This is a genomic window from Veillonella sp. CHU732, from assembly GCF_003992085.1.
Classification (GTDB): Bacteria; Bacillota; Negativicutes; order Veillonellales; family Veillonellaceae; genus F0422.
This window is the reverse complement of record NZ_RQVC01000010.1, coordinates 1-57,671: the sequence shown is the minus strand read 5'-3', so window position 1 is coordinate 57,671 and position 57,671 is coordinate 1. Positions and strand designations below refer to the sequence as shown.

The 57,671-nt window shown below is 38.9% G+C and carries 55 protein-coding genes (1 of these 55 running past the window's edge); 16 read left to right on the top strand and 39 right to left on the bottom strand.

Translation table 11 applies throughout. From position 1 onward, the window contains the following. The 8 genes from EO121_RS05810 to sfsA all read right to left on the bottom strand — a co-directional run. A protein-coding gene (locus EO121_RS05810; protein WP_255416490.1) for a type IV toxin-antitoxin system AbiEi family antitoxin domain-containing protein crosses the window boundary here: on the bottom strand, nucleotides 1–467 show its 5' portion. 100 nt of this gene lie to the left of the window's left edge; the window shows 467 of its 567 coding nt (coding positions 1–467); it begins with the start codon at nucleotides 465–467; the stop codon falls past the left edge of the window. 101 nt (nucleotides 468–568) lie between these two features. Further along, entirely contained in the window at nucleotides 569–952 is a 384-nt protein-coding gene (locus EO121_RS05805; RefSeq protein WP_127166707.1) for a (deoxy)nucleoside triphosphate pyrophosphohydrolase, read from the bottom strand. 11 nt (nucleotides 953–963) lie between these two features. Further along, nucleotides 964–3,870 carry a DUF3427 domain-containing protein gene (locus tag EO121_RS05800; RefSeq protein WP_127166706.1) on the bottom strand — a complete coding sequence of 969 codons (2,907 nt, stop codon included), beginning with the start codon at nucleotides 3,868–3,870 and terminating at the stop codon, nucleotides 964–966. 180 nt (nucleotides 3,871–4,050) lie between these two features. Further along, the gene (gene eis / locus EO121_RS05795; protein ID WP_127166704.1) at nucleotides 4,051–5,241 is read right to left on the bottom strand and encodes an enhanced intracellular survival protein Eis; all 1,191 of its coding nucleotides are present in this window, start codon (nucleotides 5,239–5,241) and stop codon (nucleotides 4,051–4,053) included. A 239-nt stretch (nucleotides 5,242–5,480) separates the two neighbouring features. After that, nucleotides 5,481–6,089, bottom strand: a complete 609-nt coding sequence (locus tag EO121_RS05790; RefSeq protein WP_127160696.1) for a LysE/ArgO family amino acid transporter — start codon at nucleotides 6,087–6,089, stop codon at nucleotides 5,481–5,483. Then, nucleotides 6,086–7,006: a DUF2156 domain-containing protein gene (locus EO121_RS05785; RefSeq protein WP_127166702.1), complete on the bottom strand. Its 921-nt coding sequence runs from the start codon at nucleotides 7,004–7,006 to the stop codon at nucleotides 6,086–6,088. Before EO121_RS05785 ends, EO121_RS05790 begins: the two co-directional genes overlap by 4 nt. Before the next feature lie 669 nt (nucleotides 7,007–7,675). Continuing rightward, nucleotides 7,676–10,150: a DNA gyrase subunit A gene (gene gyrA / locus EO121_RS05780; protein WP_127166700.1), complete on the bottom strand. Its 2,475-nt coding sequence runs from the start codon at nucleotides 10,148–10,150 to the stop codon at nucleotides 7,676–7,678. A 148-nt stretch (nucleotides 10,151–10,298) separates the two neighbouring features. Beyond that, nucleotides 10,299–11,459 carry a DNA/RNA nuclease SfsA gene (gene sfsA / locus EO121_RS05775; RefSeq protein ID WP_127166698.1) on the bottom strand — a complete coding sequence of 387 codons (1,161 nt, stop codon included), beginning with the start codon at nucleotides 11,457–11,459 and terminating at the stop codon, nucleotides 10,299–10,301. Nucleotides 11,460–12,340: 881 nt separating this feature from the next. Here sfsA and EO121_RS05770 point away from each other — a divergent pair. From EO121_RS05770 to EO121_RS05760, 3 genes are all read left to right on the top strand, one after another. Further along, nucleotides 12,341–13,528, top strand: coding sequence for a DUF1858 domain-containing protein (locus EO121_RS05770; protein ID WP_127166696.1), 1,188 nt, complete (start codon nucleotides 12,341–12,343; stop codon nucleotides 13,526–13,528). 1 nt (nucleotide 13,529) lies between these two features. Further along, nucleotides 13,530–14,183 carry a hypothetical protein gene (locus tag EO121_RS05765; protein ID WP_127166694.1) on the top strand — a complete coding sequence of 218 codons (654 nt, stop codon included), beginning with the start codon at nucleotides 13,530–13,532 and terminating at the stop codon, nucleotides 14,181–14,183. Nucleotides 14,184–14,278: 95 nt separating this feature from the next. Beyond that, on the top strand, nucleotides 14,279–14,560 hold the full coding sequence (locus EO121_RS05760) for a DUF1637 domain-containing protein (RefSeq protein ID WP_127160690.1): 282 nt from the start codon (nucleotides 14,279–14,281) through the stop codon (nucleotides 14,558–14,560). 68 nt (nucleotides 14,561–14,628) lie between these two features. Here EO121_RS05760 and EO121_RS05755 read toward each other — a convergent pair whose 3' ends face one another. The 23 genes from EO121_RS05755 to EO121_RS05645 form a co-directional block, all read right to left on the bottom strand. Beyond that, nucleotides 14,629–14,976: a hypothetical protein gene (locus EO121_RS05755; protein ID WP_127166692.1), complete on the bottom strand. Its 348-nt coding sequence runs from the start codon at nucleotides 14,974–14,976 to the stop codon at nucleotides 14,629–14,631. Nucleotides 14,977–15,088: 112 nt separating this feature from the next. Beyond that, a complete protein-coding gene (locus tag EO121_RS05750; protein WP_127166690.1) occupies nucleotides 15,089–15,544 on the bottom strand; it encodes an OmpH family outer membrane protein in 456 nt (151 codons plus the stop codon). A gap of 120 nt (nucleotides 15,545–15,664) precedes the next feature. After that, nucleotides 15,665–16,015, bottom strand: coding sequence for a GerW family sporulation protein (locus tag EO121_RS05745; RefSeq protein ID WP_127069474.1), 351 nt, complete (start codon nucleotides 16,013–16,015; stop codon nucleotides 15,665–15,667). A 37-nt stretch (nucleotides 16,016–16,052) separates the two neighbouring features. After that, on the bottom strand, nucleotides 16,053–16,904 hold the full coding sequence (locus EO121_RS05740) for a hypothetical protein (protein WP_127166688.1): 852 nt from the start codon (nucleotides 16,902–16,904) through the stop codon (nucleotides 16,053–16,055). 63 nt (nucleotides 16,905–16,967) lie between these two features. Continuing rightward, on the bottom strand, nucleotides 16,968–17,546 hold the full coding sequence (locus tag EO121_RS05735) for a cob(I)yrinic acid a,c-diamide adenosyltransferase (RefSeq protein ID WP_127166686.1): 579 nt from the start codon (nucleotides 17,544–17,546) through the stop codon (nucleotides 16,968–16,970). A gap of 9 nt (nucleotides 17,547–17,555) precedes the next feature. After that, entirely contained in the window at nucleotides 17,556–18,506 is a 951-nt protein-coding gene (locus EO121_RS05730) for a M23 family metallopeptidase (RefSeq protein ID WP_127166684.1), read from the bottom strand. A 12-nt stretch (nucleotides 18,507–18,518) separates the two neighbouring features. Beyond that, nucleotides 18,519–19,040 carry a DUF4446 family protein gene (locus EO121_RS05725; RefSeq protein ID WP_127160684.1) on the bottom strand — a complete coding sequence of 174 codons (522 nt, stop codon included), beginning with the start codon at nucleotides 19,038–19,040 and terminating at the stop codon, nucleotides 18,519–18,521. A gap of 11 nt (nucleotides 19,041–19,051) precedes the next feature. Beyond that, entirely contained in the window at nucleotides 19,052–20,269 is a 1,218-nt protein-coding gene (hydF, locus tag EO121_RS05720; RefSeq protein ID WP_127166682.1) for a [FeFe] hydrogenase H-cluster maturation GTPase HydF, read from the bottom strand. A gap of 11 nt (nucleotides 20,270–20,280) precedes the next feature. After that, on the bottom strand, nucleotides 20,281–21,150 hold the full coding sequence (locus EO121_RS05715; protein ID WP_240629119.1) for a ParB/RepB/Spo0J family partition protein: 870 nt from the start codon (nucleotides 21,148–21,150) through the stop codon (nucleotides 20,281–20,283). Next, the gene (locus tag EO121_RS05710; protein WP_127160682.1) at nucleotides 21,140–21,904 is read right to left on the bottom strand and encodes a ParA family protein; all 765 of its coding nucleotides are present in this window, start codon (nucleotides 21,902–21,904) and stop codon (nucleotides 21,140–21,142) included. Before EO121_RS05710 ends, EO121_RS05715 begins: the two co-directional genes overlap by 11 nt. A gap of 626 nt (nucleotides 21,905–22,530) precedes the next feature. After that, nucleotides 22,531–24,957 (bottom strand): homocysteine S-methyltransferase family protein, encoded by a 2,427-nt coding sequence (locus EO121_RS05705; protein ID WP_127166680.1) that lies wholly within the window; start codon nucleotides 24,955–24,957, stop codon nucleotides 22,531–22,533. A gap of 372 nt (nucleotides 24,958–25,329) precedes the next feature. Further along, nucleotides 25,330–26,025, bottom strand: coding sequence for a vitamin B12 dependent-methionine synthase activation domain-containing protein (locus tag EO121_RS05700; protein ID WP_062402199.1), 696 nt, complete (start codon nucleotides 26,023–26,025; stop codon nucleotides 25,330–25,332). A gap of 142 nt (nucleotides 26,026–26,167) precedes the next feature. Beyond that, the gene (rsmG, locus tag EO121_RS05695) at nucleotides 26,168–26,881 is read right to left on the bottom strand and encodes a 16S rRNA (guanine(527)-N(7))-methyltransferase RsmG (protein WP_127166679.1); all 714 of its coding nucleotides are present in this window, start codon (nucleotides 26,879–26,881) and stop codon (nucleotides 26,168–26,170) included. Nucleotide 26,882: 1 nt separating this feature from the next. After that, nucleotides 26,883–28,757, bottom strand: a complete 1,875-nt coding sequence (gene mnmG / locus EO121_RS05690) for a tRNA uridine-5-carboxymethylaminomethyl(34) synthesis enzyme MnmG (RefSeq protein WP_127166677.1) — start codon at nucleotides 28,755–28,757, stop codon at nucleotides 26,883–26,885. Between the two features lie 8 nt (nucleotides 28,758–28,765). Continuing rightward, the gene (mnmE, locus tag EO121_RS05685) at nucleotides 28,766–30,151 is read right to left on the bottom strand and encodes a tRNA uridine-5-carboxymethylaminomethyl(34) synthesis GTPase MnmE (RefSeq protein WP_127166675.1); all 1,386 of its coding nucleotides are present in this window, start codon (nucleotides 30,149–30,151) and stop codon (nucleotides 28,766–28,768) included. Between the two features lie 330 nt (nucleotides 30,152–30,481). Continuing rightward, on the bottom strand, nucleotides 30,482–30,760 hold the full coding sequence (locus EO121_RS05680; protein ID WP_127166673.1) for a type II toxin-antitoxin system YafQ family toxin: 279 nt from the start codon (nucleotides 30,758–30,760) through the stop codon (nucleotides 30,482–30,484). A gap of 5 nt (nucleotides 30,761–30,765) precedes the next feature. Then, nucleotides 30,766–31,050, bottom strand: coding sequence for a type II toxin-antitoxin system RelB/DinJ family antitoxin (locus EO121_RS05675; protein WP_127166671.1), 285 nt, complete (start codon nucleotides 31,048–31,050; stop codon nucleotides 30,766–30,768). 318 nt (nucleotides 31,051–31,368) lie between these two features. After that, nucleotides 31,369–31,974, bottom strand: coding sequence for a hypothetical protein (locus EO121_RS05670; RefSeq protein WP_127166750.1), 606 nt, complete (start codon nucleotides 31,972–31,974; stop codon nucleotides 31,369–31,371). Between the two features lie 361 nt (nucleotides 31,975–32,335). Next, the gene (narI, locus tag EO121_RS05665) at nucleotides 32,336–33,007 is read right to left on the bottom strand and encodes a respiratory nitrate reductase subunit gamma (RefSeq protein WP_127166669.1); all 672 of its coding nucleotides are present in this window, start codon (nucleotides 33,005–33,007) and stop codon (nucleotides 32,336–32,338) included. After that, a complete protein-coding gene (gene narJ, locus EO121_RS05660; RefSeq protein ID WP_126939905.1) occupies nucleotides 33,004–33,528 on the bottom strand; it encodes a nitrate reductase molybdenum cofactor assembly chaperone in 525 nt (174 codons plus the stop codon). The genes narI and narJ overlap by 4 nt, the downstream gene beginning before the upstream one ends. Then, nucleotides 33,528–34,955 carry a nitrate reductase subunit beta gene (gene narH / locus EO121_RS05655; protein WP_127166667.1) on the bottom strand — a complete coding sequence of 476 codons (1,428 nt, stop codon included), beginning with the start codon at nucleotides 34,953–34,955 and terminating at the stop codon, nucleotides 33,528–33,530. Before narH ends, narJ begins: the two co-directional genes overlap by 1 nt. Beyond that, nucleotides 34,945–38,619, bottom strand: a complete 3,675-nt coding sequence (locus EO121_RS05650; RefSeq protein WP_127166665.1) for a nitrate reductase subunit alpha — start codon at nucleotides 38,617–38,619, stop codon at nucleotides 34,945–34,947. Before EO121_RS05650 ends, narH begins: the two co-directional genes overlap by 11 nt. 71 nt (nucleotides 38,620–38,690) lie before the next feature. Beyond that, nucleotides 38,691–39,377 (bottom strand): Crp/Fnr family transcriptional regulator, encoded by a 687-nt coding sequence (locus EO121_RS05645; protein WP_370447216.1) that lies wholly within the window; start codon nucleotides 39,375–39,377, stop codon nucleotides 38,691–38,693. Between the two features lie 313 nt (nucleotides 39,378–39,690). Between EO121_RS05645 and EO121_RS05640 the strand changes: the two genes are divergently transcribed. Continuing rightward, the gene (locus EO121_RS05640) at nucleotides 39,691–41,028 is read left to right on the top strand and encodes an MFS transporter (RefSeq protein ID WP_127166663.1); all 1,338 of its coding nucleotides are present in this window, start codon (nucleotides 39,691–39,693) and stop codon (nucleotides 41,026–41,028) included. 51 nt (nucleotides 41,029–41,079) lie between these two features. Here the strand turns inward: EO121_RS05640 and EO121_RS08805 are convergent, their stop codons facing one another. The 6 genes from EO121_RS08805 to rpmH form a co-directional block, all read right to left on the bottom strand. Then, complete coding sequence (locus EO121_RS08805) at nucleotides 41,080–41,973, bottom strand: DNA-binding protein (RefSeq protein ID WP_127160616.1); 894 nt, start codon at nucleotides 41,971–41,973, stop codon at nucleotides 41,080–41,082. 261 nt (nucleotides 41,974–42,234) lie between these two features. Beyond that, nucleotides 42,235–42,999 (bottom strand): RNA-binding cell elongation regulator Jag/EloR, encoded by a 765-nt coding sequence (gene jag / locus EO121_RS05630; RefSeq protein ID WP_127166661.1) that lies wholly within the window; start codon nucleotides 42,997–42,999, stop codon nucleotides 42,235–42,237. 10 nt (nucleotides 43,000–43,009) lie between these two features. After that, entirely contained in the window at nucleotides 43,010–43,651 is a 642-nt protein-coding gene (locus EO121_RS05625) for a membrane protein insertase YidC (protein WP_127160614.1), read from the bottom strand. 109 nt (nucleotides 43,652–43,760) lie between these two features. Next, the gene (gene yidD / locus EO121_RS05620) at nucleotides 43,761–43,988 is read right to left on the bottom strand and encodes a membrane protein insertion efficiency factor YidD (protein WP_009353977.1); all 228 of its coding nucleotides are present in this window, start codon (nucleotides 43,986–43,988) and stop codon (nucleotides 43,761–43,763) included. Then, on the bottom strand, nucleotides 43,988–44,341 hold the full coding sequence (gene rnpA, locus EO121_RS05615) for a ribonuclease P protein component (RefSeq protein WP_009353996.1): 354 nt from the start codon (nucleotides 44,339–44,341) through the stop codon (nucleotides 43,988–43,990). Before rnpA ends, yidD begins: the two co-directional genes overlap by 1 nt. A gap of 70 nt (nucleotides 44,342–44,411) precedes the next feature. Beyond that, complete coding sequence (rpmH, locus tag EO121_RS05610; RefSeq protein ID WP_004692946.1) at nucleotides 44,412–44,546, bottom strand: 50S ribosomal protein L34; 135 nt, start codon at nucleotides 44,544–44,546, stop codon at nucleotides 44,412–44,414. Between the two features lie 418 nt (nucleotides 44,547–44,964). Here rpmH and dnaA point away from each other — a divergent pair, with 418 nt between their 5' ends. The 12 genes from dnaA to EO121_RS05555 all read left to right on the top strand — a co-directional run bounded on the left by dnaA (nucleotide 44,965) and on the right by EO121_RS05555 (nucleotide 57,050). Next, the gene (gene dnaA / locus EO121_RS05605) at nucleotides 44,965–46,614 is read left to right on the top strand and encodes a chromosomal replication initiator protein DnaA (RefSeq protein ID WP_164725876.1); all 1,650 of its coding nucleotides are present in this window, start codon (nucleotides 44,965–44,967) and stop codon (nucleotides 46,612–46,614) included. A 268-nt stretch (nucleotides 46,615–46,882) separates the two neighbouring features. Beyond that, nucleotides 46,883–47,995, top strand: a complete 1,113-nt coding sequence (gene dnaN / locus EO121_RS05600; protein WP_127160611.1) for a DNA polymerase III subunit beta — start codon at nucleotides 46,883–46,885, stop codon at nucleotides 47,993–47,995. 16 nt (nucleotides 47,996–48,011) lie between these two features. Next, on the top strand, nucleotides 48,012–48,236 hold the full coding sequence (locus EO121_RS05595) for an RNA-binding S4 domain-containing protein (protein WP_127166657.1): 225 nt from the start codon (nucleotides 48,012–48,014) through the stop codon (nucleotides 48,234–48,236). Between the two features lie 2 nt (nucleotides 48,237–48,238). Continuing rightward, complete coding sequence (recF, locus tag EO121_RS05590) at nucleotides 48,239–49,330, top strand: DNA replication/repair protein RecF (RefSeq protein WP_127166655.1); 1,092 nt, start codon at nucleotides 48,239–48,241, stop codon at nucleotides 49,328–49,330. Next, on the top strand, nucleotides 49,320–50,213 hold the full coding sequence (locus EO121_RS05585; RefSeq protein WP_127166653.1) for a DUF721 domain-containing protein: 894 nt from the start codon (nucleotides 49,320–49,322) through the stop codon (nucleotides 50,211–50,213). Before recF ends, EO121_RS05585 begins: the two co-directional genes overlap by 11 nt. 108 nt (nucleotides 50,214–50,321) lie before the next feature. Beyond that, nucleotides 50,322–52,223 carry a DNA topoisomerase (ATP-hydrolyzing) subunit B gene (gene gyrB, locus EO121_RS05580; RefSeq protein ID WP_127069374.1) on the top strand — a complete coding sequence of 634 codons (1,902 nt, stop codon included), beginning with the start codon at nucleotides 50,322–50,324 and terminating at the stop codon, nucleotides 52,221–52,223. An 11-nt stretch (nucleotides 52,224–52,234) separates the two neighbouring features. Continuing rightward, nucleotides 52,235–53,677 (top strand): amino acid permease, encoded by a 1,443-nt coding sequence (locus tag EO121_RS05575; protein ID WP_127166652.1) that lies wholly within the window; start codon nucleotides 52,235–52,237, stop codon nucleotides 53,675–53,677. A gap of 225 nt (nucleotides 53,678–53,902) precedes the next feature. Next, a complete protein-coding gene (locus tag EO121_RS08720; RefSeq protein ID WP_206168546.1) occupies nucleotides 53,903–54,322 on the top strand; it encodes an AzlC family ABC transporter permease in 420 nt (139 codons plus the stop codon). Nucleotides 54,323–54,327: 5 nt separating this feature from the next. Further along, nucleotides 54,328–54,612 carry a hypothetical protein gene (locus EO121_RS08715; RefSeq protein ID WP_206168545.1) on the top strand — a complete coding sequence of 95 codons (285 nt, stop codon included), beginning with the start codon at nucleotides 54,328–54,330 and terminating at the stop codon, nucleotides 54,610–54,612. Beyond that, nucleotides 54,609–54,938, top strand: a complete 330-nt coding sequence (locus EO121_RS05565) for a branched-chain amino acid transporter permease (protein ID WP_127160604.1) — start codon at nucleotides 54,609–54,611, stop codon at nucleotides 54,936–54,938. The genes EO121_RS08715 and EO121_RS05565 overlap by 4 nt, the downstream gene beginning before the upstream one ends. Before the next feature lie 230 nt (nucleotides 54,939–55,168). After that, on the top strand, nucleotides 55,169–55,486 hold the full coding sequence (locus tag EO121_RS05560) for a YbjQ family protein (protein WP_127160603.1): 318 nt from the start codon (nucleotides 55,169–55,171) through the stop codon (nucleotides 55,484–55,486). Nucleotides 55,487–55,700: 214 nt separating this feature from the next. Next, on the top strand, nucleotides 55,701–57,050 hold the full coding sequence (locus EO121_RS05555) for a hemolysin family protein (RefSeq protein WP_127166650.1): 1,350 nt from the start codon (nucleotides 55,701–55,703) through the stop codon (nucleotides 57,048–57,050). A 157-nt stretch (nucleotides 57,051–57,207) separates the two neighbouring features. Here EO121_RS05555 and EO121_RS05550 read toward each other — a convergent pair whose 3' ends face one another. Next, a complete protein-coding gene (locus EO121_RS05550; RefSeq protein WP_127160602.1) occupies nucleotides 57,208–57,468 on the bottom strand; it encodes a Txe/YoeB family addiction module toxin in 261 nt (86 codons plus the stop codon). Continuing rightward, nucleotides 57,468–57,671 (bottom strand): type II toxin-antitoxin system Phd/YefM family antitoxin (locus EO121_RS05545; RefSeq protein WP_127166648.1); only part of this gene is annotated, 204 nt, incomplete at its 5' end. The genes EO121_RS05550 and EO121_RS05545, both read right to left, overlap by 1 nt.

Sequence of the window (57,671 nt, the reverse complement as noted above, 5' to 3'; positions counted from 1 at the left end):
TATCGTTTAAATGCTTCTATAATAACTTGAATATCTGTATGATACCTTGGTTGCAAAATGTCACATAAAGTCCTCTCTACAGAGTATCCCCTTACCGTGTTGCCGCTGGGCGTTACTAATGCACTTATGCCAATATCATATAATGATGATCGTATACCCCTGCATAAAATTCCATCAGCCTTTGGATTTGTTAAGTTATAGCCATAAGGGAATGTCATATTAAACCGTATTGGCGTCCTATCAGTTAAATCAGTTAAATATAACACAGTATCCAAAGAATAGATTCCACGTTTATACCGGTTTTGTAAGACAACAAATTCATCTTCCCATACTTCAGGTAATGTATATACCCCTCTTGAAGCACGCTCTAAATTTCCTTGTTGTACTAAATATTGTAAGCTACTCCGTGATATACCTTCTTTTACAACCATATCTGTCGTAACTAACCCATTATTATATTCTGCTATTTCTAAAATTCTCTTTGAATTATCGATAGATATCCCCCCTCATATCATTTTATGTACTTTCTTGCTTTAAATTATAATGTAATGCAGCATCAAAGTAAAGACTACATAAAACTTTTCACGCATTCCACGATAGGTAAATCTGCTTCTAACCAATCTACATCATATAAGGTTTCTAAGTTTAACCAACGAGCTGCACTATGTTCTTGTAAATGAAATTCTCCTAATAACTCACATTGATAGGCATGCATAATGAGATGAAAATTAGGATAGTCATACTCTACGGTTGTTAAAAAATCCCCTACTGTAATCTGCACATCTAATTCTTCTTGTATCTCACGAGATAAAGCTGCTTTATGATCTTCTCCAAACTCAATTTTACCTCCTGGAAATTCCCAACGTCCTTGTAAATCTCCATAACCTCTTTGTGTAGTTAATACTTGGTTATCTTTCAAAATAACTGCCGCTACTACTTCTATCGTCTTCATCCATAGCTCCTTTAATGGTTCACAAAATAGTCGTACAAATCTTCACGTATCGGAGTTTCCAAATCATACATAATACGAACTGCCTTTTTCGTTGTACCTGGCATAGTAAATACTTCTGTTTCTCCTGTTGCATGTATATGTCCTAAATAATAAAACTCTTTTGCCCCATCTTCATCGTTCTTATTTTTTCGGATAAACAAATGCATAGTAATGCCTTCTTCTTTTGCATGTAACGCTTTTTGTACCAAATTATTACTAAGGTCAACACCACTTTTAGAAATAGCAATTAATTGCTGTGGAGATAATAATTTATCTTCATATCTGATAGTATCTGCAATATCTTCACCCTTATCATAATTGATAAATACCGGATATGTTTTGGTAGCCTCATCATATTTATAACCACCAATATTTAATGGTACGATACTAGTTTCCCACTCCATTAACTGGCATACGTCTTCATAAGTATATTTTTGATATAGTGTAAAAGAGGCCTCCTCATATCGCTGACTATAATATTTTTTATTTCTTTGAAAGCCCACTTTCACATAGTCCTCGACCATATCACGGAACCCTTCATTTTCTAAAGCTTCACGGAATACCGCTGATATCTGCAATCCATCTACCACTTCATCGCACAACACGGCATCCTTAAATCCAGCTTTGGAGGATCCTGTCTTAAACTGACCTGTAAATAAATTGATGATATTTCTTTCCGTATGAGTTGTACAAGGAATACCTAATCCTAGTAACTGTGTTCTCATATACGTCAGTGGATTAACTTCACCTTTCAACAAACCTTCCAATACATATAGTTCATGTACTCGTTTGCCAAGTACCATATACTGGCCCATATACTCTAGTATTTTCGCTTCTACCGACGAAAACCTATGCGTGTAGTCTTTTTCATAGTCTACCAAAAACTTATAATATGTTTTTGCATTACTATTAAAGATTAATGAAATATCGATACTTCCATAGTTTTCAAAATCTATCAATTTGGGAATACGACCTAATTTATATTTTAAGTTTTTATAGGCTTGTCGAATATGTTTAATCTGTGTGAATTTAGCTGTATCAATAGATTTAAAAATACGTTCTTGGGCAATGGCATCAAAATGGATCGTAGATGCACCCGGAATTACTCGTGTACCTTCTTGCACATAATACCGTAAACTATCCTTGTTATGACTTACATCTCCGGACAGAGCTACAGGAATCATAAAGTTATTATTAAAGTTTCCAATGAAATCAAGAACAACTACATAGTCCTTACTATTGTGACGTCGCAATCCCCGACCTAATTGTTGTACAAATACGATAGGACTCTCTGTACCACGGACCATAACCACTTGATTCACTTCTGGAATATCGATACCTTCGTTAAAAATATCTACGGTCATAATATAGTCTAATGCATCATTGGCATCCGGTCCTGATAATCGTTGAATAGCCTCTTCCCGAATTTCTTGCGAATCTGCACCACTTAAACTAATAGTTCTCATCCCTAGTTGATTAAAAGCCTTGGATAGTTCTTGTGCTTCTTCAATACTATGACAGAATACTAACCCTTTTACTCGCTCTCCAGAATATCCATAAAAATTACATTGCTCTAGAATTAATCTAGCTCTTATTTGGTAATCCCATTCATTGGCAAAAATGCTCTGTGCTTCATCACCCTCATAGGTTGTGATGCCATCAGATAATTGTCCGATACCAAAATAGTGAAATGGACATAGTAAATCTGCCTCTAATGCATGTTGTAATCGTATTTCATGAATAATATTGTAATCAAATAGCTTATAAATATCGAAATCATCTGTACGCTCTGGACTAGCAGTCATAGCAAACCAAAACTTAGGTTTGAAGTATTCCATAATACGATGGTAACTTTCAGATCCTGCTCTATGTGCCTCATCAATGACGATAATATCAAAATCTGTAGGGGCAAATCTCTCATAACAATCTGGCTTCGACATCATTTGCATAGTGGCAAATAAATACGTCTCAGAAAACCCCTTTGCTGTACCTGATAACACACCATACGTCACGGAGTCACCAATCACCCGTTGATAGGATTCCATCGCTTGTCGAGCCACCTGTTCACGATGCACTAAAAATAATACACGCTTCGGTGTAACACTACTGACCGCAAAGGCTGATGCATAGGTTTTACCTGTACCAGTTGCAGAAATTAATAATCCCTTGTTAGCCCCTGTCTCATATAGTTCTGCAAACTTTTCAATCACATAGGACTGCATACTATTCGGCTGTAATACTTTTGGGGATTGATTATATTCAGTTACACTCGCATCTGCCACTGCTGGTAATTGTTTCTTAGTAGAATCGTTATACTGTTTATATAACATTCTATATATATCAATATAGTCTACATAGGTCTTTGTTTCATCTGCTGCCCACAAGCTTTCAAACTCTTCTAAGACAGACGTCACAAAAGATTCTTGCTTATGAGAACTATAATGTACATTCCACTCTTTATTTCTTGTCAATGCGTGGAGGGTCATATTCGAACTACCCATAATGATAGTGAACTCATCTTGTAAATGAAATCCATACCCCTTCGTATGAAAGCCTACATCAGATCCTTGTGCATCAAATATGCGAAGCTCAATATTACTAAACTGACTTAACTTATCTAGTATTTTAGGATCATTAAACATCAAAAAATTTGTTGTCAAAATACGACCTGGAATATGTTTTTCTTCCAACTCTTTTAACGTCATCAATAACGGACTTAGTCCACCAGCTGTAATGAAGGCTACGCTGATAAAAAAAGATTCACACCGTTTTAACTCGCTCTCTATAGCAGAAATAACCTTCCGACCTTCTTCTGCATTATTCGATACAAACTCTGGCCCACTATGTTGTAATGATTTAGTAAAATTTATCGCACTCATCTCTATCTCCTATATACATGTATATAAGATCACTCTACCAGCTCTTCTGTATAAGATCAATAGAAAAATAAAAAGAACACTACACATCTTATGGCGAACTTAGGTATTCTCACAGTTTGTCAAGAAATGCATAGTGCTCTTTTTTATTTTCTGGTGATGGTATCAACTTAACAAAGCATCTTACCACCATTCATTAATATATGTATTTTGTCTTGGATACGCCCGATTTAACACTTCTAATATATCATCTGGTCCTTCTAGTGTTTCTTCAAAGGCAAGTTCCGTCGCGCTCATGCGTCCCATAAGAAGTAAGCTCAAGGCCCCTACGGAGAACACCAATTTTGCATTGATATCCACATGTTCTTTGTGTTTCACCACTTGCGCTTTCCCCTCTTTATAGGACACTACATAGGTGCCGTGGTTCCACTCACATAATGGGTCTTTCACTCCGAATTGGATCGCTCCTTCTAAGGCTACGGGTACGGGAATACTTTCCATAGCTAGTTTCACATCTACGACACGACTCATCATAAATGGCATCGTGCTGTGCCCTGTTTTTCCATTCGTGTGAAAGATGTAACCTTGGTCAATCATGCCTTCGTTCCAACGTACGCTGTCACCTTGGGATCGATGGTTGTACAAGAAGTTCAACAATGCTTTTTGCGCACGGCGAGTGGTGTACACAAACTCACTCACTGCAATTTCAGGCTCTCCTAAGCGATAGAAACAATAGCCTTCTAATTGTCCAGAATCATTTTTTACATATCCTACTTGCACACCTTCTGCAAAAATGGATTCCAACAAACGAACCCATTCTTTTTCTTTTCGTACTGCATAGCCAGACAATGGTTTTGTGTAGGTTTCATAAACGCCTGCTAAACGTTTCCATTCACGTGGGGAACGCAACATGCCAAAAGATAAGGTTTTGTCTAATTTCTTTAACAGAGGGGCTAACTCATCCAATTTCATGGTTTGTACCCATTGATGGGCATACAAATCCCAGCCATAGTTTTGATAAAATCCTGCAGAAGATGGCATTAAAATGGTTAAGCCCTGGCCACGTTCTTTCAATTCCCCTAAGGCTGCTTTCAGTAATTTTTTACCGACCCCACTGCGTCGTACAATCGGGTCTGTGGCAACCCCCACCATGTAAGACATAGGTAGGTCCACACCGCGAACGCGAATGGTATTTTGTCGTAAATGAACGGTGCTCACCAAATAACTACGGTCGATGCCCACCATCGTATTGTCTGGTTCATAGGCCGTATCAAAATAGTATTTAAAAAATGGATGATCTTCTGGCTCAAAACAATAAGCCCACAAACGTTTGACTTCTTTTGTGTCTGACTCTTTGGCAATTCTAAATTTCAAAATAATCCCTCTTCCATCGCTATGGTACATAGAAAACAGTTCGTATACTTTATTCTATTATTATATAAAAAAATAAGGGCCTACTGCTAGACCCTTTATACACTTCTTTTGTGAAAGTTTACTGACATAGAAAAAGAGCCAGCGTAGCCGGCTCTTTCAAGTATGCATCCTCAAACGCATACCCCAATTAGTTGTTATATTACAATGCCTCACCAAAGAAAGCAATGGTAATTCATAAATTATATATACAATAAGACACCATCTAAAAAGAGTTTAGCACCATACCCGAATAGGATCAACCCACAGATGCGGTTAATCCATACGAGTTGCGAAATCTTGATGCGCTTTGACAATTTATGAATGATCGTCGATAATGCTCCAAACCAAGCAAAGGCGGACACGATGTATCCCAACAAGAAATAGAGAGATGCTTCTTCTGGAATGCTGGCTTTCACAGCACCGAACATCATGGTCACGTCGATAAGTGCCTGCGGATTCAGCCATGCCACCGCAAAGGCAGTGGTCACAATATTCCAGATGGTCACATTCGTATCCACATGAGATACATTCGGTTCCGAATTGAACACAGTATAGCCCATATAAAAGATAACCGCCCCACCTAGCAATAAAACGATACCTTTCAAAAATGGCCATATGTCAAAGATGGCACCAATGCCATAAAAAGCTGACACACTCAAGGTAAGATCGAAAAATGCCACAATTAAAATGGTGGTGATAATGCGTGATACCTTTTGTACCAATGCTGTATTAATGATAAATAGATTCTGCATTCCTATGGGCGCCAACACGGCAAAGCCGATCAGTAATCCTTCCCAAAAATAGGTCATGGATGGCTATCCTCGCAAGCGCCTTGTTTGATACAACGAGCATCATATTTTTCAGCAAAATGATCTGGGTTGTACGACTCTTTCGCCATGCGAAGACCTGGTAAGCCCATATCTTCTTCACGGTTGATAAACTGTGTATCCGCAAATTCATGACGAATAAATTCATTATTAATAGCTTGGTACAAACCACGGATGGTTGGGTTTGCTTTTTCGATATGAATGAGCGCCATATGTTCATTCAACATTTCTCCAATGGTGAAAGCCTCTACTCGTCCGAACAATTTAATACAACCACCTACAAGGCCCAATGCATCCCAATGATCGAAGAGCAAATTAATAGCGGTTAGCTCATCTTCGATACCTTCTTCATGGTGTGTCTCCACCCATTGTGCTGCGGCTTCACGACAGAGAGGAATCGTATTTTCATCAATTGGCATATATTCATAGTTAGAATATTGCATGCGGAATTGATTCAAATGATTTTTCTTTTGACGTAACTTTTTACCTGCTAAAGTAATCATATCTTCCGTGCGATAGATATATTCAAAGTTATCACGGTCAGGTATAAATTCATAGCAATCTGGACACAACTTTTGCATCCGTTCCATCATGATGGGATTAACACCTTTTAATAAAAATGGAATTTGATTCTCCTTGAACCACTCTTCCGCCATTTGTAATCCATCTACAAACTTGGCATCTTTTCCTGCAAACGGTGGTAACATAAATGGAGATTCCGTCACTCCACCACCTTTAATAAATAATACGCCTTCTTCTTCTGCCCAAGTAATGCCATAAATATCTTGCCACATAAATAATGTAGTAAAACTATTATCTGACGCTTCATAATGATGCTCTGAGAAATACGCATCAATACGGGGCTTATCTTCTAAGGTAAAACGCTTGAAGTCTAAAATAGGACTCGCCTCCTAATACACTGATTTTATGATATAACATTACTATTATATGCTATTCATCGATAAAATTCAATGCAGAAAAAAACACTCTCTCCTTTCCTTGAGGAATGCCGTTACGAGTAGTAGCCTTGTGGCGTTCCCTTTACTACCTAAATCATACAAACGCAGAAGACCGTAACATACCCCTGAACAAACCTACCGTAGGATCAGTTTGAGAAGGGGTGTGTTACGGTCTTCCCTTATATTAATTTAGACAGAACGTCACCGGCTACATAGTGAAACAAGTGACGACTTTCATTTGCAAATGGCTAGATAGTAACAACAAATAGTGACTAGCCAATGCCGTAATATAAACGGCAACGAAAAAGCACAGGGTTGCCGCCCTGTGCTTTTTTGGTGTAATCTTTGTTAGACTTACTTGTTGTTTTAGCTACTCATAGTAGTAACATAACTTAACGTAAAGGTAAACATAGAATACCTCAGTATCTCCACGCCTCCGTAAAGCGCCATTGTAGAAGTGGTCTTTCTTGCCCCCTTATTTGACAAAATTCCACAAACGACAGAAGAGCACGACATGTTCCGGAGCAAACCTAACCACTGTATCAGTTTGCGGAGGAATGTGTCGTGCTCTTCCCTTAAGCTCAAGTAAGAAAGGCAAGAAAGCCGATACTAGAATAAGCTTTCGTCTTCTTTTAGATCTTCTCCAGAGATAACTGCTACAGAGGCAATTTTATCTCCTTCATCTAAGTTTTGTGTTTTCACGCCAGAAATGGCTTTACTTTTCTTCACGGCAATATCGTTCACGTCAAAGCGAATGATCTTACCTTGTTCAGAAATGAGCATCATTTCATCGTTGTCATTCACGATTTCTACAGCTACGACTTCGCCAGTTTTGTCGGTGATTTTAAAGTTTTTAGTCCCTTTACCACCACGTTTTTGCACTGTATAGGAGCTTTCCACATTGCGTTTACCATACCCATCTTCACTGATGGTGAATACTTGGCATTCTTCGCCAGTACCGTGGATAATGCTAGCACCTACCACTTCGTCACCAGCGTTGAGGTTGATACCTTTCACCCCACGAGCAGCACGTTTTAACAAACGTACGTCACTTTCATGGAAACGAATGGCCATACCTTTTTTCGTACCTAGCAATACATCTTGGTTGCCATAGGTCAAGCCTACAGAGATCAACTGATCCCCTTCGTCCAATGCCACTGCATTCAAACCACCACGGCGAATGTTGCGGTATTCATCAATGGAAGTCCGTTTCACCACGCCCTGTTTTGTAACCATGAACAAGTTCACATCGCTGGAGATGCGTTCTAAGTCGATCATGTTCGTCACCGTTTCCCCTACATTAAGAGGAAGTACGTTGATGATAGCTGTACCACGAGAGTTACGGCTCGATGCTTCTGGCACTTCGTAAGCTTTCAAGCGATACGCACGGCCTGTGGATGTGAAGAATAGCAATGTATTATGCGTGCGCACATGCATGATTTGCGCCACATAATCGTCTTCCTTCGTTTTCATGCCCACAACACCTACGCCGCCCTTATGTTGGTTGCGGTATACATTAGCATTCATGCGTTTGATATAGCCTTGACGAGTTAAGGTAATGACCATTTCTTCGTCAGCAATTAAATCTTCCACATCAAAGTCAGATGTATCGATAGTAATTTCACTGCGACGTTTATCACCATATTTTTCTTTCATAGCGATTAACTCTTCTTTGATGATGTCACGTTGACGTGCATCGGAGGCTAAAATCGCTTTCAAGTCCGCAATCAACACCAATAATGCCGCATGTTCTTCTTCGATTTTTTCACGTTCCAAACCTGTTAAACGAGCTAAACGCATATCTAAGATAGCATTTGCTTGAATTTCTGTAAGGTTGAACTTTTCAATCAAAGCCGTACGAGCAATATCTGTAGTTTGAGAACTACGGATCGTATGGATCACTTCATCAATATGATCTAAAGCGATCAACAAGCCTTCCAATACGTGGGCACGAGCTTCCGCTTTCGCTAAGTCGAACTCTGTACGGCGTACGATCACTTCTTGACGGTGTGTTAAGTAATGACCTAGTACTTCTTTCAAAGTCAATACTTTTGGATGGCCTTTCACTAGTGCCAACATAATCACGCCGAATGTATCTTGTAATTGTGTGTGTTTATACAGTTTATTCAACACGATATCTGGTTGCACGTCCGCACGCAATTCGATGACGATGCGAAGACCTCGGCGGTCACTTTCATCACGAAGGGCGGTAATGCCGTCCACCACTTTATCACGGCTTAAATCTGCAATGGTTGCAATCAAGCGCGCTTTGTTCACTTGGTACGGAATTTCTGTAACTACGATACGGTGTTTGCCTTTCGTCATAGCCTCAATATGAGCTTTCGCACGCATTTTGATGCTACCACGACCTGTGGCATAGGCTTTTTTAATACCCTCACGACCAAGGATAGACGCTCCTGTTGGGAAGTCTGGACCTTTGATAGCCGTCATCAATTGGTTCACATCCACCTCTGGATCGTCAATGAGCATCACAAGACCATCTACCACTTCCCCTAAGTTGTGAGGCGGAATGTTCGTCGCCATCCCCACGGCAATGCCGGCGGAACCATTGATTAACAAGTTCGGAATCTTTGCAGGAAGTACGGTTGGTTCTTCCAAAGATTCGTCATAGTTCGGCATAAAGTCCACTGTTTTCTTCTCGATATCTGCTAGCATTTCTGTAGCAATACGAGACATACGAACTTCTGTATACCGCATAGCCGCAGCAGAGTCGCCGTCAATGGAACCGAAGTTACCATGACCATCTACCAGTGGATATCTTGTATTAAAATCTTGGGCCAAACGCACCGTTGCGTCGTACACAGAGCTATCACCATGTGGATGGTATTTACCAAGTACGTCGCCGACGATACGAGCCGATTTTTTGTACGGTTTCGACGGTGTCATGCCTGTTTCATGCATCGCATATAGAATACGACGGTGTACAGGTTTCAACCCATCGCGTACATCTGGAAGGGCGCGCATAACGATAACGCTCATGGCGTAATCGATGTAGGAACTGCGCATTTCTTTATCGATTTGGACCGGCAAAATTTTGCCATGACTCCAAGCCTTTTCCTCCATTGTATCACCTCATTTTACAATACTGATTATATAACTAATCCATTATACCATTTTATGCACTTTTTTTCTATCTTTTTACATGAAAGTTTCAATACACTCAAATATAAACACTTACGAACGTATATGTTGCATAAATATTCTCATATTTTTATTTTTGAAAGTCTAACATGGCCTCATTTAATCGATTCATACGGAATGTTTCCACCACATCAATCATAAAGCGTTCATCATGGATAGGATTCACATCCATTTTGAATAGGTGTGACGTACAATGACAATCACTGCAGCCAAAGCCTTTCACCTCGTCTACACTAATCGCCTTCATTGCCTTCGCCAATTCACATTCTAAATCGCTGGAGCTACGAATCGGTAAGGCTGCCACAACAGTGCTGACACTTCGCAAATAGTCCAGGTGCCAATGTTTCTGTTTCCGCTTCCGTTTATGACGTTCTATTCGTTTTTCTAAATTCGCTTTCGCTGACCCTACATAGATATAATACCCAGGTGTAAAGTGCATATCTCCCTTGCTACCAATAGTTACGGTCACTGGCTCTTCCACCTGCAAGACCATGAGGTAATCCCCTCGGTCCTCCGCTTCTCGTTGCACTGTTGCATCATTGTACAAACACTCACGTACCACTGTAGGTTTAGTAAATTCTGGTGTCCACTGCAATGCCATAGCCTTCCAGTCTAATTGTGGTGCTACCTCAATAAATGTCTTCGTAAATTCCAAATCCGTGTGAAAGTCTGGAGAAAACCACAGCGCTCGTTCCCACTGCACCAAGAATAGAATCCCTGTACGATATCCCTCTTGTTGCAATTCTTGCAAATGAAGTAAATGTTTTCGACCACGCTCCGTCACCGCATCAGGAAACATCGCTCCTTGATCACCAAATAAGGTGCAGGATTTTACTTCCAATAAAAAGTGTTCTTCCTTGTCATTTGTAAGAAGCAAATCAAAACGACTATGACCCACCGTGTACTCTCGTCGTAGCACTCGCCATTCTTCCCATCCAGGAATCAGTTGTTCCTCGATCATATACTCTGCCATGTCATTACAATAATTAGTATCCAACATGATGGGTACACCATCACGTTCAATACCGATGACACGATATTGCGTTTTCGCACCTTCTTTTGGATGATGCACCACATACATCTTCACCCCTACAAAGAGGAGCTCCCACATACGACCTGGATTTGGCAAGTGAGCTGCAATCATCTGTCCCTGTAATTCTAAATGGACAACAAATCGGTTGGGTCGCTCTACAAAGATGGCAACCTGTACATTTTCATATAAAACTTTCATATATATCCTTTTCTTACTATTACTTTATATAGGGTAGCATTCTTGCTTCTATACTACCTAACCATATTTCTCTAAAAGCCATTGTCGCAAATAAGCAATACTTCTAATAACTCTATCTAAAGGTATCTTTCGTGGCAAATAGACACATACAAATCAGATTTCCTGTATTAATTTATCTATAAACTAGAATTATATATCATATATATCAAGATTGTTATATGCTAAGATTCATACTTAGCACTAACAAGCAAGTTCTAGATACATAGTATACTCCATACATGTCATGCATGCTACACACATACTACAGTCCACTCCTATGTAACCTTCACAACATATACACTATTCTGTGGATAAACATGTGGGTATCCTGTGTCTAATCTGTGTGTAAACTCCAAGTTATTCACTTGTTATCACACAGGATGTGTATAACTATGTGGTTATCTTGTGTATACTCTGTGTGTAATCGAAGACTAACTTAGATGGCTTTTTATTTTTGTCTTAACTTAATCACTTTTTGTGGATAATTCTGTGTGTAACTTTAAATTTCCCGTGTATAAGCCGTGCATTATTTGTGAATAAAATTCGTTGCCTCAGCTACATACAAGAACCACTTCTTATAGTATACTAAGAGCATAGGCTTTCGCCTAGTCATGTATAACAATTATATAATTTATTTTCATGGAATTGTACGCTAACACAATTTGATGCAAAATACTTGTCATAATTTTATACATACTACTACATAATTTACAAATAGGTATACATTCCTTTCATAGATTGAACAGATATCTTATGGCTATCCAATATCATCTACATTAGGAACAATGCCTACTTTCGTACATAAACATGAACAACATTTACTCAATTTTAAGGAGATACACATGGCACAAGTGGCAGGCAATTTACAACGTATCCGCAATGGGAAACGCACGTACGCGATTACCCCTCGCATACCTGGTGGTTTCGTACAACCACAAATGTTACAAAAATTTATCGACGTGGCAAACACATTCCACGCAACTTTAAAAATTACAGGTGCTCAACGCATCATGATTACCAACCTAAACGCAGAAGATGTGGACAAAGCGTGGGCTATGCTTGGCATGGAACCAGCGCACACTGTATCCAATCGTGTTCGTTCTGTGAAAGTCTGCCCTGGCACGACATTCTGTAAACGTGCGAAACAAGACAGCGTACATTTAGGCATGCAATTAGAACGAAAATACATCTCTAAAGAAATGCCATCTAAAATGAAAATTGGCGTATCTGGTTGTCCTAACTCTTGCTCCGAAGCCATCACAAAAGATATCGGTGTTATCGGCAATGATCAAGGTTGGCAAATCTATGCTGGTGGTAGCGCTGGTGCTCATCCACGCTTGGGTGACTTAATTACAGAAGTAGCTACTGAAGAGGAAGTACTTACTATCATCGATCGCATGATTACGTACTATAAAGAAAATGCGCAAATCGAACGTATCGGTCAATTCATTGACCGCATCGGTCTTGATGCATTCCGAGCTGCTGTATTAGATACAGTGGATTCCCCAACAGTTACTGCTAAAACCTCTGCTGAACCAGTGGTCAAATTACCGGGTCAAGGCAATGCAGGTCTTGCAGAAGCGAGTACGCCAGCTAATGACAAAGGGGCGACACCACTTTCACCAGGACAACTCATTACAAAAGATACTATCGTTCGTCATGTCGTCGAAGTGTATCCAGAATTGATTCCTATCTTGCAATCCATGGGCATGGGTTGCCTTGGCTGCCCTTCTTCTACTGGGGAACCTTTATGGCAAGCGGCAAATATCCACGGTATGGACATCGATGAATTAGTAGCAAAACTCAATGCAGGTCGCAATGTATCTGAAATTGCTATTACAAAAGATTCCATCATTCGTGATATTATAGATATGTATCCACAAACGGTGCCTGTGTTGCAATCCATCGGTATGGGTTGTCTAGGCTGTCCTTCCTCCACGGGAGAACCATTATGGCAAGCCGCTAGCATTCACGGCATGGATGTGGATGAACTTGTTTCCAAATTAGAAGTCGCACGAAAAGGAGCTTAACATGTCAGCAGTACTTGGACACATTCACTTTTGGTTGTATAAAAAAATTCAGTTGATCGCTGAGCGTGAAGAACTGATTAAGAAAGAGGCGCAAGCTCGCCTTGATGATTTAGCCGATGAATTACATGCAACAGCTATCGATTTGTATGGAAAACCAATTCCTCCAGATCGTCAATTAGATCGTATTATTGACCACAACAACATTCACGGTTGGTTACATAACCAATTACAAACCTCTTCCGTTCGTGAAGCCACTTTCATCAAAGATTTAACGGATTGTGGCGGAGACGACGGTATCGATGCAGTATTAGAAGCATTCATCAAACAAGGTGCAATGTGCGGTACAGAAGCAAAAGAAAAGTTGACTGCTCAAACAGCACCTGCCATTTACACAGTGATGCAAGACTACTACGTGAACGGCATGCCTTGTGACCCAAGCGATACTGTGATCGAGCAAACTGATACTACTTTTAGTTGGTACGGAAATCACCAAAATCAAATTTCCTATTGGAAAACAGCCGGCGTGAATCCAATTATTATGGCCGCTGCCTTTCAAGCATGGTTCAGTGCTTTCGTGAGTCACGTAGCACCGGACTTCGCATTCAATGTGAACCTTGATGGTGACATTCCTGTATATACAATTGCAAAAAGCTAAGTAGCTTATCCTTTTTTATATTATATATAGCAGCACACTCGCTGCAGTAATTGACTTTCACCGCTGTGAAAGTCCCCAGAATAGGAGGTTCTACTATGGCAGGAACTGTAAAACAAGAACTAGGTTTAATTTTTGATGGTCCTAATTACAAAATCGTGAAAAAAGGCGGCGTCGCCGGTGATCAAGTGGAAAAGCACAATCACCCAGAGGCTAACGTGATCTTCACTGTAGTTAAAGGTAAAGTGAACGTATTCCTTAACGAAACAGAATCCCATATCTTAACACCAGGCGAAGTATTGCACTTCGACGGCAACAACTATATCCAAGCTACACTCGTAGAAGATAGCGAATTCGTTGTAAACCTAATTCATAAATAAGCCAATACAAAAAGGTGTGAATCCATGTTAGTCATTAGCATAGGATTCACACCTTTTTTATTATCTACCTACCAAATTAAATCAACAATTTTTTCTATTGGTGAATTAGGTAAAATAGGTCGAAACTCTTTATGTGGATCTAATTTTTGCTCTCCACCATCTCCTCGTATCTCTGTAATAGTATAAGCCTTTCCATAGCGACTAACCAAAATATGCCCCCATACTTCACTACCTTCGTTAGTAACTATCTTTACCCATACATAGGCATTCGTACCATACTTCTGAACTGTGTCTTGATCAATATAATATGATGTCCCATCTATAGTTCCCATATAATACAAGTGGTTTGCCGCCAAAGACATCGTACTTCCTAATGAAATCAACAACACAGCCAATAGTAAAATTCTTTTTAACATGTCGCTTCCCCCTCTTACTACCACACTCATATCTTGAATCTATACCATAAGAATACCATACTATGCATAAAAAAATAACCCCCAGGTATATGACCTAGGGGCTTTTTATATCTTATTTGTTGATGCGTTCTACTACTACTGGAGTTAAGTCGATAACTTGGTTACCTTCTTTAACTGCTCCAGCAGATGTTGGGTTAGCTACTAATACATCGATATCTTTTTCTTTCGCAATAGCTTGAATTGCTTCCGCTACTTTTTTATCCAATGGAGCTAATGCATTGGCTTCTTCTTGGTTGTATTTTTCTTGGATGCTACGAACATTTTTATCGAAATATGCTTGTTTTTCAGCATCTGTTTTGAAGTTGTTTAATTTTTTGAATTCACCTTCTAATTTAGGGCCGTATTCTGCACGCAATTTATCGATTTGCATTTGAATAGCACCAAAGCCATTGTAGCCAGTGTAGATAGCTTCTTCGTTAATTACCCCTACGTTAGCAGCGTTAGATACTGTAAAAGCACCAACAACAGCTAGTGCGCCTAAAGTTGCGATTTTTTTAGTTAAGTTCATGTATAAGCCTCCCTATGAGAAATATTTTCATCTATTTATCTAGTATAGCAAAGTTATTTCTATTTAGCAAATTACCTTACATCTTTACTATACCCTATGTATGTGAAAGTAACATGAAAATTATTGTTCTTCACTTACATAGACATATTCTTCTTTTTTCAATTTGCTGATAATTTCTGGCACCATACCGATCAAACGATCGAAACCAGTATATTTAGCAGACCCTTTGATATTGAATAATTCAATACGTTCCCCTTTGATGACAAGCACTGCGGTTGGCTCAACTTTCGCTCCGCCACCACCAGCTTTTTGACATCCACCTAAACCAAGAGATACGTCAACGAATGGTACAATCGTAGTATCGCCTAATTGTACAGCTTCACCTACTACGGTTTCCACACGAATCATTTCTTTAAATTGTTCAAATAAAGGCTCTAAATTGTCTTTTAAATTAGTAAGTTTAGTATCCATCATGACCTCCTATGATTCTTCAACTTCTGAAAGTTCTTTATTTTGCACTTTGCTTACGACGACGATACTGTACAAATGCTTTTACACTGTCCATCAGACACTCTCTGACTGCTTTTTTTACAATAAATAGAGTTCCATAGAATGCAAACACGCCTAATTGCATACGCCCTTTTACAGTTAAGCTACCTGTATAGGCAAACTCTGTATAAGAAAAATTTACTTGTTCCACTTGTTTTGGGCATAATGTATAGGCAGCCGCGGTAATCAGCCCCATTTCATAAGGTCTAGGGATTCCAAAATCACCTTCTAATTGGAATACTCTAGGACTCGCATGACTAGCACATTGCTTACTAACGGTAAACAATGCTTCATAGAGTTTAGGGTTTGATACATGTTTCCACCACCAATAGGTTGGTAAGTCTTTTGTATCTTTTTTCTCTTCTGTTGTTTCTTCTTGCAATGATGTAGATTCTACTGGTTCCAGTACCTGCCCATTGGCATCAAATCGAACAGATTGCATGGGCTCTGGCCCTGAGTATCCAGATAACGGATACGGATCTGGCTCGTCTGGTACTTCGGTTGTGTCCACATCTTCTTTACTGTCTGTCGCTAACGGATCTAGCTCTTCTTTTACCCTACGATTTAACCAATCTTCGTAATCACGGGCAGAACCAACTTTCATAGACCCTAATACATAGACCTCCTTAAACAAGGGATGCCCTTGCTTATACGCAAGATGTACCTTCAATACACGATACATCCACTCTAATCGGAAGTCAAATTCATAAGGTTTGCGCGAACTTACTTTCAGACTATATGTGATAGGAATACATAGAATGGCTATGATGAAAGCTATTACTAGAAGCAATAGAATCATCCATAGTGACACGATACCACCTACCTTTCAGTATGTTATACGATATACATACTTAAATTATATCATTCTTTGCCCTTAATGCTCAATACCAAGACGTGCTTCTACGCCTTGATCATAATAATGGCGGTACGCCTCCATGACGGTGACTAAGTCCGCTTCATCTAAGAGCCATTGAGGCGCACCACGACCAGTAAACACGAGTTCAACATCGGGATTACGAGCCGCTAGTAACGCGCGCCCTTCCGCTTCATCAATTAAACCGAAGAAGAGAGCCATATTGTATTCATCTAAGATAACAATATCAAAGTCTCCTGTAGCCACAGCCTGTAGGGCACGCTCTTGACCTATGTGGATCAAGTCTTTGTACTCTTGTGGGGGTTGCTCCTTTGGAAAAACCACTACATCATCCCCCCATCGGCGCAACTCTTCTTCACTTTTCATACCTTCTGGAATGATAAAGAATGGCTTTCCTACTGTTTCTACTGTGATGGGCTCTAATTGATCTAATACGGCATGTTCTGAATATACCTTAGATTTCATAAATTGAAGAAGCAGCACTTTCTTGCCTACTCCAGCCGCACGTACGGCTAGACCGATGGCTGCTGTTGTTTTTCCCTTGCCATCACCTGTATAAACTTGTACATAGGATTTCATAATTGCCTCCTATTGAATGGGCAAAAACAATAATGGATCTGTAGCCACACCATTCACACGCACTTCATAGTGAACATGGCTACCCGTACTTTTACCTGTACTTCCCATCAACGCAATAGATTGTCCTTTTTTTACAGTCATTCCTACTTGTACTAGGAGCGCTGAATTATGCCCATATTTTGTCACAAATCCATTGCCATGATCGATTTCTATTTCATTACCATAGCCGCCATTATACCCTGAATAGGTCACAGTACCTGCCGCAGTGGCTACAATCGTGGTACCTACATCGTTAGCGATATCTAAGCCTTCATGGAAAGCTCCTCCGCCGTACACAGGGTCTTGTCGTGCCCCAAAAGTAGAGCTAATAACGCCTTTAGCGGGCCAAATGGATGGCATATGACTATTAGCATCCGCCGCATCGCCCTCCATAGCTAACATAGATTGCAATTCTCGAATATCTTTACCCACTCCATCTTTAAGAACATTGTAAAGAGTATACATAGATACCAGACGACGTTGTGCTTGACGGTCTAGGCTAGATATACGAGCAGATAATTGGGTGGTTGTGAAAGTCTTATTTACGCTTTTGGGAGAAGGGTCCTCTTTCTCTTCTTTGCTTTGAGTGCTACCATCTGTTTTTGGTACTGTACCCGACTCTGTACCTTTAATCATATTTCTAATATTTTGATCTAACTCATCCAAAGTCTTCATTTTTTTATCTAAGACTTCTACCTTTTGATCCAATAGTTTTAATTGCTCTTTTTGTAATTGATTTTCTTGGCGTAATTGCAAGACTTCTACTTGTCGTGCAATCCCCCAGATACCAAATCCTAGCAAAATCACTAAAATAGCAATGACTATAATGGCTATGGTCTTAATGTTCTGTTTTGTAAACCGCAAATTCCAGTCATCACCATGTTGCTCTAGATGTGACTGCAACCACTTAGGTATTTGCATATAACATCCTTTCTATGCTGACACAGAAGAACTAGCTAACACATCTCCATTACTTCGTTGTCCCATAGCAGATTGCAAGCTAGCTAATTCTTCTTGTGAAAGACTGGCTAAACTTTTACCATTCACAATTGGTTTCGTAAAAATACGTGATTCATTTCTTCCATACACACTAGAAATAACAATACCATTGAAATTGCCATCTAATAATGTTAAGGAAAAGGATAATTCATTACCAATGTTTTCAAAGGCATTATATTTCACAAATCCAATATGCTGAAATGTTTGTGCCTGTGTAGATTGAATCACTTTTTGTTCTGATAAAATCGTTTGCCAAGTGCTTGCCATATCTCGTAATTCTTTCACTTCAATGGCAAGGCGTCGCTCAATACTCTGACCATTTTCGCCATCCATAAAGTATCGATAGCGCTTGGTTAGGCGACTCACTCGGATATGTAAACTGAATGCATGTAATACTAGCAGTACAATAATCCCTGCTAATACCCATGGTAACCAAGGTAATAGTTGTTCTAACACAATAATCCTTTCTATTCTAATTCATGTTCAAATGGCTTGATAGCACGTTGTAAAATGCCATGCAAAGAGGCTATCAATACACCGTAGTTGACGATAGGAACCCCTTGCACAGAGGCTACATCAATACGACGTAATACCTCTCGACGTGTCAACATACAGCCACCACAATGAATGATAACATCATACTTAGATACGTCATGAGGGAAATGTCCACCGCTGGTCCACTCTAGTTCTAAGTCTGTATATCCTTTTGCTGTTAGCCATCTCGGAATTTTTACGGTTCCAATATCTTCACATTGTTGACGATGTGTACAACCTTCACTAATCAACACTTTGGAGCCCGCTCGCAATTGGTCTATAGCATGTACACCTGCCACTAAATCTTTTAATTTCCCTTTAAAGCGCGCCATTAAGATAGAAAAACTTGTTAAACCTATCTCCTCCGGCACAATTTGACTCACCGCCTCAAAGGCTTGGGAGTCAGTAATGACTAATTTTGGTGGCTTATGTAGTTGCTCCAACGTCGTGGCTAGTTCTTCTACTTGGCACACCATAGCCATACCGTGATAGTCCAAAATTTCTCGAATCATTTGCACTTGTGGCAAAATAATACGACCTTTTGGAGCTGATTCGTCAATAGGACATACTAACACAAATACATCTTTTTCTTCAATATAACCGCCTAATAAAGATTGTACATCCTCATCGACAGGTTTTAATTTGCTTAATGCCTCTAGCAACGTCATGCGATTTGCTCTATCGTTGACATCTGCTATTACTACCTGCGACGTATAAGGTTGTAATTCTCCATGGAATTTGACAAATTCAGAACCTTTGTTCCCTCCTACTTCATTGATGACCACCAACGTAGGTATATGGCTACTTTGTAGTTGTTGTAACCAATCTATATCTTCTGGTATGGGCTCAATATCTGTACGCAACATATACACGGCTAAATTCATCGTTGGCAATACTTGTTTCGTTTTTTCTACCCGCAATAAGCCTAATTCCGATGTATCATCAATACCTGCCGTATCTACAATCATCACAGGCCCTAATGGCAATAGTTCCATCCCTTTAGACACTGGATCCGTCGTAGTCCCCGCAATGGGAGACACTAAGGAAATCTGTTGCTCTGTTAGCGTGTTAATCAAGGTAGATTTACCTGCATTACAGCGCCCAAAAAAGCCTATGTGCAAGCGATTCCCTCTAGTTGTTTCTAATACCATAGACGTCCTTTCTATTCGCTTTCAATATAGCTAATTAAACGCATCAATTCTTCTTCACTTTTGAAAGAAACCTCGATAGTACCTTGAATTTTTTTCGTATTCTTTAAACGAATATCTACTGGAGTTCCTAAACTATCTTTCAATCGTTGCATTAACTTGCGCAACTCCGCCGTTGGTTGAGGCTGAGTCGATGTTAAGCGTTTCTTGCCAGCCTGTAGCTCTTTTACTAGTTGTTCGACTTGACGGGCATTTAAATCTTTTTCCTTAATCCGTTCTAAGGCTTGTAATTGTAAATGTTCTCCGTCTAGCGCCAATAAGGGTCTTGCTTGCCCTACCGTTAGCATACTTGTTTCTAACTCTTGTTGTAAAAACTCCGGCAATTGCAATAATCGCACAATATTTGCTACATAAGAACGACTACGGCCTACGGTCATAGCAATTTCTTCCTGTGTTTTTTTGAAAGTATCCATTAAGTACTGATATCCAAAAGCTTCTTCGATAGGGTTTAGATTTTGCCGTTGCAAGTTTTCTACTAAAGCAATTTCACTCACTTCTTCTGTCGTATAGTCACGGACCACCACAGGAATTTTAGTCAATCCCGCTTGTTGGCACGCACGCCAACGACGTTCACCAGCTACGATTTCATAATGGTCATCTACTTTGCGAACCGCAATAGGGGCAATCAATCCATGGGCCTGAATCGATGCCACTAGAGTTTCCATATCCTCTTCTGTAAAGCGCTTACGAGGCTGATTCGGGTTAGGTTGTATTTTAGTAATATCCAGTTCATAGCCACTTCTATGACCGTCCTTAAAAGAACCAGACAATCCAAAAGATCCTAATCCTTTACCAAGGCCACCTTTTGTTTTTTTAAGCTCCACGCTCAATTACCTCCCGTGCTAAGGCACAATATACTTCAGCCCCTTTAGACCGCTTATCATAGATAACTACTGGCAATCCATGGCTAGGAGCTTCTCCCAATTTCACATTTCGTGGTATCGTTGTGCTGTACACAGCATCGCCAAAGTAATTCGTTACTTCCTCTGCCACTTGTACCGCTAATTTAGTTCTACCATTATACATGGTCAGCACAACACCTTCTAATTCTAACTCTGTGTTTAGTTCTTCTTGTACTAATTCGATAGTCTTCACCAATTGGCTCACACCCTCTAAGGCATAGAACTCTGTTTGTATAGGGATTAATACGCTATTAGAGGCGGTTAAGGCATTGATTGTCAACATACCTAAGGAAGGAGGACAGTCAATAATAATATAGTCATAGTCATCTACGATAGGTGCCATACATTGTTTCAACGTGTAGCCTTTGTCTTCCATCGCTACTAGGTCTACCTCAGCTCCTGCTAAATCGATGGTTGTGGGTGCAATCTGTAATGTATCTATCACGGTGTTTTCTATAATATCTGTGATTGGTACTTCATCCACAAGCATTTCATATACACCTTGTGTGATCTCTTCTTTATCAATCCCTAGACCACTTGTGGCGTTCCCTTGAGGATCTAAGTCTAATAAGAGCACTCGTTTCCCTTCTACAGCCAAACAAGCGCTCAAATTAACAGCAGTTGTCGTTTTACCAACACCGCCCTTTTGGTTGGCTACGGCAATAATTCTAGCCATGATTTCACCTCTTTCTTATCGTCTTATCACATTATAACATAGATTGTTGTGTTTTTTATGAAAGACACCCGTATTTCCTCATCTTTTTTATATATTTTTACTGTTTCACGTGAAACAGAGCAACGTTTATGTCATCCCATATATATTTCATTCATTGTTTCACGTGAAACATTATATATGCAATCTATAAGAATTCCCTACTATACCTTCTCATAGTACCTCACAAGCTATAACATACATAAGCACTAGATCACCCTCCTACGGGCTAGTTATCTTTTTAACTACGATATACATCAACATACCCTTTAATTGTTCTATACACCTATGACCTTATAGTAATGTTTCACGTGAAACAATGTAACAGCCTATCAAATAGGAATCTGTAGTAGTATATCCTAACAAGAAAAGGAACGTTGATTTCATTCTTCAACGTTCCTCTTTAATACGTAATGTCCAGTATCACACCTTACGTATGTTTTATGATATTGCCAGAACACTATCTATTAGTTAATGATCCGTTACGTTATGCAATACTCCATAGTTCGTTATAATATTCAACACTTAATAGTTGATTATGCTATCCAAGACTCAATGCTTCTCATAGCATTTAATTCCCTATAGATATATTACTCATCACCCAATAGCCCTTTTACGATATTCACCGCAGAGATACCATCTTTCGCATAGGAATCAGCTCCAGCTTCATCTGCATAGGCTTGGGACAATACCGCACCGCCTACAAGAACCTTCGCATTGACGCCAGCTTCACGTACTGCCGCAATGGTTTCATTAATCATCGGCATCGTTGTAGTCATCAAGGATGCTATACCGATAATTGGTGCATTGTGTTCTTTCGCTGCTGCAACGATTTCTTCTGGAGATACATCTTTTCCTAAGTCCACGATTTGGTATCCATTGTTTTCTAATAAAGCAGACACGATGTTTTTACCTAAATCGTGAATGTCACCCTTTACTGTAGCTAAGATAATCGTCGCTTTCTTCTCTGCAGTACCTTCTGGTAACACTTCCTTAATCGTTGTGAAAGCCGCTTGCATCGTTTCTGCAGCTAGCATAACTTGTGGCAAGAACGCTTTACCAGAGCCGAACTTTTCACCAACTACTGCCATAGCATCGGATAAACCTCTACGAGTCACCTCTAGTGGATCTAGGCCTTGTGCTAAGGCTTCCTTTACCAACGGTACAACCGCTTCTTTTTCACCTTGCTCTACGGCATGTTTAATACATTCAATCGGGTCATCACTATGGAAGGCTTCCGCTGCAGCTTTCACTTTTTTCGTCACCACTGCGTTTTCATCGTCATCACCGTACTCAGCAATGAAGTCCGCCGCTGCTGGGTCAAATCCCATGAATGTACGCCCTGTAATGAAAGCTTTTCGTACGATTTCATTCATTGGATTCATGATAGGACATGTCAAACCATTGCTCAATGCCATCGTTAAGAACTGTGCATTCAAGTACGCCCGTTGTGGCAAGCCAAAGGATATGTTGGATAAGCCCATCACCGTTGGGAAACCAAATGTTTCGGCGTATAGTTTTAATGTTTTTAATGTTTCTCTCGCTGCATGTTGGCTACTTGCTAAGGTTAATACCAATGGATCTAATAATAGGTCATTTGGTCGTAATCCATAGTTGTACGCTTCTAAGACAATTTCTTTTGCTAAAGACACACGCTCTTCTGCCGTTTCTGGTAATTCTTTTTTACCTAATGGCAAGCACAACAATGCTGCGCCATAACGTTTGGCTAATGGCAAGACCGCCTCTAATTGTTCTGGCTCTGCATTTACAGAGTTTAACAATGGACGACCTGGGTAGGCTTTCAAACCTGCTTCCATCGCCACTGGGTCCAATGTATCGATGGATAAGGGAACCTCCACAAGCATCGTTAATTCTTCGATTGCTCGTTTCATCGTTTCCCCTGGGTCAACGCCTGTGACACCCATGTTCACATCCAATACGTCTGCCCCAGCTTCTACTTGAGCTAACGCATCTTTTTTCACCATTAAGAAGCTACCCTTGCGGATTTCTTCCGCTAACACCTTACGGCCTGTTGGATTAATACGTTCCCCAATGATGATTGGTTTTTCTTGCAAGCCTACTTTCACTACGCTAGTACGACTTGTGAAAGCAGTAAATGGCTCTACATATGGTCGTTCTGCTGGTGTATGTGCTCGTGCTGCTTTAGCGATGGCCTCGATATGTTTTGGTGTACTACCGCAACAAGCGCCTAAGTAGGTCGCCCCTGCATCGAGGAAACGAGGTGCATATTCGCCCATCTCTTCTGGTCCTAATGGGAAGATAGTTTCTTTCCCTACAAGTTGTGGCATACCTGCATTCGGTTGAATGCTGATTGGCAAGTTCGTTACCGCCGCCATACGTTCTACCAACGGCAATAATTGTTCAGGTCCCAAGGAACAGTTGATACCTACGATGTCTGCTTCCATAGCATCCATCAAGATCGCCGCTGCTTCTGGTGGCGTACCTGTGATAGTACGACCATCTTCACTGAAAGAGAACTGACAGATGATTTTCACATCGTCTTTTGTTTTTCCTAACTCGTCACGAGCATCTTTGGCACCTAATAAAGCAGCACGCATTTCTTGGATATCGATGATCGTTTCAATAATCAGGTAATCTACACCGGCATCGATAAGGGCTCTTGCTTGGTCTTTGAAAGTCTCATAAATCTCATCAAATTGAGCCACCCCTAATGGCGCCATAAAACGACCACTAGGACCCATATCACCTGCGATTTTTGCATTCGGATTAATCTTATCACGAGCCGCTTGTGCGACTTTCACAGCAGCACGATTGATTTCATCCATACGATGACCCAACTGGTATTCATCCAGTTTTAAAGCTGTCCCACCAAAAGTGTTAGTCGTAATAATATCGCTACCGTGACGCAAATATTCTGCGTGGATGTGCTCCACCACGTCCGGATGTTCTACGTTAAATAATTCTGGACAAGCCCCGTCACCAAGACCTGCCGCCTGCAGCATGGTACCCATGCCGCCATCTATAATATATACCATATGTCCCTCACTTATGTATCAGGCACATTGCTCGCCCAAGGCAATATACTTCACATGGGTGTGCATCTACTCTTCCCTGTAGGTTCATACACCATGTTACTTATCTATACATCTAATTATTATTCTTAATCAAAGTTTCTTTGTTAGCATCTTACAGTTATCAGTATGATATAAAGTACCTCTACAGCAGCCAAGCCATACACAACTACTATAGAAACTTATACTGATTAACACTGTATACCAATGATAGTATTACTAATAGTTATTATGCCTTACAAAAATATCAATTATCTTGTAAAAAGTATAACTATCATAAGGATATCCCACATAGGATACCTTTTCAGTACTATCTATCACAAACGATACGTTTGTTTAAATGCACGACGTTCTCCCCTTCTCTGGCAACTTACGAGATGCGCACTCTACTTGGCTACAAGATGTGCAACCTCGTTGTGTTTTTGGTCCTTCTTCATCTACTGTTTGACAGCCCACAATAGCCGTTACTGATTTACGTGGAAATAGCATGCTTGTGTCTGTCACCGTCAATCCAATTTCTTCTGTCTTAATAATCTTAGCAAATTCTTGTTGTACTGTGACAGGCCAATTGCCATAGCCTGGGCTAAAGCGCCATGTCGTTTTAAAACCTTGTTTTTTTGCCTCTCTGTCGATGAGTTCATTTACCTGATCTGCCACTTGTTCTACAGCGGTTGTAGCCGCTGCATCCACAAGAAGACCTAGTGTAGATTTGCCTTCTTTAAATAAAGCAGAACTGCGTTCTTCTACGGCTTCTCCTACTGTGACAGCAAGAACATATACTTTTTTAGCATTCCCTAAATGACGAATGATGCCTGTAGCATCCAGCACCATAGGCGGGTTACTAAGAATTGTATGTGTGTCTGCATCGTAATCATAGCATTGGTACACACCACGAGGTTCTGCCACTAATTGTACTTCTAGGGCAGCTTCTTTCACATACTGCTCTGGAAATCCCTCCGCATGTTTTAATCCGGAGTATCGTTTTATTTCATCTTCATTGAGTTTTGGTAATCGTCCGTTATAGATTGCCATTGTCTCACCTCAATCTTGTATTGCAAATATAAAACATGTGCGAACACAACGTGACCGCACATGTAAAGAGTACTCATTAAGTATATCATAGATATAACTTATAAGCATTTTTCTATATTTTATTATGAGTTATAGTGCATAGCTATAAAGGTTTTATTTTAATCTCTTTTGGTTTTCGAGGGTATTTCTTAGCCGTAGGTTTTACCTTTTTGATATACACAATAGCTCGTTTATCCTCTAAGGTCGGTAACGTCACTTCTTTGACCTCTACAATTTCACCGCCCAAGATGGATACAGCACGTTTACTTTCCTCTAATTCTTCTTGCACGATAGAGCCTTTTAATGCCACCATATAACCCCCTACTTTCACATAGGGAAGTCCCCATTCCAATAAGATGGATAAGCGAGCCACCGCACGGCTAGTGAGAAGATCAAAAGTTTCCCGGTACTCTTGATGTGCCAAATCTTCTGCACGGCCATGTAAAGTTTGTAATCCTTGTAAGTCTAAGTCCTCAATAACACCATCTAAAAAGCGGAGTCGCTTTTGTAAAGAGTCAAATAAAGTAATTTGCAAGGACGGATCATAGATGCCTAGGGGAACACCTGGAAAACCTGCACCAGTCCCTAAATCGATGACCGTTGCACCTTTTGTAAAATACTTAGGGTCATAACAAGATAGAGAATCTACCACATGTTTTAAGGCAAACTCTTCTGGTTCTGTAATACCCGTTAAGTTCATGTGCTCATTAATAGTTACCACTTGTTCGTAAAACCGTTGTAGTTGGTTAATTTGTGCATCTGTGAGGTCCAACCCATAGGTGTTGGTGTGGGCTTTCACATAGTTTGAAAATGTCATATTAACCTCTTTCACGGTAGTACTGCTCAATTTGCACTAAGAGCACAGAAATGTCCGCAGGAGATACCCCAGAAATACGGCTTGCTTGACCAATGGAATGGGGGCGTACAGCGTTCAATTTTTGAATGGCTTCTAAAGATATACCTTTCATCGCTGTATAATCCCAATCTTGAGGAATAATCTTAGCCTCTAATTTGCGAACCTTTTCTACCTGTTCCATTTGTTTTTTTATATATCCATCGTAAGTAATGGTAATATCGATTTCTTCTTCCACCGGCGCTTCGTAGCGAGGCAATCCGAATGCCTCTGCCACTACTCCATAGGATAATTCGTTACGTTTCACCAAATCGTAAGCCTTAATGCCCGTTTTGATGCGAGGTGTACCAATGCGATCTAAGATTTGTTGCGTTTCTTCGCTAGGGTTTACAGGTGTATCCGCTAGTAATTGAATCGCCTCTTCGATCTTACCTTGTTTCTCTTTGAAAGCTCTATATCGTTCTTCCTTAACAAGTCCAATTTCATAGCCTTTTTCTGTTAAGCGCATATCTGCATTGTCTTGACGAAGTAACAAGCGATATTCACTGCGGCTCGTCATCATGCGGTATGGTTCTTTCGTTCCTTTCGTTACCAAATCATCGATGAGTACACCGATGTAGCCTTCGGAGCGAGATAAGATAAATGGCTCTTTTCCTTCTAACCATAAGGCTGCATTGATACCTGCCATCAAGCCTTGTGCGGCCGCTTCTTCATAGCCAGATGTACCATTGGCTTGACCTGCAGAATACAAACCTTGGATATGCTTCACTTGTAAAGCAGGTGTCAATTGCAATGGATCTAAGCAATCATACTCGATAGCATAAGCTGGACGCATGATTTCTACATCTTCCAAACCAGGGATAGTTCGTAGGAACGCATATTGCACATCGATTGGTAAGCTTGTGCTCATACCTTGGACGTACATTTCGTTGGTGTGATTGCCTTCTGGTTCCACGAATAATTGATGGCGTTGTTTATCTTCAAAACGAACCACTTTATCTTCGATGGATGGGCAATATCTTGGGCCTGTCCCTTCAATGACGCCCGTGTACATAGGGGCACGATGTAAATTGCCACGAATGATATCATGTGTATTTTGATTCGTGAAAGTCAACCAACATACTTGTTCATTGCGGTCGATCCAATCAGACATAAAGGAGAAGGCTCTATGGTGAGAGTCACCAGGTTGCATTTCCATATTCTCTGTGTGCAAGGTTCGTTTATCGACACGAGCTGGTGTACCTGTTTTGAATCGCATTAACTTAATGCCATGGTTCAATAACGATTGAGACAACAATTCCGCTGTTCGCTGTCCATTAGGACCACCTGTGTACGCCAATTCACCAGTAATAATCTTGCCTTTTAAGTACGTACCCGTACATAAGATGATTGCCTTTGCTTGGTATACTTCTCCTAATTCAGACACAATACCTTTCATAACACCCTCTTCAATGAGCAACTCATTGACCATGATTTGCTTCACATTGAGGTTCTCTGTATTTTCTAAAACTTCTTTCATACGGCGTTGGTAGGCAACTTTATCGGATTGGGCCCGCAAGGAATGTACCGCAGGTCCTTTTCCCGTATTGAGCATGCGCATTTGAATGGCTGTCGCATCTGCATTAATGCCCATTTCACCGCCCAATGCATCTAGCTCGCACACTAGATGACTTTTACCAGGTCCCCCAATGGCTGGGTTACACGGCATAAGAGCAATGTTATCTAAATTCAATGTGGCCATCAAGGTACGGTGCCCCATGCGAGCTGTGGCTAACGCAGCTTCACAACCAGCATGACCACCGCCAATGACGATCACATCATACGTATCTACTAAATACATGTATTCTCCTATTTTCCTAAACAGAATCGTTTAAATAATTCATCCACCATGGATTCACGTAAACTTTCACCAGTAATATCACCCAGTAGCTCCCAAGCAGCGCGAATATCCGTGACGATTAAATCGATAGGCATGCCGCTATCTATGGCAAGAATGGATTGGTCCAAGCTAACTTTCGCCTGTTCCATCAAAGTGATGTGGCGCACATTGCTGAGCATCGCCTCATGACTAGCCTGCACAGAACCTCCTTGCACCAAGGATGTAATAACCCTCGCCATCTCATCCATACCTTCCCCTTGGGCCGCGCTGATGGTGACAATCTCTGTGAAAGTCCCCAGTGCCGCAATCTCTTCTTTGCTAACACATTGCGCTTGGTCTGCTTTATTCAAGAAAATAATGCTTGGACGATTCGTAATGAGCTGTAGCAACTCTTGTTCTTCTGGCTCCAATGGTTTAGACCCATCAATGACAAGGACCACTACATCTGCTTTATCTAAGTATTGACGTGCTTTTTCAACGCCCATACTTTCTACAATATCTTCGGTCTCACGAATCCCAGCGGTATCAATTAAGCGCACGGGAATCCCTTGGATGGTCAGAAATTCTTCAATACTATCACGGGTCGTGCCTGGAATGTTCGTCACAATGGCACGGTCCTCACGAAGTAAAGCGTTCATCAAACTAGATTTGCCCGCATTAGGACGACCAATGATGGACACCATCACACCATCACGCAATAATTTACCACGCTGTGCCGTCGCCAATAGATTGTCCATCTTCTCAAGGATGGGAGCTAATCCCGTCCGTACCTCTTGAGCCGATACGTCTTCAATATCTTCTTCTGGATAATCGATAGTTACCTCTAAATGAGCAATCATAGCGATTAACTCATCTCGTAAGGCGCGAATATACTTGGATAAGGTACCGTCTAATTGATTCACTGCCACTTCCAAAGATTGCTCCGTCTTCGCATCAATAATATCGATAATGGCTTCCGCTTGGGTTAAATCAATGCGACCATTCAAAAACGCTCGCTTCGTAAACTCTCCTTCTTCCGCCTGACGTACTCCCTCTGAAAGAAGGACTTTCAGTATTTCACGGACCGACACAAAACCGCCATGACATTGAATCTCTACCACATCCTCCGCCGTATAGGAATGAGGACCTTTCATCAACACCACGATGACCTCATCCAAAGTTTTGCCCGTCTTAGGATGGACAATATGACCATAATGGATCGTCCTCGTCTGGCGCTCACCCAGTGGGATAGATTGTTTACTGTGAAAGATACGATTCACAACATCACAAGCCTCAGGACCACTGACTCGGATAATACCAATACCGCCAATCCCCGGAGCCGTCGCAATCGCTGCAATCGTGTCATCTAAAAACATAGTATCTCCTGTCTACATCAATGCTATCGTTCTAACATTGAGTAATACCATTTCACATAAAAAGAAAAGGCCTTGTGGCCTTATATAAATTATATCATGCAACTAGGGTAACATCAATGATAGATAGGATAAAACTCCCTGAGAAACGCCGTTACGAGTAGTAGCCTTTGTGGCGTTCCTTTCTACCTAAATAATATACATGCAAGAAGCCCATGGCGTACTCCTGAACAAACATTATGAAATACCGTTTGAGAAGGAGTATGCCATGGGCTTCCCTTTATATGATTCAGTTACAAACGCCACAGGCTACATAGCGGAACAAGTGACGACCTACATATCAAATAAATCGGCATGCGTTCCCGTTCTAGACGCTACAAGAATTAATCTATCATCATCTATCGCATAAATTAACAGCCAATCTGGTTGAATATGACATTCTCTAAAACCCTTATATGAACCGCTAAGTGCATGATCTCTATATTTAGGTTCAAGTGGCTCTTTAGCACATAATTTATCTAAAACATCTTGCAGTAAAGAAAGATTATATCCTCTCTTTTTTATTCTCTTATAATCCTTACGAAACTTAGTTGATATTTGAAGCTTCAACATGATAGTTAAGCCTCCATATCTAACTCTTCAAAAAGTTCTTTAGTCGAGTGATATGTTTTTGTTTTAATATTACCAGATATAATATCACGTACCTCTTGCATAGCAGATTCTGTTTCAGTATTATATCTTGGTTGCTTTATAATGAAAGGAAATCCTCCTTCCATAATAGATGTATGTAAAAAAATATTGATAGCATCAGTAACTGAAATCCCAAAACTATTAAATAAGTTTTCTGCCCTTTGTTTTACCTCTGGTTCAATCCGAACATTAATATTTGCAGTTTTAGCCACAGTATACACCCCCTTATGAAGTAATTGTATTACAAATGTTAAACAATTGCAATAAAAGTATGATATCCCCGAACAAACATAGCTACTGTATCATTTTGAGTAGGAATGTGTTACGGTCTTCCAATCCCCTGAGGAACGCCATTACGAGTAGTAACCTTGTGGCGTTCCTTAACTACTTAAACCACACAAAGACAAGAAGAGCACGGTGTGCCCCGAACAAACATTATGAAATACCGTTTGTGAGGGGTATACCGTGATCTTCCCTTTATCATATTCAGTTACGAACGCCACAGGCTACATAGCGGAACAAGTGACGACTTAGTTTCTTTTCTTAATCATCCAATAAATATAGTAAATCACCAATCCATACGTAAGTACATCATATACTTGTAAGAATGGAACCATCGCAGATAAACGTTTAAATCCATGTACGTGAATATTAGCACCAATTAACGCTACTAAATTCAATCTATGAATCCAAACCGCTGCTTTACGAGGCATAGATGTAGCAATACCTTTAAACCATGGAGTTAAGAACAGAATTCCTACTAGGAAAGCAATAAACATCCCTACAAGAGCTACGTAGCCGCCCCACCAGCCTAATGCTGTTTTAGCATGACCAAAATATACATACCAGTGAACACCTAACATAGCAGTTACTACAATACCTACAATACGGTGTACCTTGTACATTTCACCTACATTATAACGTGTAGTAAACCATTTTGGTTTTGTCGCAAGATACGTCAACACTACCCAAGATGAAAATGGAATCAAACCTAAATAAATCTGCCATTTAAACGGAGGTCTATTTTGTAAATAATATCCATACTCAACCATACCAATCAGTGCTAATGATAATAGAGCAATCCATACTAAAATATGGTACTTGCTCTTAAACTGTTTTTGTCCTGAACTTTCCATCGTCACATGACACTCCTTATCCAATAATACCAAAATAAAAATTTATACTGTTAAAGTATAACAATATCAATTATCATTGTAAAGAATCTAAGAGTATGAATTTCTCATAATATACAGACCTTTTACGCATTCATATTAGATAAGACATATCATTTACATATTAGTACCCCTGAGGAGTGCCGTTAGGCGTAGTAGCCTTTGTGGCGGATCTTACTGACAAAATTGAACAAACACAAGAAGAGCACGGCGTGCCCCCGAACAAACATTATGAAATACCGTTTGAGAGGGGGTATGCCGTGCTCTTCCCTTTATCATATTCAGTTACGAACGCCACAGGCTACATAGCGGAACAAGTGACGACCTAGCGACGGTCTCTTTTTCTATACACGATAAATGGTCGTGCTAAGTAATTAAATGGTACGCTTAAACAATGTACTAAACGGCTGAATGGGAATACGATAGCCACAATCATCCAGGATAGCATATGGAACTTAAAGATACCAGGAACATTTTCCATTAAGGATGGGTCTGGCATAGCCATCAATACGCTACGGAACCAAGGTCCAATAGATACACGATAGTCAAAGAATCCAGACGCATTCAATAAGGTACCAGCCATACCACTTACGATAGCTAGTGTAAAGAACAAGTACAACCATACATCCATTTTAGATGTGTTAGCGCGTAATTCAGGTGTTGTGAAACGACGTTTCATAAGCATCAAGAATCCTACGATAAATAGGAAGCCAGCTACAGCACCCATATACAAGGCACCAGCATGATACATATGGTCATCTACACCCACCATAGCAGTCCAAGTTTTAGGAATTAATACACCTACCACGTGACCACCGATAACGCAAAGCAAACCAAAGTGGAACAATGGGTTAGCAATACGCAATTGTTTCTTTTCTAAAAATTGACTTGATTTAGTAGTCCAGTTTCTTTCAAAGTAAAAGAAGCGAACAAGAGTCCCTACGACAAAGAAGGTGAAAGCGATATAAGGCAGGGCGCCCCATAGAAATAAACTCATAGTACACCGTCCTCCAATCCATTTGCAACAGATAAAATAATATCAAATAAGAATGCATACGGCAGTTTTGCTTCAATGAAGCGCTCCCGAATATATTCTAATTTTGGTTTACAGTATTCATAAATTTCTTTTGCTTTTTCTTCTTCGATAAGCGCACATAATTCAAGAATAGCTGGGACAAAGTCTGGCATTTCTTTTGGTAAGTCATAGCCATTTTCAAGGAAAAATGCTTTGTATTTCACAAGTTCTTCTGCTTGTTCCCCTGTACCTTGTAATTCATAAGTAGATAAATACATATTCGTATTTTGACTGAAGTCAAAAGTACGCACATATTGATCTTCAAACTCTTTACGAGGTGTTTCTTCCACATAGTCGAAGAATTCTATCAAGGCTTGACGGAGTTGAGGGTGCGCAACAGATGTTGCGTCCCCCTTCCATTCTTGTAATTCATCGTACCAAGTAGCATCAGGATAACGAAGCAGAAATGACGCAATAAGCGCTATTTTCTGAGCATCATTCATTATTGGCATCCCCCTGTAGGACAGGCAAAACCACGTTTATGTTGCATATCTGCACGACCTTCACGAGACGCTTTGATATCTGTAGGAATCACGAAACGATCATTGTATTTAGACAAGGCTAATAATTTGTACATTTCATACATTTGATCTTCTGTTAAATCGATTGGATGCTCAGGAGCTTCACCGCCTACATCACGACGACGCATATATTCACGCATATCTAATACACGTTGTAATACACGAGCTAACGCATCTGCATTACCTGCTGTAAATAGATTTGCAAGATATTGCACAGGTACGCGCATTTCATTTGCATCTGGTAAGTATACTTCAGATGTAATACGTTGTACGATTGGGCTCAATGGTGGCACATACCAAACCATTGGTAATGTACGGTATTCTGGATGTAATGGTAAGCCCACTTTCCATTCTTTGATCAATTTGTAGACTGGAGATTTTTGTGCTGCTTTAATCCAAGCTTCACCAATACCTTCAGCACGAGCCGCTTTCACTACTTCTGGATCATGAGGATCTAAGATTAAATCCACTGTATTTTCATAGATATTCGCATCATTTTTTGTAGCCGCAGCTGCTTCTACTTTATCCATATCATAGAAGACAACGCCTACATAACGCATTCTACCTACGCAAGTTTCCGCACAGATTTGTGGTAATCCATTTTCCAAACGTGGATAACAGAATACGCATTTTTCAGCTTTATTTGTTTCCCAGTTGTAGAAGATTTTTTTGTATGGGCAAGATGGTACGCAATGGCGCCAGCCACGACATACGTCTTGAGAAACAAGAACTACACCGTCTTCATCACGTTTGTAAATCGCACCAGATGGGCACGCTGCCACACATGCTGGATTCAAACAGTGATTACATAGACGAGGTAAGTAGCGCATGAATACTTTTTCATAGTCAAACACAATATCTTCGCCCATTTTAGCTAAGTTAACATCAGAGCGAGCGTGTTCACCACCAGCCAAATCGTCATCCCAGTTAGGACCCCATTTGATTTCCATTTTTTCTTTTGTTACCAACGAACGTGGACGTGCTACTGGTTGGTTATTTTTACGACCAGAATGGATCAATGTTTCATAGTCATATGTCCATGGTTCAAAGTAGTCTTTCAACTCAGGTTGTTCTGGATGATAGAACAATTTCATCAGACGATTTGTTTTAGAACCTGTAGCCAATGCTAATTTTCCATCGCTACCAACAGTCCAGCCGCCTTTCCATTTCTCTTGGTCTTCCCAATGACGTGGATAACCAACACCTGGGCGAGTTTCTACGTTATTAAAGTACATATATTCCGCACCTTCGCGGTTTGTCCATGTATTTTTACAAGTGACAGAACATGTGTGACATCCTAGACACTTGTCTAAATTTAGGACCATAGATACTTGAGCCTTAATCTTCAAGCCAATCTACCTCCTTCATTTTACGAGCCACAATAGTCATATCCCGTTGGTTGCCAGTTGGGCCATAATAATTGAATCCATAACTTAATTGACCATAACCACCAATCATATGTGTCGGTTTCAAATGAATGTGAGTTGGTGCATTGTGTGTACCACCGCGTTGTTTTTTGATTTGCGCAGCTGGTACGTTGATGTGACGGTCTTGAGCATGGTGCATGTAGGAAATACCACGAGGGATACGTGGGGATACTACAGCGCGGGCTGCGACGATACCGTTTTTATTGAAAGCTTCTACCCAATCATTATCTTGGACATTGATTTCTTTCGCATCATCTTCGTTCAACCAGATTGTTTGTCCACCGCGGAACAATGTTAACAATTGTTGGCTATCGAAGTACATACTATGAGTAGACCACTTATTATGTGGTGTTAAGTATTTCAATGTGATTTGAGGAACTCCTTCTTGTGCATAATCACCTTTCACTGGTGCGTAGGACAAGACTGGTTTGTAAAGAGCCATAGCCTCGCCATAATCACGCATCATTTCATGGTCGCAATAGAAAGATTGACGACCAGTGATGGTACGGAATGGAACTTTATCCTCAGTAGATGTTGTAAATGGAGAATAACGACGGTCTTTATTATTTTTACCTGTACTTGTTACAGATGGAATAATAAAGCGTGGTTGACGAACCATATCTTCGAAGGTAATACGTTCTTCTTCACGACCTTTTGCATTCTTTTGAAGATCTGTTAAGCCTGTTTTTTCTTCCATTGCCTGCCAGGAACGAACTGCCAATTTACCATTCGTACAAGAGGACAATGTTAACACAACATTACAAGCTTCACGCGCTTCATAGATGCTTGGACGACCATGAGATACAAAACCTGGTTGGTTGATGGTACCATTTTGTTCATATAAGGATTGGTAAGCATCAGATACATCCCATGATAAACCATGAGCGCCCACTTTATTTTCAATATTAGGCCCTAAGCCGATGAATTTTTCAAAGATTTTACTGTAGTCACGTTTTACGTGTACAAGATTTGGCATTGTTTTACCTGGAATAGGCTCACATTCACCTTTGCTCCAGTCTAATACTTTACCCAATGGTTGAGCCACTTCACCTGGGCTATCATGACCCAATGGTTGTGCTACGATATCTTCGTATTCAGTGAAACCAGATTCTTTTGCTACGCGAGATACTGTTTCTGCTAACGTACGGAATGTATCCCAGTCAGATTTAGTATCCCATGCGCAATCTACAGCCGCTTGGAATACGTGTACGTATGGATGCATATCTGTGGAAGATAAGTCTTGTTTTTCGTACCATGTCGCTGCAGGGAATACGATATCGGAGTATAACGCAGTAGATGCCATACGGAAATCAATGTCGATTAATAGGTCTAATTTACCTGTTTCTGGAGCTTCACGCCAGTTGATTTCTTCTGGACGTACTGGTGCATCTTCATCTTCAATGACACCATTTTTAGTGCCCAATAAATATTTCAAGAAATATTCATGACCTTTAGAAGAAGAACCAATCAAGTTAGAACGCCATACGAACAAGTTGCGTGGATGATTTTCTTTTGCAGAAGGATCTTCTACGCAGAATTTCAATTCTTTATTTTTCAATGCTTGTACAATGTACTGGTTAATTTCAGCTTCAGTACCTGCGCCTGTAGCACGAGCATCGTTGATCAAATCTTGATAGTTACGGTTGAAAGTAGGGTAAGATGGCAACCAACCTAAACGTGCTGCCAATACATTATAGTCACCAGGGTGTCTGTAACGAGGTGTGGCTAATTTAGATACACGATCTGCAAGGTCGATGCAGTCAGAACGATATTGTTCTGTAGCAAAGTAGAACCAAGATGTACCATTTTGTAAACGAGGTGCTTTACTCCAGTCGTTTGCTGTCATAATACCAGCCCAACCTTCTACTGGACGTAATTTTTCTTGTCCTACATAGTGAGCCCAGCCACCGCCGTTAACGCCTTCTGTACCACAGAACATAATCAAGTTAAGGATCGTACGATAAATTACGTCTGCATGATACCAGTGGTTGATACCAGCACCCATGATGATCATAGAACGACCTTTTGTTTTTTCTGCGTTGTCTGCAAATTCACGAGCTGTACGAATCACTACATCTGCTTTTACGCCAGTGATTTTTTCTTGCCATGCTGGAGTGTAAGGAGTATCTTCTTCATAGCTAGTAGCCACTTCACCGCCTAAACCACGATCGATACCGTAGTTAGCAAGAATTAAGTCGTAAACTGTTGTTACTTGTACAGGACCTTCTTTAGTTTGTACTGTCATAACTGGGATAGCACGTTCAATAATACCTTCATGAGCTTCATCGCCGAAATAAGGTAATTTTACTAATGCAACGGAATCACGTTGATCGATGACAGATAAACGAGGGGAGATTGTCTCACCTGTTGCACGGTTTTCAAGACGTAAATTCCATTTTTTAGGATTTGTATGACGATCACCTAATGTACCATTCGGTGCCACTACTGTATTCGTAATTTCATCGATAACTACTGTATGGAAATCAGCGCCATCTTCTGTGCTACCTAAATCTTGATTGTTCAAGAAACGGCCCGCTTGTAAAGCACCATTGATTTCTTCTACACGTACTAAGAATGGGAAGTCTGTAAACTCTTTCGCATATTCTTTGAAATATGGAGTTTCTTTATCAATATAGTATTCTTTCAGAATGACATGACCCATTGCCATTGCCATCGCTGCATCTGTACCAGCTTTTACATTCAACCAAGTATCAGAGAATGTAGTGGATTCTGCATAGTCAGGAGATACAGATACTACTTTTGTGCCTTTATAACGTACTTCTGCCAAGAAATGAGCATCCGGTGTACGAGTCAATGGTACATTGGAACCCCATGTAATGATGTAACCTGCATTGTACCAGTCACCAGATTCTGGAGTATCTGTTTGTTCACCCCAAACTTGTGGGCTTGATGGTGGCAAGTCAGCATACCAGTCATAGAAGGAAAGTGGAGTACCACCCATAAGGTTCAAGAAACGTGCACCACCCGCATAGGACAACATGGACATAGCTGGAATTACAGAGAATCCTGCGTTGCGGTCTGGACCATATGTTTTTGCTGTATATAATAAGGAAGCTGCTACGATTTCTGTAGATTCATCCCAAGTAGAACGTACAAAGCCACCCATACCACGAGCAGATTTATAACGTTTTGCTTTTTCAGGATCTTCTACAATAGATTTCCATGCTTCGATAGGATTTTTAGCATTTTTCTTCGCTTCTCTCCAAAGCTCAATCAATTCACCACGTACATATGGATATTTTACGCGTAGTGGGCTATATAAATACCAAGAGAATGTAGATCCACGAGGGCATCCACGTGGTTCGTAATCCGGCATATCATCTGGTGTTTTAGGATAATCAGTTGCTTGATTTTCCCACGCAACAACACCATTTTTTACGTAAATGTTCCAGCTACAAGAACCAGTACAGTTTACGCCATGTGTGGTGCGGACTACTTTATCGTAGGACCAACGGTCACGATAAAAATTTTCCCATTCACGACCACCTTCTTCTGTGATTTGATGGCCTGTTGGAGATACGTCCTTCTTGCGAAGAAACTTAAATTTTTGAGATAAAAGACTCATCTCATGTCCTCCTTAAAAATACAAAAAACCCTTGCCTTCGTAGTGCTCACAGCAAGGGGGGATAACCTCAATTATTCGATGTTACTAATATTAGGATCGATGGTTTCGATGTCTAAATCTAATAGCCCGATTAATGCATCAAAGTCACAGATTACCAGATGGTGTTTATCATAGGCTACATAGCCTAACTTTCGTAACTCACTTAGCATGCGGTTTAAACCTTCCCGTGATGTGGCAGTAAATTCAGCTAATTCTTGGTTGCTTAAAGCAATGTCGATATAAATACCGTCATCCCTCTTAATACCATAACTATTAGCTAAACGCAATAATGTAGAATAAAATGCACCTTTCTTACCATATAATAATAAGTCTCTATACTTAGCTTGTTGTCGACGCATATGAAGCGTATAAATCTTCATCATCGCAATGGCTAAGGAATGATCCTTAGCAATAGCAGGCTCAAGTATATCGTAACGTATACAATACACCGAGCAATCTTCCCTTGCTATGGCATTAAATACATACGATCTCGTATTCGTCTCATATAAAGGAACTTCTCCAAGTACATTATTTTTCCCTACTAATCGTAGTGCAAAAATATGTCCAGTGGATTCAAATTTCTTAATACTAAGGCGCCCTCTCTGAACGATATAAAAGTATTCTGCTTTATCACCTTCGTGAAATAAAAATTCTCCTTTTTTCAGATGAACTACTTCACCCGGCAATGCTAGCAATTGATTGATTAACTCCTGTTCCATACTGTCACCATACATCTTTCAGTAACATCCCATACTTATGAAGTTGATATAAACTTAGCTATATCAATTTCTCAATTACATTTTAAATTTTGCGTATGTTACTATTATAACTTATTAATAATTATATAAGTTGTGCTTTTTATCACATTCACATTATATTATATCTTATATAATAAGTGTGTGATTTTAGGCACATATTATAATGAAAGTATGGCATAAGTCAATATTTTTTTATACTAATTTGTGTCTTCGATTTACTGTGATACAAAAAGTATCACAAGTTGTACGTTGAAAGGATTAAAGGAGTGTTCTCATGTCAGAGATGAAAATGCCTCAAATGGGTGCGAGCCGCAAAGAAATTATTGCGAACTGGCAACCAGAAAATCCCGAATTTTGGGAAAAGTTTGGCAAAAAAATTGCTAAACAAAACTTGGTAGTTTCTACCATTGCATTAACGTTATCATTTTGCGTATGGTATTTATGGTCAACCATCGCAGCACAATTAAATGGAGCTGGATTCCATTTCACAACAGAACAGTTATTTACACTGGCTGCCTTCCCAGGTTTAGTAGGTGCTACATTCCGTTTTATTTATACTTACATGCCAGCTTTAATAGGTGGTAGAAACTGGACTTTCATTTCTACAATCATCTTATTAGTACCTGTAGTATGGTTAGGGTATGCTGTACAAGATACATCAACAACCTATGAAACATTTATGATTTTAACAGCTTTGATCGGCTTAGCCGGCGGTAACTTCTCCTCCTCCATGGCGAACATCGGTAACTTCTTCCCTAAAGCTGAAAAAGGGACCGCTCTTGGTATCAATGGTGGTATCGGTAACCTTGGTATTTCCGTTATCTATTTCTTAGCTCCATTCGCAATGGGTTCTGCTACATTAGGTAATATCTTCGGTGTCACACCTGCTATGATTAAAGGTAACGCTGTATACTTAGCCAATGCAGCTTTCATGTGGATTGTTCCATTGATTATTATCTTAGCTTGCATGACTCGTTACATGGATAACTTGCCAATGGCAAAACCAAATCCTAAAGCGCTGGCTCAAATTTTTAGCAACAAACACACATGGGCTATGACATTGTTATATACATGTGCCTTCGGTGCCTTCTCCGGATATGCAGCCGCACTTGGTCTTCTAGTAAATAAAGAATTCCCTGAAATTCCATTTGCTCACATCGCATTCGTAGGACCACTAGTATCTGCCAGCCTTCGTCCAGTAGGTGGTTGGCTAGCTGATAAAATTAACAGCGGTACAAAAATTACTTTCGTCGGATTGATTGGTTTATGTATCACTACTGTATTAATCGCGGTAGGCGTAGATATGCATAACTTCGACTTTTTCTTTGGCATGACTGTATTGATGTTCGTATCATGCGGTTTAGTAACAGGTTCTACATTCCGTATGATTCCTCACATTTTCACAGATGGATTACAATCTTCCTTAATTGCTGGTTTCGTAGGGGCAGTTGCTGCGTACGGTGCCTTCATTACACCAAAAATCTTTGGCTATGTGTACACAACATTTGGAAGTATCCACCCAGCATTTGCAGTATTACTTGCTTTCAACATCGTAACAGTATTTGTATGTTACTGGTTCTATGTTCGTAAAGCAGCTAACATGAATGTATAATTGAATCTTATAAAAAAGAGCACGGTTTACGCCGTGCTTTTTTGTGTGCTTCTAATCTTCTAGTATTGAAAGATATAAATCTAGCCTTTGTTGCATATACTTAGCAAACATATCAGCCATAGCTGATAAATTACCTTTCACATGATATTCATCAAATGCTTCATAATATGCCAAACGATCTGTAAATTTAATATCAATGGGTGGATATCCTGCTTTCATTAATTCTAAGTTGATAAGTAATCTTCCTGTTCTTCCATTTCCATCAATAAAGGGATGTATACTTTCAAATTCAATGTGAAAACGCGCTAACTTAGTAACAATATCTTCTTCACTATGTATATATTGATCTAATAATTGCTCCATTTTAGGTCGAATTAAGTATGGTTGTACTGGTTCATGAGCGGCTCCCATAATTCTAACAGGAACTTTTCTATAGATTCCTCTATCATCTTTTTTATCTGATAATACCAAATAATGGATATCTTTGATAACACTTTCTGAAAGTTCTACTTGATCATTCACTAATTGTTTTACATACTCAAATGCATCTCTATGACCAATTACCTCTAAATGTTCTTTTAATGATTTTTTTCCAATTGTAAGACCTCGCAAAACCATATCGGTCTCACGTAATGTTAATGTATTCCCTTCAATCGCATTTGAATTATATGTAAACTCAGTTAGAAATTCCTCATGTAATCTCTCTAATTCGCCTTCAGTTAAAGGTCTTCTATGTTTCAATAGTTCTAACTTTTCCTCTAATATAGGAATTAAAGACTGTGAACTAGAGTATCTTCCATCTAATGGTTTTATAGCTGTAGCAGGTATTTTCCAAGCTTTCCCTTCACGATAAGCTCCTGGTATCTTCCCTTCTATACATAAAACTCGGACTCGTCTATCAGATAATCCCCATTTTTCTGCTGCTTCTTTAACCGTTATAAACATATATATCCCTCCTATATATTCTATTATATCACTTTATCGGAACAATATGAGTAATTACGGAATAATATTTTAATATATTCGGAATAATAGACATATAAATTTATAATATTATAAAAATCAAAATAATCGCAAAAAGGAGCAGCCCAGGCTGCTCCTTTTCATAGTTATTGATGATCTATTGCTATATGCACAAATCATCCTTTATTATCTCTACAAATAGTATATACACTTATATAAGATTTGATTGTATATAGTAGAAGTCTATCGTTTATAATAAATTACAATATGACGATATGGTTCTTGTCCTTCGCTATCTGTTTTGATATTTTTTTCGTTTTGCAATGCTAAATGAATAATTTTTCGTTCAAAAGCATTCATTGGTTCTAAAGCAATTTTTTGACGTGTACGTCGCACTTTAGCACCTAAGCGATGCGCCAATTGAATCAAAGTTTCTTCACGACGGGAACGATAATTTTCCACGTCCACAACAATTTGGCAACGACGGCGAACTTCTTTATTAGCCACAAGGTTTGTTAAGTATTGGATGGCATCTAATGTTTGACCATGTTTACCAATTAAAATACCTAAGTCTTCCCCATGTACTTGGAATGTGATTTTATCTTTAGTAGTCAATTTTTCAATCTGTACAGATAAACCCATCTTTCCAAACATGCCTAATAAAAATTCTTTACCTGTATCGGCAATGAAATCTTGTTCCGCTTTAGTAATACCATCTTCGACTACCACAGGAATTTCAGTTTCCACTGTTTCCACAGTGTCTACTGTTGTTTCTGTAATAATTTCCACAACTGGTACTACTTTTTCTGCAACAGCAATATTATCTGCTGTTCCTTCTTCAAAGTATACGCGAACAAGAGCATCTTTTTTGCCAAAGCCTAAAAAACCTTTTGATGGCTCTTCTAACACTTTCACAGACGTAACAACACGACCTTGAGATTCAATTTGGGCTGTTGCTTGTGAAGTTGCCTCTTCAATCGTTTTTGCTGACACTTCAATGTAATCCATGCCTAGCCTCCTATTTGTTATTACGATAAATTAATGTTTGTTGTGCTAATTGGAATAGATTTGAAACTACCCAGTAAATTACCAATCCACTAGCAAAGTTTAAACTGATATAGCCAATGAATAATGGCATGAAAATGTTCATAATCTTTGCTTGTTGATTATTACCACCGCTAGCAGATGTTTGTTTACTCATGATATAAGTAGACAAGGCAGATAACACTGGTAATACATAGATTGGATCTGGATCACTCAAATTTGGTAACCATAAGAATTGCGCATATTGAGGATCATATGGATATCCTTGTAATGCATAGAAAATAGCAATCAAGAATGGCATTTGCACAAGAAGTGGTAAACAACCAGCTAATGGATTGATGCCCAAGTCTTTGTACATTTTCATAATTTCTTGCTGTGCTTTTTGTGGATTGTCCTTATATTTGTCTTGGATGGCTTTCATTTTAGGTTGTAATTCAGCCATACCTTTCATAGACTGCACTTGTTTTTGTGTCAACGGTGCTAATATAAGTTTAATAACAATGGTAAGCAAAATAATGGCAATACCATAGCTTGGGAAGCCCATCGATTTTGTTGCCAAAAACGAATATTCCACAAGGCTTCTCATAAAATCTACTAAATATTGAAAGATTTCCATGCCTACTCCTTTTCTTGTTCTCTGTGTTATGAACTTTTATGTACCCATATACGTTATGGTATGGTCTATATTTCATCCATACAGGTACTCAGGTATTTCCAAAACTGTGCTATGGCAACGGATCATATCCACCTTTGTGAAAAGGATGGCATTTCAAAATCCGTTTGATGCCTAAATAGCTACCTTTTAAAGGTCCATACCGTCGCAATGCTTGCAACATGTACATCGAACAGGTGGGATAAAAACGACAAGTACTTGGCTTTAAAGGAGATAGAGCATATCGATAGAACTGAACTAATCCAATTAACAAGTAATTTACAAGTTTACTAATACCCATTAGTTTCTATCCTTTAATAATTTACATTTTTTGAATAGACGCATCATTTCACGTTCTGCTTGCTCATACGTAGCATTGGCTAAATAACCTCGACCTACGACTACAATATGATGACCTTCACGCAATTCATGTTGATGCAGACGATACACTTCTTTCATCAAACGTCGTGCTCTGTTGCGCTGTACCGCGCCACCTACCTTTTTACCTGTGACGAAACCAATTTTACTTTTTTGTTTTGCCACCGGCATATGATAGACCACACAAAGACGTCCTACTTCATAGCGACCGTGCTTATACACTAATTGATATTCATTGTTTTTCCGTATTCTTCTATCTTTTGTTAAACTATTCATAGTTATCCTTTAATACCGTACATACAGAAAAACTTGGCTAAGTCGCCAAGTTCTCTTGCTGTATATTTGATTATGCAGATAAGCGTTTTCTGCCTTTAGCGCGTCGACGTTTTAACACTAGACGGCCACCGATGGTTTTCATACGTTCACGGAAACCATGAGTACGTTTTCTCCAAAGTGTATTTGGTTGGTAAGTACGTTTCATTACAACAACACCTCCTCATGATAGGTTTATTTTTTCGTATACCATAACATAGTAATTATATGTATAAACCCTAATTCTGTCAATATAAACCTTGTTTTTAATAGCATATATATAAACGATATGTAATATAAAAGAAAAGATTTTGGGAAGAAGTATAGAAAAGTAAAAATGAATCCCTTAGAATGCATAGTAAAGAAAAAAAGTTTTTGGTATAATAAAGCTATACACCAACAAAGGGTTATAAACAAGTTTTCCACATTTTTCACATCTTATCCACTGATTTATTCACACTATTGTGGATAGAAACAATTCTACTTATTATCTTGTTTATGAACTCTTTTTCTTTGTCTATTTTTTAGTTATCCACATTATGATGATGTGGACAAATAATTCTTATACACATACAGGAAGGTTTATTATGAGTGACTTAGATCTCTACTCCCTATGGGACCAAGTGATGCAAAAAACAAAAACAAAAATGCCCCAGCAAATGTGGGACTCCTTGGTCGTTAACTCCTTAATGCCCTATTCTATGACATCTACCATTCTAACTTTATTTGTTATGGATCCTAGCAAGTTAAAATATATTCAAACTCCATTGGTCCATAACCAAATCGTAGAGGCAGCAAAAAGTTTACTTCCTACCTTACAAATTATTGACTATCTAACGGATACTGCTACGGCAGATACATCTTCATTGGAGACAATACATACATCTCCTTCGGATATTCCTCCGATGCCGCCTATCGATATGCCTTCTATTGAAGATACAACAATGGAAAGTTCTCCATCTCCTATCATTCCTCCCCCTTGGGATGCAGAAGAGTATGACGAAGTATTACCAGAAGGAGTAAGCCGTCCTAGTTATGATTCTCCTGTCATCATTCAAAGAAATACTTCTCCTTCACAAGGCATTCAAAAACCAGTACCTACTGATTTATTTGCTTCTAAAACAACCTCTCCTATACCACCAGCACCGACTGTACAACGGGATATGAGAAGTTCTTCGAAATCTCATTTAAATCGTGCTTTCACCTTTGATAATTACATTGAATCTAATTCTAACCGCGTTGCATTTAGCGCTGCGAAAGCAGTGGCAGAAAATCCAGGACTTCGTTACAATCCTCTGTATATTCACGGTCAATCTGGTCTTGGTAAAACCCATTTAATGCATGCTATTGGCAATGAAATTTTAGTCAATAATCCATCCGCTAAAATTATGTCTATTACTAGTGAAGATTTTATGAATAGTTTCATTGAATCGCTACGGACAAAAACACCAGATCAATTCCGTCGTAATTTCCGAGACATTGATGTACTCATCATTGACGATGTACAATTCTTAGAAGAAAAAAATAAGAAAACTACACAGGAAGAATTTTTTAATACGTTTAACCACTTATTGAGCCATAATAAAGCCGTTATTCTATCCAGTGATAAGCCGCCAAAAGATTACAAGGAAATGGAAGAACGATTAATCACACGATTCAACAGTGGTCTTACTGTAGAAATTGAAGCACCAAATCCTGAGATGATTGAAGCCATCATCCATGAGGAAATCGATCATCGTCGCAGTGAATACCCAACATTATATGTTCCAAAAGAAGTTGTCCATCTATTTGCACAATACTTTAATAAGCGAAATATTCGTGAATTAAAAGGTGCTTTTGAAACATTAATTACACAAGCAGCAATCACCAATCGATTAGAAACGATTGATGTAGAATTTACCAATAAAGCCATCAAAGACTTTATCATCCATACAGAAAAAATTGTATTATCCATCAAATACATTCAAGAATTTGTAGCAAATTATTTCAAGATCAAGCTAGAACATTTAATCAGCCAAAAACGAAATAAGCAATATGCCCATCCACGCCAAATTGCTATGTATTTAGCTCGTGAATTAATTAATGAAAGTTACCCTCAAATTTCATTTGCTTTTGGTAAAAAAGACCATACTACCGCATTGCATGCGTATGAAAAAATTTCCAGAGAAATGGAAAAAGATCAAGATTTGCGATATACCATTGAGAGTATTCGTGAAGAATTAGAAGAAGCTAAATAATCACCAATCTGTGGATAAGTATGTGCGTAACCTGTGTACACTTTGTGCCTAGACTGTTAACAAAGATCGACTTACACACAAGTGAATTTCGCATCTGTTACTATGTGGACAGTTGCCATTTTCTATTCCCATTGTTGTAAACATGTGTAAAACATTGAAATACAAGGACTTTATACACCTATCCACTTGTACACGCGCCCTACTACTACGGCTAATACTTTAAACAAAAACACTTTAACATAGTTATATTAGTCATAAGGAGTTAATGATGAAACTTCAATTTAACAAAACTGAATTAGTGAAAGCCATGTCACTATTCCAACGTGTAGCAAGTAATAAAACAAGCTCTAACTTACCAGGATCTATCTACATTTCTACAAAAGATAATTACGTAGAATTACAAGCCAATGACTTTGAAATTGGCATGCGATCCCAAGTAGATGCTACCATTCTTGAACCAGGTACGATTGTAGTAGGTTCTAAATACTTTCAAGAGATTTTAAAAAAATTACCAGGTGAACAAGTAGAATTATATAAACCAGACAATTCTAATCAATTACAAATTAAATCCGATCATTCTGAATTTAAATTAGTCACCATGCAAGTAGAAGATTTCTCCTTGGTGGAACAAATCCAAGATGATAATAGTATTATGATTGACGGAGAACAGCTAAAACAATTAATCGACTTAACTGTATATGCTACTTCTACGGATACAGATCGTCCTATCTTCTGTGGTACTTTAGTAGAAATTGAAGGCAATGAGCTGACTATGGTAGGCACTGATACACATCGTATGGCTGTTAAAAAAGTTACCTTAGATACAGCTCTTGAAAATCCAATGCGTATTGTCATTCCAAAACGTACTGTAGAAGAAGTGTCCAGAGTATTACCATCGGATCAACCTGTTATGGTTAAATTAATTTGGAATAGAAATCAAGTAGCTATTATATTTGATAGTGTATATATTATTTCAAGATTAATTGAAGGTACATACCCTGATTATAAACGTGTTATTCCTGCAAAATTCGATGCTAGTGCGATTTTAAATCGCCGTGAATTTGCTAGTTCTTTGGATCGTGTGTATTTTATGGCAAAAGATATGAGTTATTCTGCTATTCGTTATGATTGGGAAGAAAATCAAGTTACATTAAGTTCTCAAAGTGCTGATATTGGTATGGTAAAAGATATTGTTTTATGTACTTTTGAAGGCAATCCTTTCACTATTAATTTTAATGGTAAATATATTGATGAATTATTGAAACATAGCACAGGTGAAAGAATCCATATGTACTTGCAAGAACAAGGAGCTATGGTGATTCGTCAAGATAATAATGACCATTACACCTATGTGGTAACACCAGTTCATACACATAATTAAGAGAAAAGAGGAAATCATGAATCAAGAAACTGTATCCATTCATACAGAATATATTCAATTAGATCAACTGTTAAAATATGCCAATGTATTATCAACAGGTGGTCAAGTTAAAGTATTATTAGAAGAAGAAAAAATTACTTTAAACGGCGTATTAGTCACAGAAAAACGAAAAAAAATCTATCCTAATGATGTGGTGACTATTGCTAATGAAGTAACAATCACTGTGGTGAAGGAGGCTTAATTGTGTATGTGACTGAATTGGAACTCATACATGTTCGCAATCATTGTCATAGAACTATTACTTTCACACCAGAAATCATTGTCATCCATGGTCCTAATGGAAAAGGGAAAACAAATATCCTAGAATCTGCGTATATTGCCACGATGGGGCACAGTCATCGTACATCGGATATGAAAGATGTCATTTCTTGGAATGAGGATGAGGCTAGTATTATCGTTCACTTTATGAAAGCTGATACGCCTCATACGTTGCAGATTAAATGGGGGCGTCAAGGAAAAAAAGTTATTCGTTTGCATGATAATCCTCTATCACAAAAAGAATTGGTAGGCACTTTGAATACAGTCATTTTTTCTCCAGAAGATTTAGATTTAATCAAAGGTACTCCTTCTTTACGCCGTCGTTTTTTGAATATGGAAATTAGTCAGACTAGTCCTCAATATTATCACCAGCTTACGATGTATCAGCGAGCTGTACAACAGAGAAATCGTATACTTAAAGAATATAGTCATACGAGTAAGGTACCAGTACAAGATTGGGATGAACAAATTGCTACGTTAGGCTCACAAATTATTCAAAAACGATTGGAAAGTTTAAAAAAATTAAATCAATTAATGGATTTAATGAATCGAAAACTAACCAATGGTAAAGAAGATTTACGATTGCAATATACTCAACCTTATAGTGAGAAACAACTATTAGTAACAAAAGATGCTTTATTACAGGCTTTACAAGAAAATTTATCAGAGGATCGGCGACGATTACAAACATCAGTGGGACCTCATCGTGATGATATAGTTTTTTATTCAGGTTCTATGGATTTAAAACGATTTGGATCACAAGGACAACAACGAACAGCAATTTTATCAGTTAAGTTAAGTGAATTAGAATATATTAAATCAGAAGTAGGAGAATATCCTATTTTACTATTAGATGATGTACTCAGTGAATTAGATCAAGAACGTCGTTCTAATTTAATCAAATTCATTCATAAACGTGTACAGACAATCATTACGACTACTGATACAACAGATACAATGGACTTAGATAAGGTGCAGTATATAGATTTGACGGAGGAAATACCACATGGAGAGTAAGTTAGAATCCCTTACAGGAGTAATGGATCTTCGTGATGCTATGTTACAAGAACTAGGTATTTATGAAATGTATCGACTTATGAAACTCTATCAGGATTGGGAATCTGTCGTAGGACCTATGGTGAGTGGACAAGCAAAATTAGTGTACATAAAGCCACCTGTTATCGTAGTTGAAATTGGTCATACTGTATGGATGCAAGAGATGACTATGCGCAAACCACAGTTACTGGAAGCATTGCGTGAGTATTATGGAGAATCCATTATTACAGATATCAAAGTACAACTCCCACGACGTGCTTTACAAGACCAGCTTGTATCAGGGGATGCCTTAGATATGACACCTGTTTATGAGGAAACTATAAACTTTCATCAAATTGTGTTGCCCTCTGAGATTGTGCAAAGTATAGAAGAGTCTGTTCGTATAATCCGCCATGAGGAACTCCGACAAAAGGTATTACAAACACGTATGGAGCAAGCGAAAAAAGAATTTGTACTGCAGCAAGAGCATTTTCATCAATGTCCTACCTGTGGTCGTTGGCAATCGGAAGGTTCTGCGAAGGTATGCCCTCAGTGTGAATATAAAAAGTATAGACATATCATTCGTACGGTAAAAGGTTTATTGAAGGATTATCCTCATTATAAGTATGACCAAATGAAAGCAATTGCTCCCTGGTGCACCTATGAATGGTATGAAGTGGCAAAAGAAGAAAGTATTTATTATTATTTAACTCGCTTGTTTCAAGGATCTACGGATGCGAATGATATGTATTGGGCTACTATGTTAATTACATCGAAATCCCAAGAAGAATTGTCTTATGAACAAGTTGTAAATATTACAAATAAGTATCGTTGGAACGAAACAGATAAAATGCAAGTGAAATAAAGGCTTAGACTTTCACAGAGATAGTAAAGTATTGTATAATAGAATGTATTATATAGAATATGGTGACCAGTATGGGATGTCATTATATAAATAGTAGGAGGATGTCAGATGGCAGAACAAACGAATTATGATGCCGGTAATATACAGGTCCTCGAAGGCTTAGAAGCCGTTCGTATGCGACCTGGTATGTATATTGGTAGTACATCTGCCCGTGGATTACATCACTTGGTGTATGAAGTTGTAGATAATAGTGTGGATGAGGCCCTAGCGGGGTATGCGACGCATATTGAAGTGACCATTTGTGAAGATAATAGTATTGAAGTTATCGATGATGGTCGTGGGATTCCGACAGGGATGCATGAAACAGGCATGCCTGCGGTAGAATTAGTATTATCCAAACTTCACGCAGGTGGTAAATTTGGCGGTGGTGGATATAAAGTGTCCGGTGGTCTTCATGGGGTAGGTATTTCCGTAGTAAATGCTTTAAGTGAGTGGACTATCGTCGATGTATACCAACATGGAAAAATTCAAGAAATTTCCTTTGAACGTGGTAATAAAACGTCTGATTTGAAAGAAATCGGTACGACGGATCGCACAGGTACGACAGTACGATTTAAACCAGATGCACAAATTTTTGAAACCACCATCTTTGAGTTTGATGTATTAAAAACTCGCTTACAAGAGTTGGCGTTCTTGAATAAAGGTTTACGTATTACTTTGTCCGACAAACGTGGAGAAGGTCGCAGTGAAAGTTTCCATTACGAAGGTGGCTTAGTACAATTCATTGAATATTTAAATGAAGCGAAAGAAGCTATCACACCAAGTGTTATTTCCATCGATAATACTCGTGACGATGTAGTGGTAGATGTGGCATTACAATATAACGATAGTTATAGCGAAACGATTTTGTCCTTCGTTAATAATATTAATACTATCGATGGTGGTACGCACTTGAGCGGTTTCCGTACAGCTTTAACACGTACGTTAAACGATTATGGTCGCAAGGCTGGTATTTTGAAAGAAAATGAAAGCAACTTGACTGGGGAAGACGTGCGTGAAGGCTTAACAGCTGTGGTGAGCGTAAAAGTATTAGAACCACAATTTGAAGGCCAAACAAAAGGTAAATTAGGCAATAGCGAAGTCAAAGGGATTACAGATACTATCGTATCTGATGGATTGCGTGTCTTCTTGGAAGAACATCCAGCAGAAGCGAAGAAAATCATCGAAAAAGCAACTAATGCGAGTCGTGCTCGTGAAGCAGCTCGTAAAGCTCGTGAATTGACACGCCGTAAAAATGCTTTAGAAGTGAGCTCTTTACCTGGTAAATTGGCAGATTGCTCTGAAAAAGATACGACTATGACAGAAATTTACCTTGTCGAAGGTGATTCTGCGGGTGGTACTGCAAAGCAGGGCCGTGATCGCCGTTACCAAGCGATTTTGCCATTACGCGGTAAAATTCTAAACGTAGAAAAAGCTCGTCTTGATAAAATTTTAGCCAATGCAGAAATTCGTTCCATGATTACTGCCTTTGGTACAGGTATCGGACAAGACTTTGATATTACGAAGAGCCGTTACAATAAAATCATCATCATGACCGATGCGGACGTGGACGGCGCGCATATTCGTACTTTATTATTAACATTCTTCTATCGCTATATGCGACCATTGATTGAAGAAGGTCATGTATTCATTGCACAACCACCGTTGTACCAAATTAAAAAAGGTCAAAAACAGTGGTATGCCTACAGTGATCAAGAACTTTCAGATAGACTGGACGAAATTGGACGTGAAAATATTACCATCCAACGTTACAAAGGTCTTGGGGAAATGAATGCGGAACAATTATGGGATACAACGATGAACCCTGAACATCGGACAATCCTACAAGTCAGCATGGAAGACAGTATTGCAGCAGATAAGATATTTAGTGTTTTGATGGGGGATAAGGTTGAACCTCGTCGAAAGTTTATCGAAGATAATGCTGAATATGTACGAAATCTTGACTTATAAGGAGAAGTCCTATGGAAAATAATAAATTAAAAAGAAGTTTAAAATCCCGCCATATGAATATGATTGCATTGGGCGGTGCCATCGGTACAGGTTTATTTGTAGCCGGTGGTGAAGTAGTGAGTACAGCAGGTCCTGGTGGTGCCTTAATTGCTTATAGCTTCATCGGTATCATGGTATATTTCTTGATGACTAGTTTAGGGGAAATGACTACGTATTTGCCAGTATCTGGTTCCTTTGGTACTCATGCCTCTCGCTATGTAGATAAAGCTTTAGGCTTTGCCTTAGGTTGGAATTTTTGGTTCAACTGGGCCATTACATTAGCGGCGGAACTCGTAGCGAGTGCGTTCATTATGAAATATTGGTTCCCTGATGTGCCAGCCATCATTTGGTCTGCCTTGTTCTTGCTGATTCTATTCGTATTGAACTATTTTTCAGCTCGTTCCTTTGGTGAAAGTGAATATCTATTCTCTAGTATTAAGGTTATTACAGTTATCGTATTTTTACTATTAGGTACATTATTGATCCTTGGCGTAGGTAATCCATCTCCAGGATTCCATAATTGGACCTTAGGTGAGGCACCATTTGTAGGGGGATTCTCCTCTATCTTAGCTATCTTTATGATTGCTGGGTTCTCTTTCCAAGGGGTAGAATTAATCGGTACTGCTGCTGGTGAATCGGAAGATCCAGAGAAAAATATTCCAAAAGCCATTAACTCTATTTTTTGGCGTATTTTGCTGTTCTATATTGGTTCATTCATTGTCATTGGTTTCTTAATTCCTTATAATGATCCAAACTTATTGAACAGTTCTGTAGAAAATGTGTCCATCAGTCCATTTACATTGGTATTTGACCGTTTCGGATTTGACTGGGCAGCTCATTTCATTAATGCTATCTTATTGATTGCCGTATTATCTGCTGGTAATTCTGGTTTATTCTCCTCCACACGCATGCTTTATGCATTGTCTAAATCAGGAGATGCACCAAACGTATTTGGTTCCATTAACAAACGAGGTGTACCAGTTCCAGCATTATTGGCAACAGCAGCTTTTGGTTTGTTTGCCTTCTTAACATCCTTAATTGGGGAAGGTCAAGCTTACACTTGGTTGATTAATATTAGCGGTATGAGTGGATTCATCACATGGGTGGGCATTGCTATTGCACATTATCGTTTCCGTCGTGCTTATGTGGCACAAGGTCATGATGTATCCAAATTGCCTTACAAAGCATCTTGGTTCCCATTTGGTCCATTGTTTGCTTTGGCATTGTGCTTGATCATTATTGCTGGTCAAAACTATACAGCCTTCATGGGTGAAAGTATTGACTGGTATGGAGTATCCGTTGCGTATATTGGTCTTCCAGTATTCTTCGCTGTGTACTTATGGTATAAAGCAAAATATAAAACAAAAGTAGTTCCTCTAAAAGAAGTTGACTTATCTCGCGATTTTGAGGACTAATAGAAACAGCCTATGGGAAGAAATTCCCGTAGGCTGTTTTGCTGTTGCTAAGTAAATTTATAAGTAAGATAGGATACTATAGGAAGTAGGTTATAAGATAATTTTTTGTTGAGTTCTTATATATTTTATGAATATATGAGTATTCTAGAATTTGATAATATGATAGTATAGTAAAAGTGACAATTAAGAGTCTAGTGACATATGGTGAGAGAAAGGGGAATATACATGGAAACAAAAAGAACAACAAATACAATATGGTCTGCCTTTCGATATGGTTTTCTTAAAATAACACCGTTATTATTGGGATTTTTATTTTTAGGACTATCCTATGGCATTTATATACATTCTATGGGATTTTCTTGGGGCTATACATTGGCATTGAGTGCTCTCATTTATGCAGGGTCTATGGAATTTGTAACTGTAGCTATGTTACTATCTCCCTTTGATCCAGTAAGTGCTTTCTTGATTACACTCATGGTTAATGGTCGTCATATATTTTATGGATTATCCATGCTAACAGTGTATCGGAATACAGGGTGGTTAAAAACGTATTTGATATTTGGAATGACAGATGAAAGTTTTTCTATCAATTATATATCACAAATTCCTACTGAAATTTCCAAGAAATGGTGTTATTTTTTGTAACTCTATTGAATCAGTTATATTGGGTTGTGGGTTCTGTCATAGGTAATCTTTTTGCATCTGTATTATCTTTTAATGCGAAAGGATTAGAATTTGTACTAACTGCACTCTTTATTGTATTGGCTTTGGAGCAATATAAAATGCAACGAAATTTGATTAGCTCTGGCATAGGATTAGTGATTCCTGGCGTTGCCTTGATTGTATTTGGCAGTGAACACTTTATGATTCCTGCTATGATTGGTATTGTGGTGATGCTAAGTCTATTACGTAATACAATGGAGGGAGAGCAATGACTTTCACGGAACAAATTATAACCATTGCCATTGTTGTACTAGGCACCATGGCAACACGATTTTTACCATTTATCATATTTAACTCGAAAACGAAAACACCTGCTTATGTGCAGTATTTAGGTAAAGTATTGCCATCGGCGACGATGAGTTTGCTGGTTGTATTTTCTTTACGACATGTGGACTTATCTGGTGTGTATCATGGAATGCCGGACATGATCGCCGTAGCTGTGACGGTATTACTCCATTTGTGGAAGGGCAATATGTTTCTATCCATTGGGGGCGGAACGATATTGTACATGGTTTTAGTGCAACAGGTATTTATTTAATAGTATCCATGTGTTATTAGAGATATCATGAGGTGGAATCGTGACAATACTTTGGCAGTATGACTATATGAGTAAGGTATCATCACTATAGTAAGCAAATAGAAAGGGTCTGTGAAAGCCTTTTTAGCTAGCTCTGTTGTTTTACTTGTATAGAAGGAATTATTCTAAATATGATATAATACGAGTAATGAAATTTGAATTAGATTCAGTTTGAATATAAAGGAGATATCATGATTATTACAACAACAATGCAAATTGAAGGACAACCAATTAAAGAATATAAAGGAATCGTATTTGGAGAAGTTGTAGAAGGTCGTAACTTTGTGAAAGACTTTTTCTCTTCTATTCGAGATGTTGTAGGGGGTCGTAGCAATAGTTATGAATCATCTTTAGCTAGCGCTCGTGAAGCGTCTTTAAAAGAAATGGAAAAACGTGCAAAAGCTATGGGAGCCAATGCCATTGTAGGCGTATCTGTAAGTTATGAAACATTGGGCGAAACGAATGGTATGCTCATGGTAACATGCACAGGAACAGCGGTTGTTATTTAGTATGTGTTAGAGTTACTTTTACAAATAGCAACCAAGTATTATATAAGAATGTAGAAGTATTTCAATATATTTTTTTAGTATTGAAATATAATTTAGTAAAAATAGACAGTAAGTATTGTACTAGAATACATAACTATTCAAAGTTAGTAGATGATTAGTTAGATACATGTAGTATAGTTTTATAGATAGGAATCGATAAGGAGAGATAGAATCAGTGGGCAGTGACATAGGTATAGAAATTTTAATTGTAGTCATACTCATCATTTTAAATGGTCTATTTTCCATGACGGAATTAGCTATTATTAATGCTCGTAAAGGGTTATTAGAAGAAAAGGCAGAAGCTGGTAGTAGTGGAGCTCGCATGGCCATTGAGCTAGCGGAAGATCCAAATGAAATGTTTTCTACTATACAAATTGGCATTACTTTGATTAGTATCGTCACTGGTTTGTATTCTGGAGCTACCTTTTCCGATCCTATGGCGACATATATTAAAGAACATATACTATGGCTAGCTGATTATGCGGATACGATAAGCCCTATTTTTATCGTATCCTTAACAACCTATTTATCCTTGGTCATAGGAGAATTGGTACCGAAACGGTTGGCCTACAATTCTCCAGAATCCATTGCCATCATGATGGCCATCCCTATGAAATACTTCGCCACTATTACAAAACCATTTGTGGCACTTCTCAGTATGTCTACGACGATGCTATTGAAAGTATTAGGCGTCAAACACAAGGAAGAAGCACCGGTGACGGAATCGGAAATTAATAAAATGCTCGTACAAGGTGTGGAACTAGGCGCTTATGAAGAAGAAGAGCCAGTGTTAGTAGAAAATATTTTCCGCTTAGCTGACCTCGATGCCAGCGATATTATGACACCTCGTACGCAGTTGACGTGGATTGATATTAACGCTAGTGATGAGGACATCCTAGAAACCATTATGGAATGTAATGAACATCGTATTCCAGTAGGTGACGATTCTTTGGATGAGTTGAAAGGATTAGTGTCTTCCGTGGATGTGTTGGCACAACAGATGAAAGAAAGCCATCGTCCGATGAAAGATATTCTAGCTTATTGCATGCGTAAACCAGTGCTTGTACCAGAATCCTTGTCCTTAATGAAAGTATTATCTACTTTCAGAGAAGAAGGTACTCATGAAGCTATTGTACTAGATGAATATGGTGGCATGAGTGGAATGATTACGTTCCACGACATTATGGAAGAAATCGTGGGATTGATGCCATCTGGAGAAGAGGAAAAGAAAGAAGAAGAAAATCGTATTGTTCAACGAGAAGACGGTACGTATCTTGTAGATGGTCTTATCAGCATTGAAGAACTGAAAGAATACTTTGAAGTGGATGAATTATTACCAGGTGAAGAAGAGGATCTGTATAAAACATTAGGGGGATTCGTGACCTACTTAATCGGTCGTATTCCTAAAGAAGCTAATCGCTGTCACTATGGGCCATTGCAATTTGAGGTCATGGATATGGATAACACGCGGGTGGATAAAGTAATGGTGACACGGAAAGTAGCGGTGAAGAGTAGTTTAGACTAGAATTATGTATTTTAGATGAATCTATAAATAGATTACAAATCCTAATATGTAATGATTTTTAGAGATTTATTCTATGGAACAGAATGATTATTGGATAAAAAATATAAATAAAACAGAGGAAAGTTGATGATAAAGTACGACTTTCCTCTGTTTTATTCTATTCATAATGTGTCCATAAACTAATTATTTTAACAACTTTTTCTTCCTCAAAGATCTCATACACAAGTCGATGTTGGATATTAATGCGACGTGAATATAGACCCTCTAAATCGCCTACCAATTTTTCATACCTTGGCGGTGTTTGGTAAGGATTTACTTTAATAATCTCTAGTAATGCCTTTGCTTTTGTATCAAGTTTTGCAGATTTTAACTTAGGTATATCTTTCACAGCAGATTTTGTATAAGTTAACGTATACATTACCAAATAACCTCTTCTTCTGAAATACATTCGGATAATGGAGTGTTTTTTCCTTCTAGTAAAGTTTCTTTCATACTAGGTTTGGATGTTAAATATAAAGTTTCTAACAAGGATAAATAATCATCTTCACTTAATAGGACGGCATTACCATCTTTAGTGCTGATGCTAAGTGGTTCATTGTATTTAATAGTCTGTGTTAAATA

What these genes read in the sequence shown, in the direction of transcription:
- EO121_RS05805 (WP_127166707.1), bottom strand. Translation starts at nt 952, where the DNA reads ATGAAGACGATAGAAGTAGTAGCGGCAGTTATTTTGAAAGATAACCAA.
- EO121_RS05800 (WP_127166706.1), bottom strand. Translation starts at nt 3,870, where the DNA reads ATGAGTGCGATAAATTTTACTAAATCATTACAACATAGTGGGCCAGAG.
- EO121_RS05790 (WP_127160696.1), bottom strand. Translation starts at nt 6,089, where the DNA reads ATGACCTATTTTTGGGAAGGATTACTGATCGGCTTTGCCGTGTTGGCG.
- gyrA (WP_127166700.1), bottom strand. Translation starts at nt 10,150, where the DNA reads ATGGAGGAAAAGGCTTGGAGTCATGGCAAAATTTTGCCGGTCCAAATC.
- sfsA (WP_127166698.1), bottom strand. Translation starts at nt 11,459, where the DNA reads ATGAAAGTTTTATATGAAAATGTACAGGTTGCCATCTTTGTAGAGCGA.
- EO121_RS05770 (WP_127166696.1), top strand. Translation starts at nt 12,341, where the DNA reads ATGGCACAAGTGGCAGGCAATTTACAACGTATCCGCAATGGGAAACGC.
- EO121_RS05765 (WP_127166694.1), top strand. Translation starts at nt 13,530, where the DNA reads ATGTCAGCAGTACTTGGACACATTCACTTTTGGTTGTATAAAAAAATT.
- EO121_RS05760 (WP_127160690.1), top strand. Translation starts at nt 14,279, where the DNA reads ATGGCAGGAACTGTAAAACAAGAACTAGGTTTAATTTTTGATGGTCCT.
- EO121_RS05755 (WP_127166692.1), bottom strand. Translation starts at nt 14,976, where the DNA reads ATGTTAAAAAGAATTTTACTATTGGCTGTGTTGTTGATTTCATTAGGA.
- EO121_RS05750 (WP_127166690.1), bottom strand. Translation starts at nt 15,544, where the DNA reads ATGAACTTAACTAAAAAAATCGCAACTTTAGGCGCACTAGCTGTTGTT.
- EO121_RS05745 (WP_127069474.1), bottom strand. Translation starts at nt 16,015, where the DNA reads ATGGATACTAAACTTACTAATTTAAAAGACAATTTAGAGCCTTTATTT.
- EO121_RS05735 (WP_127166686.1), bottom strand. Translation starts at nt 17,546, where the DNA reads ATGAAATCCTATGTACAAGTTTATACAGGTGATGGCAAGGGAAAAACA.
- EO121_RS05730 (WP_127166684.1), bottom strand. Translation starts at nt 18,506, where the DNA reads ATGCAAATACCTAAGTGGTTGCAGTCACATCTAGAGCAACATGGTGAT.
- hydF (WP_127166682.1), bottom strand. Translation starts at nt 20,269, where the DNA reads ATGGTATTAGAAACAACTAGAGGGAATCGCTTGCACATAGGCTTTTTT.
- EO121_RS05710 (WP_127160682.1), bottom strand. Translation starts at nt 21,904, where the DNA reads ATGGCTAGAATTATTGCCGTAGCCAACCAAAAGGGCGGTGTTGGTAAA.
- EO121_RS05705 (WP_127166680.1), bottom strand. Translation starts at nt 24,957, where the DNA reads ATGGTATATATTATAGATGGCGGCATGGGTACCATGCTGCAGGCGGCA.
- EO121_RS05700 (WP_062402199.1), bottom strand. Translation starts at nt 26,025, where the DNA reads ATGGCAATCTATAACGGACGATTACCAAAACTCAATGAAGATGAAATA.
- rsmG (WP_127166679.1), bottom strand. Translation starts at nt 26,881, where the DNA reads ATGACATTTTCAAACTATGTGAAAGCCCACACCAACACCTATGGGTTG.
- mnmG (WP_127166677.1), bottom strand. Translation starts at nt 28,757, where the DNA reads ATGTATTTAGTAGATACGTATGATGTGATCGTCATTGGCGGTGGTCAT.
- mnmE (WP_127166675.1), bottom strand. Translation starts at nt 30,151, where the DNA reads ATGTTTTTAGATGACACGATTGCAGCGATTGCGACGGCTCCGGGGATT.
- EO121_RS05680 (WP_127166673.1), bottom strand. Translation starts at nt 30,760, where the DNA reads ATGTTGAAGCTTCAAATATCAACTAAGTTTCGTAAGGATTATAAGAGA.
- EO121_RS05670 (WP_127166750.1), bottom strand. Translation starts at nt 31,974, where the DNA reads ATGGAAAGTTCAGGACAAAAACAGTTTAAGAGCAAGTACCATATTTTA.
- narI (WP_127166669.1), bottom strand. Translation starts at nt 33,007, where the DNA reads ATGAGTTTATTTCTATGGGGCGCCCTGCCTTATATCGCTTTCACCTTC.
- narJ (WP_126939905.1), bottom strand. Translation starts at nt 33,528, where the DNA reads ATGAATGATGCTCAGAAAATAGCGCTTATTGCGTCATTTCTGCTTCGT.
- EO121_RS05650 (WP_127166665.1), bottom strand. Translation starts at nt 38,619, where the DNA reads ATGAGTCTTTTATCTCAAAAATTTAAGTTTCTTCGCAAGAAGGACGTA.
- EO121_RS05645 (WP_370447216.1), bottom strand. Translation starts at nt 39,377, where the DNA reads ATGGAACAGGAGTTAATCAATCAATTGCTAGCATTGCCGGGTGAAGTA.
- EO121_RS05640 (WP_127166663.1), top strand. Translation starts at nt 39,691, where the DNA reads ATGTCAGAGATGAAAATGCCTCAAATGGGTGCGAGCCGCAAAGAAATT.
- EO121_RS08805 (WP_127160616.1), bottom strand. Translation starts at nt 41,973, where the DNA reads ATGTTTATAACGGTTAAAGAAGCAGCAGAAAAATGGGGATTATCTGAT.
- jag (WP_127166661.1), bottom strand. Translation starts at nt 42,999, where the DNA reads ATGGATTACATTGAAGTGTCAGCAAAAACGATTGAAGAGGCAACTTCA.
- EO121_RS05625 (WP_127160614.1), bottom strand. Translation starts at nt 43,651, where the DNA reads ATGGAAATCTTTCAATATTTAGTAGATTTTATGAGAAGCCTTGTGGAA.
- yidD (WP_009353977.1), bottom strand. Translation starts at nt 43,988, where the DNA reads ATGGGTATTAGTAAACTTGTAAATTACTTGTTAATTGGATTAGTTCAG.
- rnpA (WP_009353996.1), bottom strand. Translation starts at nt 44,341, where the DNA reads ATGAATAGTTTAACAAAAGATAGAAGAATACGGAAAAACAATGAATAT.
- rpmH (WP_004692946.1), bottom strand. Translation starts at nt 44,546, where the DNA reads ATGAAACGTACTTACCAACCAAATACACTTTGGAGAAAACGTACTCAT.
- dnaA (WP_164725876.1), top strand. Translation starts at nt 44,965, where the DNA reads ATGAGTGACTTAGATCTCTACTCCCTATGGGACCAAGTGATGCAAAAA.
- dnaN (WP_127160611.1), top strand. Translation starts at nt 46,883, where the DNA reads ATGAAACTTCAATTTAACAAAACTGAATTAGTGAAAGCCATGTCACTA.
- EO121_RS05595 (WP_127166657.1), top strand. Translation starts at nt 48,012, where the DNA reads ATGAATCAAGAAACTGTATCCATTCATACAGAATATATTCAATTAGAT.
- EO121_RS05585 (WP_127166653.1), top strand. Translation starts at nt 49,320, where the DNA reads ATGGAGAGTAAGTTAGAATCCCTTACAGGAGTAATGGATCTTCGTGAT.
- gyrB (WP_127069374.1), top strand. Translation starts at nt 50,322, where the DNA reads ATGGCAGAACAAACGAATTATGATGCCGGTAATATACAGGTCCTCGAA.
- EO121_RS05575 (WP_127166652.1), top strand. Translation starts at nt 52,235, where the DNA reads ATGGAAAATAATAAATTAAAAAGAAGTTTAAAATCCCGCCATATGAAT.
- EO121_RS08720 (WP_206168546.1), top strand. Translation starts at nt 53,903, where the DNA reads ATGGAAACAAAAAGAACAACAAATACAATATGGTCTGCCTTTCGATAT.
- EO121_RS05565 (WP_127160604.1), top strand. Translation starts at nt 54,609, where the DNA reads ATGACTTTCACGGAACAAATTATAACCATTGCCATTGTTGTACTAGGC.
- EO121_RS05560 (WP_127160603.1), top strand. Translation starts at nt 55,169, where the DNA reads ATGATTATTACAACAACAATGCAAATTGAAGGACAACCAATTAAAGAA.
- EO121_RS05550 (WP_127160602.1), bottom strand. Translation starts at nt 57,468, where the DNA reads ATGTATACGTTAACTTATACAAAATCTGCTGTGAAAGATATACCTAAG.